This window comes from Pseudomonas sp. H2_D02 (assembly GCF_054677635.1).
In genome coordinates this window covers 1,385,693-1,441,067 of the sequence record NZ_CP162816.1, presented here as the reverse complement: position 1 = coordinate 1,441,067, position 55,375 = coordinate 1,385,693, and the positions used below count along the sequence as shown (strand labels likewise).

58 protein-coding genes and 3 pseudogenes (1 of these 61 only partly in view) are annotated in these 55,375 nt (G+C 59.2%); 15 read left to right on the top strand and 46 right to left on the bottom strand.

Going from position 1 to position 55,375, the window contains the following annotated elements:
* On the top strand, positions 1-345 hold the 3' portion of the coding sequence (locus AB4N42_RS06585; RefSeq protein ID WP_030140464.1) for a class I SAM-dependent methyltransferase. It extends 309 nt beyond the left edge of the window; the window shows 345 of its 654 coding nt (coding positions 310-654); its start codon lies beyond the left edge, outside the window; its stop codon occupies positions 343-345.
* A 123-nt stretch (positions 346-468) separates the two neighbouring features.
* Positions 469-1,341, top strand: coding sequence for a thioredoxin (trxA, locus tag AB4N42_RS06580; RefSeq protein WP_030140465.1), 873 nt, complete (start codon positions 469-471; stop codon positions 1,339-1,341).
* A 28-nt stretch (positions 1,342-1,369) separates the two neighbouring features.
* On the opposite strand, the gene AB4N42_RS06575 is transcribed toward trxA, so the two are convergent.
* Positions 1,370-1,720 (bottom strand): hypothetical protein, encoded by a 351-nt coding sequence (locus AB4N42_RS06575; protein ID WP_258648377.1) that lies wholly within the window; start codon positions 1,718-1,720, stop codon positions 1,370-1,372.
* A gap of 120 nt (positions 1,721-1,840) precedes the next feature.
* Between AB4N42_RS06575 and AB4N42_RS06570 the strand changes: the two genes are divergently transcribed.
* The 5 genes from AB4N42_RS06570 (at position 1,841) to AB4N42_RS06550 (ending at position 5,971) form a co-directional block, all read left to right on the top strand.
* Positions 1,841-2,437, top strand: coding sequence for a DUF2796 domain-containing protein (locus AB4N42_RS06570; protein WP_258648378.1), 597 nt, complete (start codon positions 1,841-1,843; stop codon positions 2,435-2,437).
* A 139-nt stretch (positions 2,438-2,576) separates the two neighbouring features.
* Positions 2,577-3,287, top strand: coding sequence for an ABC transporter ATP-binding protein (locus tag AB4N42_RS06565; protein WP_198796666.1), 711 nt, complete (start codon positions 2,577-2,579; stop codon positions 3,285-3,287).
* A gap of 1 nt (position 3,288) precedes the next feature.
* Entirely contained in the window at positions 3,289-4,554 is a 1,266-nt protein-coding gene (locus AB4N42_RS06560; RefSeq protein ID WP_181288424.1) for an ABC transporter permease, read from the top strand.
* A gap of 11 nt (positions 4,555-4,565) precedes the next feature.
* Positions 4,566-5,087 carry a DUF3299 domain-containing protein gene (locus AB4N42_RS06555; protein WP_198796665.1) on the top strand — a complete coding sequence of 174 codons (522 nt, stop codon included), beginning with the start codon at positions 4,566-4,568 and terminating at the stop codon, positions 5,085-5,087.
* A 185-nt stretch (positions 5,088-5,272) separates the two neighbouring features.
* Positions 5,273-5,971, top strand: coding sequence for an OmpW/AlkL family protein (locus AB4N42_RS06550; RefSeq protein WP_198796664.1), 699 nt, complete (start codon positions 5,273-5,275; stop codon positions 5,969-5,971).
* A 223-nt stretch (positions 5,972-6,194) separates the two neighbouring features.
* Here the strand turns inward: AB4N42_RS06550 and AB4N42_RS06545 are convergent, their stop codons facing one another.
* Both AB4N42_RS06545 and AB4N42_RS06540 read right to left on the bottom strand, forming a co-directional pair.
* On the bottom strand, positions 6,195-7,124 hold the full coding sequence (locus tag AB4N42_RS06545; RefSeq protein ID WP_258648381.1) for an NAD-dependent epimerase/dehydratase family protein: 930 nt from the start codon (positions 7,122-7,124) through the stop codon (positions 6,195-6,197).
* Positions 7,117-8,000: pseudogene (locus tag AB4N42_RS06540) on the bottom strand (sugar nucleotide-binding protein). Before AB4N42_RS06540 ends, AB4N42_RS06545 begins: the two are co-directional and overlap by 8 nt.
* Positions 8,001-8,339: 339 nt before the next feature.
* Here AB4N42_RS06540 and AB4N42_RS06535 point away from each other — a divergent pair.
* Positions 8,340-12,653 (top strand): DEAD/DEAH box helicase, encoded by a 4,314-nt coding sequence (locus tag AB4N42_RS06535; RefSeq protein ID WP_460115984.1) that lies wholly within the window; start codon positions 8,340-8,342, stop codon positions 12,651-12,653.
* Positions 12,654-12,781: 128 nt separating this feature from the next.
* On the opposite strand, the gene AB4N42_RS06530 is transcribed toward AB4N42_RS06535, so the two are convergent.
* The gene (locus AB4N42_RS06530) at positions 12,782-14,827 is read right to left on the bottom strand and encodes a mechanosensitive ion channel family protein (RefSeq protein WP_460116374.1); all 2,046 of its coding nucleotides are present in this window, start codon (positions 14,825-14,827) and stop codon (positions 12,782-12,784) included.
* Between the two features lie 162 nt (positions 14,828-14,989).
* Positions 14,990-16,135, bottom strand: coding sequence for an IS481 family transposase (locus AB4N42_RS06525; protein ID WP_217860110.1), 1,146 nt, complete (start codon positions 16,133-16,135; stop codon positions 14,990-14,992).
* Between the two features lie 334 nt (positions 16,136-16,469).
* Between AB4N42_RS06525 and AB4N42_RS06520 the strand changes: the two genes are divergently transcribed.
* The 4 genes from AB4N42_RS06520 to AB4N42_RS06505 are packed head-to-tail and all read left to right on the top strand — an operon-like array spanning position 16,470 to position 20,494.
* Positions 16,470-17,396: a DUF72 domain-containing protein gene (locus AB4N42_RS06520; protein WP_264430814.1), complete on the top strand. Its 927-nt coding sequence runs from the start codon at positions 16,470-16,472 to the stop codon at positions 17,394-17,396.
* The gene (locus AB4N42_RS06515; RefSeq protein ID WP_431147351.1) at positions 17,393-18,211 is read left to right on the top strand and encodes an endonuclease/exonuclease/phosphatase family protein; all 819 of its coding nucleotides are present in this window, start codon (positions 17,393-17,395) and stop codon (positions 18,209-18,211) included. The genes AB4N42_RS06520 and AB4N42_RS06515 overlap by 4 nt, the downstream gene beginning before the upstream one ends.
* Positions 18,208-19,506 carry a cardiolipin synthase ClsB gene (gene clsB / locus AB4N42_RS06510; RefSeq protein ID WP_407684025.1) on the top strand — a complete coding sequence of 433 codons (1,299 nt, stop codon included), beginning with the start codon at positions 18,208-18,210 and terminating at the stop codon, positions 19,504-19,506. The genes AB4N42_RS06515 and clsB overlap by 4 nt, the downstream gene beginning before the upstream one ends.
* Complete coding sequence (locus AB4N42_RS06505; RefSeq protein WP_030140480.1) at positions 19,493-20,494, top strand: lysylphosphatidylglycerol synthase domain-containing protein; 1,002 nt, start codon at positions 19,493-19,495, stop codon at positions 20,492-20,494. The genes clsB and AB4N42_RS06505 overlap by 14 nt, the downstream gene beginning before the upstream one ends.
* A gap of 151 nt (positions 20,495-20,645) precedes the next feature.
* Here AB4N42_RS06505 and AB4N42_RS06500 read toward each other — a convergent pair whose 3' ends face one another.
* The 3 genes from AB4N42_RS06500 to AB4N42_RS06490 form a co-directional block, all read right to left on the bottom strand.
* Complete coding sequence (locus AB4N42_RS06500) at positions 20,646-21,404, bottom strand: alpha/beta hydrolase family protein (RefSeq protein ID WP_030140481.1); 759 nt, start codon at positions 21,402-21,404, stop codon at positions 20,646-20,648.
* Positions 21,394-22,503, bottom strand: a complete 1,110-nt coding sequence (locus AB4N42_RS06495; RefSeq protein ID WP_431147349.1) for a DUF3182 family protein — start codon at positions 22,501-22,503, stop codon at positions 21,394-21,396. The genes AB4N42_RS06500 and AB4N42_RS06495 overlap by 11 nt, the downstream gene beginning before the upstream one ends.
* 321 nt (positions 22,504-22,824) lie before the next feature.
* A complete protein-coding gene (locus tag AB4N42_RS06490) occupies positions 22,825-23,820 on the bottom strand; it encodes a GlxA family transcriptional regulator (RefSeq protein ID WP_460115983.1) in 996 nt (331 codons plus the stop codon).
* 96 nt (positions 23,821-23,916) lie between these two features.
* On the opposite strand from AB4N42_RS06490, the gene AB4N42_RS06485 reads away from it, so the two are divergent.
* A complete protein-coding gene (locus tag AB4N42_RS06485) occupies positions 23,917-24,483 on the top strand; it encodes a cysteine hydrolase family protein (RefSeq protein WP_460115982.1) in 567 nt (188 codons plus the stop codon).
* A gap of 77 nt (positions 24,484-24,560) precedes the next feature.
* Here the strand turns inward: AB4N42_RS06485 and AB4N42_RS06480 are convergent, their stop codons facing one another.
* Together AB4N42_RS06480 and AB4N42_RS06475 are read right to left on the bottom strand one after the other, a co-directional pair.
* Entirely contained in the window at positions 24,561-26,948 is a 2,388-nt protein-coding gene (locus tag AB4N42_RS06480) for a glycoside hydrolase family 31 protein (RefSeq protein WP_460115981.1), read from the bottom strand.
* Complete coding sequence (locus tag AB4N42_RS06475) at positions 26,945-28,261, bottom strand: MFS transporter (RefSeq protein WP_030140486.1); 1,317 nt, start codon at positions 28,259-28,261, stop codon at positions 26,945-26,947. Before AB4N42_RS06475 ends, AB4N42_RS06480 begins: the two co-directional genes overlap by 4 nt.
* Before the next feature lie 211 nt (positions 28,262-28,472).
* On the opposite strand from AB4N42_RS06475, the gene AB4N42_RS06470 reads away from it, so the two are divergent.
* On the top strand, positions 28,473-29,540 hold the full coding sequence (locus AB4N42_RS06470; RefSeq protein WP_460115980.1) for a LacI family DNA-binding transcriptional regulator: 1,068 nt from the start codon (positions 28,473-28,475) through the stop codon (positions 29,538-29,540).
* A gap of 119 nt (positions 29,541-29,659) precedes the next feature.
* Here the strand turns inward: AB4N42_RS06470 and AB4N42_RS06465 are convergent, their stop codons facing one another.
* Both AB4N42_RS06465 and AB4N42_RS06460 read right to left on the bottom strand, forming a co-directional pair.
* Positions 29,660-30,175, bottom strand: a complete 516-nt coding sequence (locus AB4N42_RS06465) for a single-stranded DNA-binding protein (protein WP_024778338.1) — start codon at positions 30,173-30,175, stop codon at positions 29,660-29,662.
* A gap of 9 nt (positions 30,176-30,184) precedes the next feature.
* Complete coding sequence (locus tag AB4N42_RS06460) at positions 30,185-31,582, bottom strand: MFS transporter (RefSeq protein WP_460115979.1); 1,398 nt, start codon at positions 31,580-31,582, stop codon at positions 30,185-30,187.
* Positions 31,583-31,750: 168 nt separating this feature from the next.
* Here AB4N42_RS06460 and uvrA point away from each other — a divergent pair.
* Positions 31,751-34,586, top strand: a pseudogene (uvrA, locus tag AB4N42_RS06455) (excinuclease ABC subunit UvrA).
* A gap of 96 nt (positions 34,587-34,682) precedes the next feature.
* Here uvrA and bfr read toward each other — a convergent pair.
* The 34 genes and pseudogenes from bfr to rpsL all read right to left on the bottom strand — a co-directional run bounded on the left by bfr (position 34,683) and on the right by rpsL (position 55,163).
* On the bottom strand, positions 34,683-35,147 hold the full coding sequence (gene bfr, locus AB4N42_RS06450; RefSeq protein WP_003186005.1) for a bacterioferritin: 465 nt from the start codon (positions 35,145-35,147) through the stop codon (positions 34,683-34,685).
* 158 nt (positions 35,148-35,305) lie between these two features.
* Positions 35,306-36,754, bottom strand: coding sequence for a catalase (locus tag AB4N42_RS06445; protein WP_030140490.1), 1,449 nt, complete (start codon positions 36,752-36,754; stop codon positions 35,306-35,308).
* A 208-nt stretch (positions 36,755-36,962) separates the two neighbouring features.
* Entirely contained in the window at positions 36,963-37,382 is a 420-nt protein-coding gene (gene rplQ, locus AB4N42_RS06440; protein ID WP_460115978.1) for a 50S ribosomal protein L17, read from the bottom strand.
* A 42-nt stretch (positions 37,383-37,424) separates the two neighbouring features.
* Positions 37,425-38,426, bottom strand: coding sequence for a DNA-directed RNA polymerase subunit alpha (locus AB4N42_RS06435; RefSeq protein WP_003186012.1), 1,002 nt, complete (start codon positions 38,424-38,426; stop codon positions 37,425-37,427).
* Between the two features lie 22 nt (positions 38,427-38,448).
* Positions 38,449-39,069 carry a 30S ribosomal protein S4 gene (gene rpsD / locus AB4N42_RS06430; RefSeq protein WP_003176404.1) on the bottom strand — a complete coding sequence of 207 codons (621 nt, stop codon included), beginning with the start codon at positions 39,067-39,069 and terminating at the stop codon, positions 38,449-38,451.
* 18 nt (positions 39,070-39,087) lie between these two features.
* Entirely contained in the window at positions 39,088-39,477 is a 390-nt protein-coding gene (gene rpsK, locus AB4N42_RS06425; RefSeq protein WP_002555466.1) for a 30S ribosomal protein S11, read from the bottom strand.
* A 30-nt stretch (positions 39,478-39,507) separates the two neighbouring features.
* Complete coding sequence (rpsM, locus tag AB4N42_RS06420; RefSeq protein ID WP_003186020.1) at positions 39,508-39,864, bottom strand: 30S ribosomal protein S13; 357 nt, start codon at positions 39,862-39,864, stop codon at positions 39,508-39,510.
* 130 nt (positions 39,865-39,994) lie between these two features.
* Positions 39,995-40,111 (bottom strand): 50S ribosomal protein L36, encoded by a 117-nt coding sequence (gene rpmJ / locus AB4N42_RS06415; RefSeq protein WP_002555468.1) that lies wholly within the window; start codon positions 40,109-40,111, stop codon positions 39,995-39,997.
* A 30-nt stretch (positions 40,112-40,141) separates the two neighbouring features.
* Positions 40,142-41,470 (bottom strand): preprotein translocase subunit SecY, encoded by a 1,329-nt coding sequence (secY, locus tag AB4N42_RS06410; protein WP_030140491.1) that lies wholly within the window; start codon positions 41,468-41,470, stop codon positions 40,142-40,144.
* Positions 41,471-41,908: a 50S ribosomal protein L15 gene (rplO, locus tag AB4N42_RS06405; RefSeq protein WP_003186032.1), complete on the bottom strand. Its 438-nt coding sequence runs from the start codon at positions 41,906-41,908 to the stop codon at positions 41,471-41,473.
* Positions 41,909-41,911: 3 nt separating this feature from the next.
* The gene (gene rpmD / locus AB4N42_RS06400; RefSeq protein WP_003186033.1) at positions 41,912-42,088 is read right to left on the bottom strand and encodes a 50S ribosomal protein L30; all 177 of its coding nucleotides are present in this window, start codon (positions 42,086-42,088) and stop codon (positions 41,912-41,914) included.
* A gap of 2 nt (positions 42,089-42,090) precedes the next feature.
* Complete coding sequence (rpsE, locus tag AB4N42_RS06395) at positions 42,091-42,591, bottom strand: 30S ribosomal protein S5 (protein WP_003186035.1); 501 nt, start codon at positions 42,589-42,591, stop codon at positions 42,091-42,093.
* A gap of 3 nt (positions 42,592-42,594) precedes the next feature.
* Positions 42,595-42,945: a 50S ribosomal protein L18 gene (rplR, locus tag AB4N42_RS06390; protein WP_003186037.1), complete on the bottom strand. Its 351-nt coding sequence runs from the start codon at positions 42,943-42,945 to the stop codon at positions 42,595-42,597.
* Between the two features lie 10 nt (positions 42,946-42,955).
* Positions 42,956-43,489 carry a 50S ribosomal protein L6 gene (gene rplF / locus AB4N42_RS06385; RefSeq protein ID WP_003186039.1) on the bottom strand — a complete coding sequence of 178 codons (534 nt, stop codon included), beginning with the start codon at positions 43,487-43,489 and terminating at the stop codon, positions 42,956-42,958.
* A 12-nt stretch (positions 43,490-43,501) separates the two neighbouring features.
* Complete coding sequence (gene rpsH / locus AB4N42_RS06380) at positions 43,502-43,894, bottom strand: 30S ribosomal protein S8 (protein ID WP_017848802.1); 393 nt, start codon at positions 43,892-43,894, stop codon at positions 43,502-43,504.
* A 210-nt stretch (positions 43,895-44,104) separates the two neighbouring features.
* Positions 44,105-44,410: a 30S ribosomal protein S14 gene (gene rpsN / locus AB4N42_RS06375; protein WP_003186042.1), complete on the bottom strand. Its 306-nt coding sequence runs from the start codon at positions 44,408-44,410 to the stop codon at positions 44,105-44,107.
* Positions 44,411-44,423: 13 nt separating this feature from the next.
* Entirely contained in the window at positions 44,424-44,963 is a 540-nt protein-coding gene (gene rplE, locus AB4N42_RS06370; RefSeq protein WP_030140492.1) for a 50S ribosomal protein L5, read from the bottom strand.
* A gap of 20 nt (positions 44,964-44,983) precedes the next feature.
* Positions 44,984-45,298, bottom strand: coding sequence for a 50S ribosomal protein L24 (gene rplX / locus AB4N42_RS06365; protein WP_003186046.1), 315 nt, complete (start codon positions 45,296-45,298; stop codon positions 44,984-44,986).
* An 11-nt stretch (positions 45,299-45,309) separates the two neighbouring features.
* Entirely contained in the window at positions 45,310-45,678 is a 369-nt protein-coding gene (rplN, locus tag AB4N42_RS06360) for a 50S ribosomal protein L14 (RefSeq protein ID WP_002555479.1), read from the bottom strand.
* Between the two features lie 23 nt (positions 45,679-45,701).
* Positions 45,702-45,968 carry a 30S ribosomal protein S17 gene (gene rpsQ, locus AB4N42_RS06355; protein ID WP_003194644.1) on the bottom strand — a complete coding sequence of 89 codons (267 nt, stop codon included), beginning with the start codon at positions 45,966-45,968 and terminating at the stop codon, positions 45,702-45,704.
* Between the two features lie 2 nt (positions 45,969-45,970).
* Positions 45,971-46,162: a 50S ribosomal protein L29 gene (rpmC, locus tag AB4N42_RS06350; RefSeq protein ID WP_002555481.1), complete on the bottom strand. Its 192-nt coding sequence runs from the start codon at positions 46,160-46,162 to the stop codon at positions 45,971-45,973.
* Positions 46,162-46,575, bottom strand: a complete 414-nt coding sequence (rplP, locus tag AB4N42_RS06345; protein ID WP_003186052.1) for a 50S ribosomal protein L16 — start codon at positions 46,573-46,575, stop codon at positions 46,162-46,164. Before rplP ends, rpmC begins: the two co-directional genes overlap by 1 nt.
* A 12-nt stretch (positions 46,576-46,587) precedes the next feature.
* The gene (gene rpsC, locus AB4N42_RS06340; protein WP_003176422.1) at positions 46,588-47,274 is read right to left on the bottom strand and encodes a 30S ribosomal protein S3; all 687 of its coding nucleotides are present in this window, start codon (positions 47,272-47,274) and stop codon (positions 46,588-46,590) included.
* A 13-nt stretch (positions 47,275-47,287) separates the two neighbouring features.
* Positions 47,288-47,620, bottom strand: a complete 333-nt coding sequence (gene rplV / locus AB4N42_RS06335; protein ID WP_003103908.1) for a 50S ribosomal protein L22 — start codon at positions 47,618-47,620, stop codon at positions 47,288-47,290.
* An 11-nt stretch (positions 47,621-47,631) separates the two neighbouring features.
* Positions 47,632-47,907, bottom strand: coding sequence for a 30S ribosomal protein S19 (rpsS, locus tag AB4N42_RS06330; RefSeq protein ID WP_002555486.1), 276 nt, complete (start codon positions 47,905-47,907; stop codon positions 47,632-47,634).
* A gap of 16 nt (positions 47,908-47,923) precedes the next feature.
* The gene (rplB, locus tag AB4N42_RS06325; RefSeq protein WP_003186055.1) at positions 47,924-48,748 is read right to left on the bottom strand and encodes a 50S ribosomal protein L2; all 825 of its coding nucleotides are present in this window, start codon (positions 48,746-48,748) and stop codon (positions 47,924-47,926) included.
* 14 nt (positions 48,749-48,762) lie between these two features.
* Complete coding sequence (rplW, locus tag AB4N42_RS06320; RefSeq protein ID WP_002555488.1) at positions 48,763-49,062, bottom strand: 50S ribosomal protein L23; 300 nt, start codon at positions 49,060-49,062, stop codon at positions 48,763-48,765.
* Positions 49,059-49,661: a 50S ribosomal protein L4 gene (gene rplD / locus AB4N42_RS06315; protein ID WP_003186057.1), complete on the bottom strand. Its 603-nt coding sequence runs from the start codon at positions 49,659-49,661 to the stop codon at positions 49,059-49,061. The genes rplW and rplD overlap by 4 nt, the downstream gene beginning before the upstream one ends.
* A gap of 12 nt (positions 49,662-49,673) precedes the next feature.
* On the bottom strand, positions 49,674-50,309 hold the full coding sequence (gene rplC, locus AB4N42_RS06310; RefSeq protein ID WP_003186059.1) for a 50S ribosomal protein L3: 636 nt from the start codon (positions 50,307-50,309) through the stop codon (positions 49,674-49,676).
* An 80-nt stretch (positions 50,310-50,389) separates the two neighbouring features.
* The gene (gene rpsJ / locus AB4N42_RS06305; RefSeq protein ID WP_003186070.1) at positions 50,390-50,701 is read right to left on the bottom strand and encodes a 30S ribosomal protein S10; all 312 of its coding nucleotides are present in this window, start codon (positions 50,699-50,701) and stop codon (positions 50,390-50,392) included.
* Between the two features lie 155 nt (positions 50,702-50,856).
* Positions 50,857-52,051, bottom strand: a pseudogene (tuf, locus tag AB4N42_RS06300) (elongation factor Tu).
* Between the two features lie 31 nt (positions 52,052-52,082).
* A complete protein-coding gene (fusA, locus tag AB4N42_RS06295; protein ID WP_030138516.1) occupies positions 52,083-54,188 on the bottom strand; it encodes an elongation factor G in 2,106 nt (701 codons plus the stop codon).
* Positions 54,189-54,218: 30 nt separating this feature from the next.
* Positions 54,219-54,689 carry a 30S ribosomal protein S7 gene (rpsG, locus tag AB4N42_RS06290; RefSeq protein ID WP_003186074.1) on the bottom strand — a complete coding sequence of 157 codons (471 nt, stop codon included), beginning with the start codon at positions 54,687-54,689 and terminating at the stop codon, positions 54,219-54,221.
* Between the two features lie 102 nt (positions 54,690-54,791).
* Positions 54,792-55,163: a 30S ribosomal protein S12 gene (gene rpsL / locus AB4N42_RS06285; protein ID WP_003186084.1), complete on the bottom strand. Its 372-nt coding sequence runs from the start codon at positions 55,161-55,163 to the stop codon at positions 54,792-54,794.
* Positions 55,164-55,375 lie beyond the last annotated feature (212 nt).

Here is a 55,375-nt window from a genome sequence, read left to right as displayed (position 1 = left end):
GCGCTGGAAGTGGTGGCCTGCGACCTGGATCCGTTGGCGATTGGCGCGTGCCAGGCGAATGCCGAACTCAACGGCGTCGAGCTGGGTTATTCGAGGGATTTTTTCGCCGAGGCTGATCGCTTCGATCTGATCCTGGTCGCCGACGTGCTCTACGACCGGGCCAACCTGCCGTTGCTCGATGAGTTTCTCAGCCGGGGTCGCGAGGCGTTGGTGGCCGATTCCCGGGTGCGGGATTTCCAGCATCCGCTGTACCGGCGCATCGAAATGCTCGAGGCCATGACCTTGCCGGACCTGGCCGAGCCGGAGGAGTTTCGGCATGTGAGCCTGTACCACGCTCGGCGCTGACTCATAGAAGCTTGCTCGCGATAAGGCCCTGCCAATCAATACACCTCTCACTGCCACCCCGCTTTCAGCCACCCCCCACCAAGCCGTATAGTTGCCCCATTCAAGCGTTCTACGAGATTTCCCATGACCCAGGACACGCCTTACATCTTTGACGCCACCACGGCCGATTTCGACCAGTCGGTGATCGCCAACTCTTTCCACAAACCGGTGCTGGTGGATTTCTGGGCCGAGTGGTGCGCGCCGTGCAAGGCGTTGATGCCCATGTTGCAAGGCATCGCCGAGAGCTATCGGGGCGAACTGCTGCTGGCCAAGGTCAACTGCGACATCGAGCAGGACATCGTTGCCCGCTTCGGCATTCGCAGCCTGCCGACCGTGGTGCTGTTCAAGGACGGCCAGCCGGTCGACGGCTTTGCCGGGGCCCAGCCGGAATCCGCGGTGCGGGCCATGCTCGAACCCCATGTGCAGATGCCGCCGCCAGCCGCCGCCGATCCGCTCGAACAGGCCCAGGCGCTGTTTGACGAAGGCCGCTTCGCCGACGCCGAAGCCGTGCTCACGGTGCTGCTGGGTGAAGACAACACCAACGCCAAGGCGCTGATTCTCTATGCCCGCTGCCTGACCGAGCGCGGTGAACTGGGCGAGGCACAAACAGTCCTCGACGCGGTGAAAAGCGACGAGCACAAGGCTGCACTGGCCGGTGCCAAGGCGCAAATTCAGTTCCTCGGCCTGGCCAAGGATCTACCGGACGCCGCCGAGCTCAAGGCGCGCCTGGCGCAAAATCCGCAGGACGATGAGGCGGTGTATCAACTGGCGATCCAGCAACTGGCGCGCCAACAGTACGAAGCGGCCCTCGATGCCCTGCTCAAGCTGTTCGTGCGTAACCGCAGCTACAGCGAAGGCCTGCCGCACAAGACCTTGCTGCAAGTGTTCGAACTGCTGGGCAACGACCATCCGCTGGTGACGACCTATCGGCGCAAGCTGTTCGCCGCGTTGTATTGATTGCACCGTAGGAGCTCCTACACAGCTTCTACGCAGTTTCGTGCCAGCTGTAGAGCGGTGTGTCGCCGCCGCTGATGACTTTTACATCCGGGCTGTGGCGCAAGCGCACCAACAAGCGCTTGCCTGACGAGGCGCTGCCGGTCAGGCCTTCGAGTTGTTCCAGCAGGTCCGGGCCGCTCAGTTGGCCGGCCTTGCGCAGCAGTTCCTTGGCGATCTGCCATTGGGCATCATCTTGATTCGCCGGTTTGGCCGCAGGTGCCACTGCACTCTCGGACTTGGCCACTTGCAACTGCGCGCCGAGCTGCGCCCAGTCGTCCTCATCCATTTCGATCGTCAAGTCCACCGGCCACTCGCCGACGGTTCCGCGTATCCGCAACATTACCGTGCTCCCGAAGATTTCATGTTCGCATGCTCCCATGGGCCTTGCGCGACGCCAAGCAGACGGTCAAACTCTGCGCACTTTCGTTATAAGATTACATAACCTTTTCGGAGACTCGTCATGCGTCGTCTGCTTCTCGCTTTGCCGTTCGCCCTGCTGCCATTGGCCGTCGCTCACGCCGCGGTGGAGCATGACCATGACCATGACCATGACCACGAACACGGCAGCCTCGGCGCCCATGAACACGGCGTCGCTCGACTGAACGCCGCCCTGGACGGCCAGACCCTGGAATTGGAACTGGAAAGCCCGGCGATGAACCTGGTGGGTTTCGAACACGCCGCCACCAGCGATGCCGACAAGGCCAAGGTCGCCGCCGTGCGCGCGCAATTGGAAAAACCACTGGCGCTGTTCACCCTGCCAGCCGCCGCCAAATGCACCGTGGCCCAGCAGGAACTGGAAAGCCCGTTGTTCGGTGATGAACCGGACCATGAAGACCATGACGAAGACGCCGATGGCGACGAACACCATGGCGAACACAGCGAGATCCACGCCCACTATCAATTCACCTGCGCCACCCCTGGCGCCTTGAAGAACCTGGACTTGGCGACGCTGTTCAAAACCTTCCCGGCCACCCAGAAAATTCAGGTACAACTGATCAGCCCGAGCGGCCAGCAAGGCGTGGAAGTGACGGCCAAGGCGCCAGCGTTGAAATTCTGACTCACCGAAAACCTCATGTGGGAGCGGGCTTGCTCGCGAATGCGCTTAAGCACATTTAACAGTGATGTCGCCTGGCACCGCTTTCGCGAGCAAGCCCGCTCCCACAGGGGGGCTCCCACTACTCTGAAAAACCGGCGATATGACCCAAGCACTCATCGAACTGTCCAACCTGGGCTTCAGTTGGCCCGGGCACCCGCCCTTGCTGGATATCCCGGCGTTTCGCCTGGAAGCCGGCGAAACCGTGTTCCTCAAGGGCCCGAGCGGCAGCGGCAAGACCACCTTGCTGGGGCTGCTGGGCGGCGTGCAGACACCGGATCGCGGCAGCATCCGCCTGCTCGGCCAGGAACTCAGCGAACTGGGCGCCGGCCGCCGCGACCGCTTCCGTGTGGACCACACCGGCTACATCTTCCAGCAGTTCAACCTGCTGCCGTTTCTCTCGGTGCGCGAAAACGTCGAATTGCCCTGCCACTTTTCCAAACTGCGCGCGCAACGGGCTATCCAGCGTCACGGCAGCATCGACCAGGCCGCCGCCACCTTACTGGCCCACCTGGGGCTGACCGATCCAAGCCTGTTGGAGCGGCGCGCCGATTCATTGTCCATCGGCCAGCAACAACGGGTCGCTGCCGCCCGCGCCTTGATCGGCCAACCGGAACTGGTGATCGCCGACGAACCGACTTCGGCCCTGGACTACGACGCTAGGGAAAATTTCCTGCGCCTGTTGTTTGCGGAATGCCGCGAAGCCGGGTCGAGCCTGTTGTTTGTCAGCCATGACCAGAGCCTGGCGCCGCTGTTCGACCGTAACCTCTCGCTGGCCGATCTCAATCGCGCCGCCACGCCACTCGAGGTCTGAGATGTATTTGTTCCGTCTAGCCATGGCCAGCCTGGCGAACCGCCGCTTCACCGCGATCCTCACTGCGTTTGCCATTGCCCTGTCGGTGTGCCTGCTGCTGGCGGTGGAACGCGTGCGCACCGAGGCGCGGGCCAGTTTCGCCAGCACCATCAGCGGCACCGACCTGATCGTCGGCGCCCGCTCCGGCTCGGTGAACCTGCTGCTGTACTCGGTGTTTCGCATCGGCAACGCCACCAACAACATCCGCTGGGACAGCTTCGAGCAGTTCGCCAAGAACCCGAAAGTGAAATGGGCGATTCCCATGTCCCTCGGCGATTCCCATCGCGGTTATCGGGTGATGGGCACCACCGAGGCCTATTTCGAGCATTACCAGTACGGCCGCCAGCAACACCTGGAACTGGCCGATGGCCGGGCGTTCGCCACCGATCCATTCGAAGTCGTGCTGGGCGCCGAAGTAGCCGAGGCGCTGCATTACAAACTGGGGGACAAACTGGTGCTGGCCCACGGCGTCGCGGCGATCAGCCTGGTCAAGCATGACGACAAGCCCTTCACCGTGGTCGGGATTCTCAAGCGCACCGGTACGCCAGTGGACCGCACACTGCACATCAGCCTCGGCGGTATGGAGGCCATCCACATCGATTGGAAAAACGGCGTGCCGGCCCAGGGCAATGGCCGCATCAGCGCCGACCAGGCCCGCAATATGGATCTCACGCCCCAAGCGATCACCGCGTTCATGCTTGGCCTCAACAGCAAGATCTCGACCTTCGCCTTGCAGCGCGAGATCAACGAATTCCGCGGCGAACCGCTGCTGGCGATCCTGCCCGGCGTGGCGTTGCAGGAATTGTGGAGCCTGATGGGCACGGCGGAAAAAGCCCTATTCGTGATTTCGTTGTTCGTGGTGCTGACCGGGTTGATCGGCATGCTCACGGCGATTCTCACCAGCCTCAACGAGCGCCGCCGGGAAATGGCGATCCTGCGCTCGGTGGGCGCACGGCCGTGGCACATCGCGAGCCTGCTGGTGCTCGAAGCCTTCGCCTTGGCGCTGGCCGGCGTCACTGCGGGGCTGGCGTTGCTGTACATCGGCATCGCCGCCGCCCAGGGTTACGTGCAGTCTGCCTATGGCTTGTACTTGCCGCTGGGCTGGCCAAGTGAATATGAATGGACGCTGCTGGCTGGCATCCTGGTCGCCGCCCTGTTGATGGGCAGCGTGCCGGCCTGGCGCGCCTATCGCCAATCGTTGGCCGATGGCCTGTCGATCCGTTTATGAGGAAGCCGAAGATGCCCCGCGCCGTGCTTGCGCTGTTGATGCTGGTCGCCGCCCTGCCCCTTTGGGCGGCCGAGCCGAGGGACCTGGCCTGGTCGGAAATGATCCCGCCGGACGCGCCACCGGAAGTGCCGAACATGACGCCGTTGCACGACCTGTCGAAGATGAGCGATGCCCTGGCTGCCGAATCCGCCCCTGCGGCCAGGCAGGACCTGCCCAACGCGCCGGTGGTCAAGGCCCTCGATGGCCAGCAGATTCGTTTGCCGGGCTACATCGTGCCGCTGGAAGTCAGCGAAGAAGGTCGCACCACGGACTTTTTGTTGGTGCCGTACTTCGGCGCCTGTATCCATGTGCCGCCTCCGCCGTCGAACCAGATCGTCCATGTGAAAAGCGAAGTCGGGGTCAAGCTCGACGAGTTGTATCAGCCGTACTGGGTCGAAGGGCCGATGCAGGTCAAGCCGTCCACCAGTGAACTGGCCGATGCCGGGTATCAGATGGAGGCTGAGAAGATTTATGTGTATGAGCTGCCGGAGTGAATCCGGTGGTGATGGGTTGTTGATGAGATAGCTATCGTCGGATGGGGCCCTCAAGGTTTGCTCATCATCATTTCATTGAGCTGAGTCAATTAAACACCCCCTGACTCATTGAGCTGAGTCAAAAGACCGGACCAGACGGCTTCGTACCATGGGACATCAATTTTCGATGCCTTCTGGAGCCCTCAATGAACAAGTCCTTGCTCAGCGCTTCCCTTATCGCGCTCGCCCTCGCCGCCCCACTCGCCCAGGCCCATACTGCCGGCGACATCATCGTTCGCGCCGGTGCGATCACCGTCAACCCGGACGGTGACAGTTCCAGCGTCAAGGTCGACCGTGGCCCGCTGGCCGGCACCGACCTGGGCGGCAAGGCGACCATGAGCAGCGACACGCAACTGGGCTTGAACTTCGCCTACATGCTCACCAACAACTGGGGTATCGAATTGCTGGCGGCCTCGCCGTTCGAGCATGACGTAAAAATCAAAGGCACCGCCCTTGGCGCCGCAAACAACAAGCTCGGCACCCTCAAGCACCTGCCGCCGACCTTGAGCCTGGTCTACTACCCGCTCGACGCCAAATCGGCCTTCCAGCCTTATGTCGGTGCGGGCATCAACTACACCTGGATCTATGACGAGCACGTCGGCAGCGAAGCCAGCGCCAACGGCTTCAGTAACTTCCGCGCGAAAAACAGCTGGGGCATGGCCTGGCAAGTCGGTGCGGACTACATGCTGACCGACAACATCATGATCAACGGCCAGATCCGCTACATCGACATCGACACCACTGCGTATGTCGACAACAACGCCGTGGCCGGCGGTACCCGGGCCAAGGTGGACGTCGATGTGGATCCGTTCGTCTACATGGTGGGGTTGGGTTACAAGTTCTGAGCCTGAGCACCATCGCGAGTTGACAACACCCTGTGGCGAGGGGATTTATCCCCGCTGGACTGCGCAGCAGTCCCCTGGCTGGTCGACCTTGATCAGCCTGACACGCCGAGGTGGCAGCTTTTGGGGCTGCTGCGCAGCCCAACGGGGATAAATCCCCTCGCCACAACGTGGTAGGCCGTGACAAAAAAGGCGCCTCGAGAGGCGCCTTTTTCATGGCGGAAACTCAGCGCCCCAACAATCGCGCCAGCCCCACGCTCATCGGCGTCTGCTTCGGAACGCTGAAACGCTCCAACAGGCGACCGTTGTCGGCGCGCGAATGACGGATGTCACCGGAACGCGCCGGGCCGTGGCTGATGGTGGGCAAGTCACCCACCACTACCGCCAGGGCCTGGAGCATCTGCTTGAGCGTCGTCGCCTGGTTCCAGCCGACATTCACCGCGCCCACCCCCACTTCAGGCTTTTCGATGGCCTGGACCAACACGTCCACCAGGTCCTCGACATAGACGAAATCCCGAGTCTGCTCGCCATCACCGAACACGGTGATCGGCAGGCCTTTCTGCGCGCGCTCGCTGAAAATGCTGATGACGCCTGAATAGGGCGAGGATGGATCCTGGCGTGGGCCGTAAATGTTGAAGAAGCGGAACACCGCTGGCTCCAGATCGTGCTGGCGACGATAGAAGTCGAAATAGTATTCGCTGGCCAGTTTGTCCGCCGCGTAGGGCGTGAGCGGTGCCTTGGGGGTGTCTTCGTCGATGGACTGGCCTTCGCCGTTGTTGCCGTAGACCGCCGCGCTGGAGGCGAACAGCACCCGTTTCACGCCGCTCTGGCGCATGGCTTCGCAGACATTCAGGGTGCCGATGAAATTGCTTTGGTGCGTGCGCACCGGATCATCCACCGAGGCTTGCACCGAGGCCACCGCCGCCAGGTGCGCCACGGCACGGCAACCGGCCATGGCCTGGGCGACCAGCGCAGCGTCGGCGACGTCGCCTTCGATCAGTTCCACCGCCGGGTTGTCCAGCGGCAGGTTGCTGCGCTTGCCGGTGGACAAATCATCGAGAATGCGTACCGAGTGCCCTTTGGCGAGCAAGGCGTCGGTCAGGTGCGAACCAATGAAACCCGCGCCGCCGGTAATGAGTACAGGGCCGTCAGCCATGGCGATAAAACCTATCCAGTAAGCTCGGGAGCGCGGCGCGCCAGGCGCGGGGCTTGATCCCGAAGGTGTGCAGAATTTTCTTGCAGGCCAGGACCGCGTGTTGCGGTTCTTCCGCGGCGTCCGGCCTTGCGGCATGGGCCTGGGGCGTGGGCGACTCGATCGCCAGCGGATGCAGGGCCCGCGCTTCGGTGAGAATCGCCTGGCCCAGCGCCAGTGGCGTGGTCGCTTCATGCCCGGCGTAATGATACGTGCCCCACAGCGGCGCGGCACAATCGAGTTGCTTGAGCACCGAGATGATCACCCGCGCCGCATCGTCAACCGGCGTCGGATTGCCCCGACGGTCATCGGCCAGCAACAACTCGTCGGGCTGTTCGGCCCGGGCCAGGAAACGGCCGAGGATGCCGTCGGCACTGTCATCCAGCAGCCAGCCGAAACGCAGCAATACATGTTGCGGGCAGGTGGCGCGCACGCTTTGCTCGATTCGCCACAAGGCCTGGCCACGCAGGCCCAGCGGCACGGGCTCGTCCTTTTCGCTGTAGGCGGTGGCGCGGGAGCCATCGAATACGCGGTAGCTCGACGGTTGCAGCAAGACGATGTTGTGATGCTGGCACAGTTCCGCCAGGCGCTCGACCGCCCGCTCCTGGCTGGCCAGGCGCTGCTCACTGACAGTCTCGGCCTGGAACCAGTCGAAGTAGTACGCCAGGTTGATCAAGGCGTCCGGCCGGGTGTCGTCGAGCAGTTGCGTCAGGCTCGCGGCATCCCAGCCGTCTTCGGGGGGCGGGGGGCAAGAAAACCGATGTCTTCTTCTGCACCGAGGCGAATCAGCGCCTGCCCAAGGGCATTTCCGCCGCCCAGTAACATAAGGCGCATTCGCATAAAGTCAGCAGGCCCAGTCTGTTGGCACAAGAATTTGGTCGACAACGCCCGAGGGCGTCGTCGGAATCGTTGCATTTTGCGGGTTTAGTGCGCAACCGTCATCCGTAAAGTGCAGATCTCCGGGTTTGCCGTTTTCCAAGGCGGTTGCTGAGCTCTTGTGGCGAGGGGATTTAGCGAAACGTCGCACCGCCCCGCTGGGCTGCGCAGCAGCCCCAACCAAGCAAATGAGGCGAGCCTGACCCACCCAGGTGTTAATTAAAGGGACTGCTGCGCAGTCCAGCGGGGATAAATCCCCTCGCCACTTGCATCATCCCCACCCCACCCGCCTAAACTGCCCACATGAATCTGCCCCTTGCAGCCGACCACGCCATGGCAGGCTTTCACCCCGCCGTTCGCGCCTGGTTCAGCCAGACATTCCCGGCGGTCACGGCCGCCCAGGCCCGGGCGTGGCCGTTGATCGGCCAGCGCCGTTCGGTGCTGGTCGCCGCTCCAACGGGTTCGGGCAAGACCCTGACCGCATTTCTCGCAGTGCTGGATGACCTGGTGCACCGCGGCCTGGAGCAAGGTGGCCTGCCGGACGCGACGCTGGTGGTCTACGTCTCGCCGCTCAAGGCCCTGAGCAACGACATCCAGATCAACCTGCAGAATCCCCTGGCCGGTATCACCGAGCAGTTGCAGCGAATGGGCCTGCCGCCCTTGCCCATCACCACCGCCGTGCGCACCGGTGACACCCCGCAAAAAGAACGCTCGGCGATGCGCAAGACCGCGCCGCACATCCTCGTGACCACCCCCGAATCGCTCTATGTGCTGCTCGGCTCCGATTCCGGCCGGCAGATGCTTGCCAGCACCCGCACGGTGATCGTCGATGAAATCCACGCCATTGCCGCCAGCAAGCGCGGCAGCCACCTGGCCTTGAGCCTGGAACGGCTGCAAGCGCTGTGCGCCGAACCGCTGATGCGCATCGGCTTGTCCGCCACGCAAAAACCCATCGAAGCGGTGTCACGCTTTCTGGTCGGCGAAGGACGCACCTGCGAAATCGTCGACATCGGCCACGCCCGCCCGCGGGACTTGGACATCGAGGTGCCGCCGGTGCCGCTTTCTGCGGTGATGGCCAATGACGTCTGGGAGCTGGTCTACAACCGCCTCGCCGAGCTGGCCCGGGCGCACCGAACCACGCTGGTGTTCGTCAACACGCGGCGGCTGGCCGAACGCCTGAGTCGTCACTTGAGCGAACGCCTGGGCAAGGACGCCGTGGCGGCCCACCACGGCAGCCTGGCGAAGGAGTTTCGCCTCGACGCCGAGCAACGCCTCAAGCGCGGTGAATTGCAGGTGCTGATTGCCACGGCGTCGCTGGAGCTGGGCATCGACATTGGCGATGTCGACCTGGTCTGCCAGATCGCCTCGCCCCGTTCGATCTCGGCGTTCCTGCAAAGGGTTGGCCGCTCCGGCCACCAGGTCGGCGGCACGCCCAAGGGGCGCCTGTTCGCCACCACCCGCGACGACTTGATCGAATGCGCCGCCCTGCTCGACTGCGTGCGCCGTGGCGAGCTGGACATCCTGCACATCCCCAGGGCGCCGCTGGACGTCCTGGCCCAGCAGATCGTCGCCGAAGTCAGTTGCCAGGAATGGCATGAACAGGCGTTGCTGGAAATGTTCCGCCGCGCCTCGCCCTACGCGGAGCTGGACGAAGCCCACTACCAGGCCTTGCTGCAAATGCTCGCCGAGGGACTCAATGGCCGACAAGGCGTGCGCAGCGCCTACCTGCACCGCGACGCCGTGACCCGGACCTTGCGCGGGCGCCGGGGCAGCAAACTGACGGCGGTGACCAGCGGCGGCACTATCCCGGACAACGCTGACTACAGCGTGCTGCTCGAACCACAGGGGTTGAACATCGGCAGCGTCAATGAAGACTTCGCCGTGGAGAGCATCGCCGGCGATGTGTTCCAGCTGGGCAATACGTCCTATCGCATCATCCGCGTCGAGACCGGCCGCGTGCGGGTCGAGGACGCCCAGGGTCAACCACCGACCATCCCGTTCTGGCTCGGCGAAGCCCCGGGGCGCAGCGCCGAGTTGTCTCAGGCCGTCGCCCGCCTGCAAGCCCAGCTCGATCAACTGCTCGGCGCCACGCCGGGTAATCTGCAACCGGCACTCGACTGGCTGACAGGCACCTTGCACCTGAACCTTGCCAGCGCCGAGCAGATCCTCGATTACCTCGCCCCGGCACGCCTGGCCTTCGGCGCCCTGCCGTCCCAGGACACCTTGGTGATGGAACGGTTTTTCGACGAGTCCGGCGGCACGCAACTGATCATCCATACGCCCTTCGGCAGCCGCATCAACCGCGCCTGGGGCCTGGCCCTGCGTAAGCGTTTCTGCCGCACCTTCAACTTCGAGTTGCAGGCCGCCGCCAGCGAGGACGCCATCGTGCTGTCGCTGTCCACCAGCCACAGCTTCGAACTGGACGAGGTCTGGCGCTACCTCAACAGCCAGAGCGCCGAGCAGATCCTGATTCAAGCGGTATTGGATGCGCCGCTGTTCGGCGTGCGCTGGCGCTGGAATGCCGGCGTGGCCCTGGCGTTGCCGCGCTATACCGGCGGGCGCAAAGTCGCGCCACAGATCCAGCGCATGAAAAGTGAAGACTTGATCGCCAGCGTGTTCCCGGACCAGATCGCCTGCCTGGAAAACCTCGCCGACGAGCGAGAGATTCCTGATCATCCGCTGGTGGAGCAAACCCTGGACGATTGCCTGCACGAGGCGATGGACAGCGAAGGCTGGCTGGCGCTGTTGCGGCGCATGGAAGCGGGTGAGATCCGCCTGGTCAGCCGCGACCTGCCGGCGCCCTCGCCCCTGGCGGCAGAAATCCTCAGCGCCCGGCCTTACACCTTCCTTGACGACGCGCCGCTGGAGGAGCGCCGTACCCAAGCGGTGATCAACCGCCGCTGGAGCGATCCGCAATCCACCGACGACCTCGGTGCGCTGGACGCCGAGGCCATCCAGGCCGTGCGGGAAGAGGCCTGGCCGACGCCGACCAATGTCGATGAAATCCATGAAGCGTTGATGAGCCTGGCCTGCATCGCCGACAGCGAAGCCAGTGCCGAGCCGTCTTGGCTGGACGGGCTGCGGACCCTGGCGGAGCGCGGCCGCGCCAGTCACATTCAGATCAGTGACGAGCGCGGCCTGTGGGTGCCGCTGGAGCGGCTGACGTGCCTGCAGGCGATTTATCCACAAGCCCAATGGCAGCCGCCGCTGACACCGCTGCCGGGGTTCGATGAGCCGTGGGACAGCGACGAGGCCGTGGTGGAAGTGCTGCGCGCGCGGCTCAGTGCCTTTGGCCCGCAGCCGTTGACGGCGATCGCCTACCCGCTGGGGCTGTCGCCGGCGCAAGCGACCCAGGCCCTGGCTCAGCTCGAACAACAGGGGTATGTGCTGCGCGGTCGCTTCACTCCGGGCACCGCTCAAGAGGAGTGGTGCGAACGGCATCTGCTGGCGCGGATCCACCGCTACACGGTCAAGCGCTTGCGCCGGGAAATCGAGCCGGTGATGTTGCAGGATTTCATGCGTTTCCTGTTCGACTGGCAGCATCTGTCGCCGTCCAGCCAGGGCCGCGGCAACGCGGTGCTGCCGTCGATCATCGGCCAGTTCGAAGGCTACCCGGCCGCCGCCTCGGCCTGGGACAGCGACCTTTTGCCAGCGCGAATCAAGGATTATTCGCCGAGCTGGCTCGACGAACTGTGCCGCAGCGGCAAGTTCGTCTGGACGCGCCTGAGCGCTCGTCAGAAGTTATCCGCCAGCGCTTTGCGCAGCACGCCGATCGTGTTGCTGCCGCGCGCCAAGGTCGCGCTGTGGAGCAGCCTGGCCGAGCAGACACCGATCAGCGAACTGTCGCTCAAGACGCAAAAAGTCCATCAGGCCCTCAGTGAACATGGCGCGTTGTTTTTCGATGAATTGCTGCACGAGGCCCATTTGCTGCGCAGCGAACTGGAAATCGCCTTGCAGGAACTGGTCGGTGCCGGGCTCGTGAATGCTGACAGCTTCGCCGGGCTGCGGGCCTTGATCACCCCTGCCAGCAAACGCCAGGCCCGTAGCAGCCGGCGCGGACGCGGGGCGTTTGTCGGCGGCATGGACGATGCCGGGCGCTGGGCCTTATTACGCCGCAGTTCACCCGCGCCAGAACCCGGCAACCGGCCCGCGCCCACACCGCCCGAAACCCTGGAACACATCGCCATGACCCTGCTGCGCCGTTATGGCGTGGTGTTCTGGCGCCTGCTGGAGCGCGAGGCCGATTGGTTGCCGAGCTGGCGTGAATTGCTGCGCACGTTTCATCGTCTGGAGGCACGGGACGAGATTCGAGGCGGGCGCTTCGTCAGCGGGCTGGCCGGCGAACAATTCGCCTTGCCCGAAGCCATCCCGCTGCTGCGCGACGCCAGGCGTCGACCCACCGATGGCAGCCTGGTGGCGGTGTGCGGGGTTGATCCGCTGAACCTAGCCGGCACGTTGTTGCCCGGGGCGAAAGTGCCGGCGCTGGCGAGTAATCGGCTGGTGTATCGGGATGGGTTGCCGGTGGCGGCGCTGGTGGCGGGCAAGCAGCAGCTATTTGTGGAGTTGGATGCAGAAGGGATGGCTGGGGTCAGGAACAAGCTCATTCAGAAAAATTGAGGGTGTCTGGCCGGGCCCCTTCGCGAGCAAGCCCGCTCCCACAGGGGGCTGTCCATTCACCACAAACCTACTGTGGGAGCGAGCTTGCTCGCGATGAGGCCATAAGCCTCACCACAAACCTGAAGTAATTATTGAGCTTGATCAGCCTGCTCGCCCCCTGCCTTCGGCTCCTCAACCAACCGCTTCGGCAACACCACCTGCTGTGGATAAGTCTGCGCGAAGTGCACCGACGGCTCGTTATCCACAAGCTTTTTCAATCGCTGGTTGAATGCCCGGCTCACCGCGTACTGCCCGCCCGAGACCGTGCGGAACTGGGCCGTGAGGACTACGCCGTTGAGGTCCATCTTGTCCACGCCGAACACATCCAGCGGCCCTTGCAGGTTGAACTTGAGGAACGGGTCCTCGGAAATCGAATCGCCGGCCTCGCGGATCAATTCAATGGCACGGTCCACGTCGGTGTCGTAGGTGAACTGCACCGAGAAAAATGCAAAGGCGAATTGCCGGGATTGGTTGGTCACGGCCTTGATTTGCCCGAACGGCACCGAATGCACGAAACCCTTGCCATCGCGCAGGCGCAGGGTGCGGATGGTCAGGCCTTCGACGGTGCCGGCATGACCGGAGCTGAGCACCACCCAGTCGCCGATGGACAGCGTGTCCTCGATGATGATGAACAGTCCGGTGATCACATCTTGCACCAGTTGCTGCGAACCGAAACCGATCGCCAGCCCGACCACGCCGGCACCGGCGAGCAATGGCGCGACGTTGATGCCGAGGTTGGCCATGGTGGTGATCGCGCAAATCACCACCAGGATGATTTTGGCCGCGTTGCGCAACAGCGGCAGGATGGTCTTCACCCGGGTGCTGGGTGCCCGGGCGCCGCGCTTGTTGAGCGGAGGTTTCAACGCCTCCTGGATCGCCGTGTCGAGCACTACCCACGTCAGCCAGGTCACCAGGAAGATCAGGCCGATGCGGCTCAGGGAATCGCTGATTGCCCGTCCCACGGCGTTGCGCGAGGCGAACTCGAACAAAGAGATTCCCCAGATCCGTCCGAGCACTTCGATGAATACCACGGCCATGACAATCCGCAACAAGGCGTGCAGCAAGCTCAACAGCCGCCCCTTGTAGGCGCTGTTGCGCTGGATGGCCTCGGCCTTGGGCGATTTGAAGATGTGCTGGAACACGGTGCTGAGGAACACCGTCGCGATCAGCAGGAGGGTGGTGAACAAGGCGCAACGCAGGGCCTTCTGGTTGTCTTCGCCGACACCGATCAGGCTCACCGCCGAGACCAGTACCATCAGCAGGATCGGCCAATACCAGAGCCCGGAAAAAATCCGCAGTGATTCCTGCAAGGCCGGTTGCTTGAGACGCTGGGCCAGCGGTCGATTGCGGATCAGATGGGCCACGGGCCGGCGCATGTGGATCACCAGCCAACCGAAGATCAGCGAAGCCGACAGCCCAGTGAACACCGCGACGCTGCTGGTGATATTGCCGCCCAGTTGGCGGGCGATCTGCGGGCTGGTCAGGGCATCGCTGAGGGCCGCCAGGAAGCCGATCAGGAACAACGGCCGTGGGCTGAAACGCCGGATGATCGCCACGGCACGGCGTTTGTGGCCGGCGTTGAACATCACGATCACGCAGAGCAGCACCGATGTGGAAACAATGCCGCTGCTGGTGGCGTAGGCGAAACACAGCGCGAGGGCGCGACCGACCGAGACTTGCAGGAAATGGCTGACGTAAAGGGTCAAGGGCAGGCAGGCCACGGCCGGCAAGGTGTACGGCAGCAGATAACCGAGCAGGTCCCGCAACCGCTGGCGAGTGCGTAGCCAGCGGCGCCGACCGAGACGTCGCACCAGCAAGCGCGCACCGGCGCAGAGCAGCGCGAAGGTCCCCAGCCACACGCCTGACAGCAACAGGAAATCGCCCGCTATCCGCCAGGACGAACGGGACGTCTGGTCCACCAGTCGATCGACCTCGTCAGCCGCCCGATCCGCCCGCAGGCGCCAGGCATCCACCAGGCTCTGGTCGAGGTCGAGCTTGTCCTGGACATCGTCGATGCTGGAACTGATTGCTCCCAATAAGCCGCCTTGCACCAGCGGTTCGGGCTCGGTCGGGGCTTCGGCAGGCTTGGGGAGGCCAGGGACCGCAGCGGTCCCGTAGGCGCTGGTGCCGGTCATGGCCAACAGCAATAGCAGCAATACAGTGCTCAATCGAGACAAAACGCGGGGCTCCTTCGCACGGGGTCGGTAAGGAACTGATCAACAAAGGGGCGGCAAGTTCGCTGATATCTGTTTGGTCCGGGGACATGGTGGACACATGTTCGGAGACATGGTGGACAGTTAACGAAGCCGTTTACCTGATATTACGGATCGGACGTTCATGTCAATTTGTGCAACACGATGCCTACCCCAATAGACATCGTGCTTGCCGTCCTCCAAGGTCCTGCGCAAGCCCACACGCTCACCTGTAAAGGCCCGGCCCAGCTTTAACTCCCAGCCGCGCCAGTTGAGTTCTCCGTTAGCCTGGACGGTCCGAACTTCGTCATCGTCGCCGTATTCCAGTTCCGGTAACGCCTCTTGATAGCACAGCTCGCTCTGTCGGTACCGGGAGGCCGGAACGTTGTGATTCAGCGCTTGGTGAGGGCGTTGGTGGTTATAGACTTCCCGCCAGTGGTCAAAGGTTTGCTGAGCTGCGTCGAGGTCAATCAGTGTTCTGTCGGTGAGTAGTTCCGCCTTTAGGCTTCGATGAAAACGTTCGAGCTTACCCTGGGTTTGGGGGTGATAAGGCCGCGAGTGCGACACCTCGATACCTTGGCGCATCAGCCATAGCTCAAGGCCTGTGTAGGCATCTCCCTCGTGTCCCCAAGGTGGCCCATTGTCCATTGTCATGCGACGGGGCAGCCCGTAACGCCGAAAAGCACTGACCAAGTGGCCTTGCACCGTTTCCCTTTTTTCGTTTGCGCAGGCGGCAATTATCAGCGAAAAACGCGAATGATCATCCAGCAAGGTCAATGGATGACAACGCCCTGCACGCATGCCGACATGGCCTTTGAAGTCCATTTGCCAGAGATCGTTTGGTTGAGGATGCTCGAACCGAATGAAAGGTTTAATCAGAGATGCAGCGGGATCAATTCGATCGTTGCGCTTGAGGATGGCGTGCACGGTGCTGGGCGCCGGCATGACATGGCCTTTTTCTTCAAAGTACCGCTTGATCTTCCGGGCCCCCCAGGCAGTGTGTTCCAGGTTCAACTCCAGAATCTGTTTTTCAGGAGTGGCAGTAGTTTTTCCAGGTGAGGACAGCGGCCGTCGGGACTGGTCAATCAAGCCGGCAGCGCCTTTTTCCTCGAAACGTTTGAGCCACTTGTAGCCAGTCGTTCGGCTAATGCTGTAACGGCGACAAAGTTCTTTTATGTTCGCCCCATCTTGGCGGGCTAAGGAGACGAACTCAGTACGAAGCTGCAAGGCAGACACCTCTTTCCAGGACACACGACATCTCCAGATGATCAATGTGTCGTATTAAAAAGTGTCCACTATGTCCCCGAACAGGTGTTAACCATGTCCCCGGACCAAACAATATCCCGTGGCGAGGGGATTTATCCCCGCTGGGCTGCGAAGCGGCCCCAAAATCTAACGCCTCGGTATGTCAGGCTGAATGTGCTCCGCCTGTTGGGGCTGCTGCGCAGCCCAGCGGGGATAAATCCCCTCGCCACGGTACTTCACCGTTTGCGCCACCATCGGTAAGGCCATCGAAACTTTCCAGCCCGCCCGGCGGTCATCAAAAGACACAGGCAGTACGAGGTCATTGGCACGGGAGGGATACATGACGGCGATCCACATTGGCATTTCCGGTTGGCGCTACACGCCCTGGCGCGGAGATTTCTATCCCAAGGGGCTGGCGCAGAAACGAGAACTGCAATTCGCCTCTCGAGCGGTCAACAGCATCGAAATCAATGGATCGTTCTACGCCCTGCAACGCCCCGAACGGTATGCCCAGTGGTACGCCGAGACGCCGCCGGACTTCGTGTTCAGCGTCAAGGCGCCGCGCTTCATTACCCACATCAAGCGCCTGCGGGACATTCACAAGCCGCTGGCGAATTTCTTCGCGTCCGGGGTGCTGGAGCTCAAGGAAAAACTCGGCGCCATCCTCTGGCAGTTTCCACCCAGCTTCAAATTCGACCCGGAACTGTTCGAAGACTTCCTCAAGCAACTGCCCCATGACACCCAGGCCGCCGCCGCGCTGGCCCGGGAGCACGAGTCGCGCCTGGACGGCCACGCCAGCACCGAGACCGATAAAAAGCGCCCGCTGCGCCATGCCGTGGAAATCCGCCACGAAAGCTTCATCGACCCCCGCTTCGTCGCCCTGCTCAAACGCTACGACGTTGCCCTGGTGGTCGCCGATACCGCCGGAAAATGGCCCTACCGCGAGGACGTCACCAGCGACTTCGTCTACCTGCGCCTGCACGGCGCCGAAGAGTTGTACGCCAGCGGCTACACCGACGAGGCGCTCAAGCGCTGGGGCGACCGGATCGAGGCCTGGAGCCACGGCACGCAGCCGAGCGACGCACAGTTGATCGATCCGAAAAAGAAACCCCGGCCGCGCAAGAGCCGGGAAGTGTTCTGCTATTTCGACAACGACATCAAAGTCCGCGCGCCCTACGACGCGCGCCACCTGCTGGAGCGCTTCGACCTGGACAAGCACCTCGCCACCGCTCCCGGTGTGCGCCCGGCCGAAGGAGTATTGCCATGAGCACGCCAGAATCCAGCGAAGCCACCCGCGAGCCGCTGCACGATTCGGCGCAGCGACTGCTCGACGGAGTCAATCGATTCACGGTGCTGACGGTCAACACGCATAAGGGCTTCACCGCGCTGAATCGGCGCTTCATCCTGCCGGAACTGCGCGAAGCCGTGCGCAGCGTGTCCGCCGACGTGGTGTTCCTGCAGGAAGTACACGGCACCCACGAACACCATCCCCAGCGCTACAGCAACTGGCCGAGCATCCCGCAATATGAATTTCTCGCCGACACCCTCTGGCCGCAGTTCGCCTATGGGCGCAACGCGGTGTATCCGGCGGGCGACCATGGCAACGCATTGCTGTCGAAATTCCAGATCATCCGCCACGACAACCTCGACGTGTCCATCAGCGGCCACGAAAGCCGCGGCATGCTGCACAGCGTGCTGCGCCTGCCGAACGCTGACGGTGGACGGGACGTGCACGCCATTTGCGTGCACCTGGGGTTGCGTGAAGGCCATCGCGTCGAGCAACTGAAGCTGCTTTGCCAACGCTTGAGCGAATTGCCGCCCGAAGCACCGGTCATCGTTGCCGGCGACTTCAACGACTGGCGTGGCAAGGCCAATGACCTGCTCGCGCCCTGCGGCCTGCGGGAGGTATTCGCCGAACAGTGGGGCAAGCCGGCCCGCAGTTTTCCGGCGCGCCTGCCGATCCTGCGCCTGGACCGCATCTACGTGCGCAACCTCAAGGCCCATCACGCCAAGGTATTGAATGTACGTCCCTGGTCGCACCTTTCCGACCACGCACCGCTGTCGGTGGAGATCGAATTATGAACGCGACGATGGACAAGGCGACGGTGGAAAAGGTCGAGGTGCCGCCGACCGAACGCAACCCGGCGCTGGCCGACGTCGAATACGGCTGGCACGGCAACAACCGCGTCACGCTGCTGGAAAACGGTGAGGAATATTTCCCACGGGTTTTCGAAGCGATTCGCCGCGCCCAGGAAGAAATCCTCCTGGAGACGTTCATTCTGTTCGAGGACAAGGTCGGCTTTGAACTGCGGGATATATTGGTCGAGGCGGCCAAGCGCGGCGTACGCATCACCGTCAACCTCGACGGTTTCGGTTGCGGCGAGCTGAGCACGGCGTTTCTCGCCTCGTTGAGCGACGCCGGGGTACGCCTGCAGATGTTCGATCCGGCCCCCCGGCACCTGGGCATCCGCACCAACTGGTTCCGCCGCCTGCACCGCAAGATCGTAGTGGTGGACGGGGTGATCGCGTTCATCGGCGGAATCAACTTTTCCGCTGACCACCTGGGCGACTTCGGTCCCGAGGCCAAGCAGGATTACTCAGTGGAAATCAAAGGTCCGGCGGTGGTGGATATCCATCACTTCGCGCTGCTGCAAAGCGGTCGGCCAGCCCGGGCCAAGTATTGGTGGCAACGTCGCCGCAGCCGCCGCACCGAGTTGGCCTTCAACGACCATGACGGCCAGGTGCGCCTGGTCTACCGCGATAACCACGAGCATCAGACCGACATCGAAGAGGTCTACCTGCAAGTGCTGCGCAGCGCCCAGCGTCGGGTGGTAATCGCCAACGCGTATTTCTTCCCCGGTTATCGGTTGCTGCGCGAGATCCGCAACGCCGCGCGACGTGGCGTGGAGGTGCGGCTGATCCTGCAAGGGCAACCGGACATGATGATCGCCAAGCTCGCGGCGCGGATGCTCTATGACTATCTGATCAAGGCCGGCGTGACGATCTACGAGTATTGCGAGCGGCCGCTGCACGGCAAGGTCGCCTTGGTCGATGAAGACTGGAGCACGGTCGGTTCGAGCAACCTCGACCCGCTGAGCCTGTCCCTGAACCTGGAAGCCAACGTGCTGATCCGCGACCGGGCGTTCAACCGCGAACTGTTCGAGCGCCTCGATCACCTGAGCCGCAATCACTGCACCGTCATGCCCGAAAATCACGCCCGTCGCGGGCGGCTGTGGCGCATGACCATCGGTTTCATGGTGTTCCACTTCCTGCGTCATTTTCCGGCCTGGGCCGGATGGTTGCCGGCCCATAAACCGCGTCTGAAACCTTTTTCGCCGCCGACGGCGGTCCGGAGCGAACCCCATGAACCACTCTGAAGCGCACACCGCGCCGAGAGATGCCCAAGCCCCGGAACAGGCCAAGCCGAAGTCGCGCTGGAGTCGCTGGAAACGCCCGCTGACCCTGGCTTTTTTCCTGCTGCTGATCGTGCTGTTCACCGCCCTGGCGCGGCGCATCGATTGGTCCGAGGTGTTCACGACCCTGGCGGATTTCAAGCTGCGCACTTTGCTGATCGCCGCCGCGCTGACCATCGCCAGCTTCATCACCTATGCCGGCTTCGACCTGATCGGGCGCACTTACATCCGGCAAAAACTGGGCTGGCGGCAAATACTTCCGGTGGGGGTGATCAGTTACGCCTTCAATCTCAACCTCAGTGCTTGGGTCGGCGGCATCGCCATGCGCTATCGGCTGTATTCGCGGCTGGGGGTGAGCACGGGCAATATCGCCAAGATTCTCGGCTTGAGCCTGGCCACCAACTGGTTCGGCTACATGACCTTGGCCGGCGTGGTGTTCAGTAGTGGCCTGGTGACGATGCCTCCGGGCTGGAAACTGAGCAGCGATGCGCTGCAAGGCGTCGGAGTGCTGCTATTGCTAATCAGCGCCGGCTATCTGCTGGCCTGCCGTTTCTCCAAGCGCCGGGCCTGGACGGTGCGCGGCATGGAAATCAACCTGCCTTCGCTGCGCATGGCCGTGTTGCAATTGGCATTGGGGGCGCTGAACTGGTCGCTGATGGCGGCGGTGATCTTTACGCTGTTGCCGAGCAAACTCGAATACCCGGTGGTGCTCGGGGTGCTGTTGATCAGCAGCATTGCTGGCGTGATTACTCACATTCCGGCCGGGCTCGGGGTGCTGGAGGCAGTGTTTGTCGCGCTGTTGCAGCATGAGGTGTCACGGGGCAGCTTGATCGCGGGGTTGATTGCCTACCGGGCGATCTATTTCATCCTGCCGCTGTTGGTCACGGTGGTGATGTACCTGGTGATCGAGGCGAAGGCCAAGGCGTTGCGGGTCAAGCCTGGGGTCAAGTGAGCGGTTGCTTGAATCACGAGGTGCTTGTGCTAGCCTCTTCGCGAGCAAGCCCGCTCCCACAGGGATTCGCAGAGAGTCTGAGCCCGGGTTCACACAGGTCTCTTGTGGGAGCGGGCTTGCTCGCGATGAGGCCCGCCTGAACGCCACATGTCTACCGCTCCTGAATAATGCTCAACCGCTCGCCCACCACCATCTCCGTGATCCAGCTCACCAGGATCGAGGTGTAGGCCTGTTGTGACACGGGGTCGCTCAGGGAATGGTCGGCGCCGTCGATGATCCGATGGGTCAACGAGTGGGTCTGCTGGCACGCCGCTCGATAACTCATGATCGTGGCGTGGGGCACATGGTCATCGGTCTCGGACTCCACCAGCAGCACATCGCCCGTGAATTGCGAGCAGGCCTGCAAGGCCCGGTTGGTGTCGGCGTGGACCAAGGTGCTGCGATAATCGAGCAGGTCGGTCTTGTCCAGGTCACGCTTGGGCGTGTGCCACTGCTCGTCCCGGTAGAGCGCCGGCACCCGCAAGGCCAGCCAGCGCACCGGACGCAACGACGTCAGGATCGAGGCCAGGTAACCGCCGTAGCTGGTGCCGACCACCGCGATCGCCGATGTGTCCAGGCCGGGGTGGGCCAGCAATCGGTCATAGGCCGCCAGCAAGTCCCGCAGGTTGTCCTCCCGCGTAACCCGTGACAACGGAATTCCCGCGCCCCCCGTGTGCCCGCGCAAGTCGAAGGTCAGGCACACGCAGCCCAGGCCGGCGATGCCCTTCGCCCGTTCAAGATCACGTTCCTGGCTGCCGCCCCAACCGTGTACGAACAACACACCGGGGACCTTTGATTTGGGGCTCAGGAAGGTCCCGTTCATATGCTCATCATCGATGGCAATCTGGATGGTTTCACTTCTAGCCGTCATAGGATTGAACCGTTACGTATTTGAGTAGGAAATCACCGTTTTCCGCCGCGCCCCGATAAACCTCCGTCGCGCCGGGGGGCAGCGGCTGATCGGTGTAGGTTTCGACCGAGGACACCCGGACCGCGCGGACCGAAGGATCCTCGACAAACACCTGCAGTGCCGCGAGCTCCGCGCTGCTGGCACCGCCCATTCGCCAGGATTGCTCCAGCACGCCGCCGCGAGGCTGGCCACCAGTATCCGTCCCTTGGGCGATGTCGTAATTGCGCCGCGATGCAAAGAACGTCGGAAATGCCTGGTTGGCGGCGTCATCGAACACCTGGGCCAGACGCACCGCCTCGCGCACATCGTCTTGCAGTTCCAGACCGAGCAACTCGATGTAGCCACCTTGGGCCACCAGCAGGTCGGAACCGCCATAGACCTCCTGCCCTTCGTTGTCATGGGTCAGGTGTTGCACGCCGCAGTAGCTCAAGACCTTGCCGTTGATGAAGCTTTGGCCGACGCTCTGGGTCTTGACCTCACTGAGGTTCTGCTCCAGCACGATGCCCTCGCTGAACACCGCCTGGGCGTCCGGCGCCGCGACGATTTCGTCGAATTGCCCGATGCTCCGGATGACCCGCTGGCCACGTCCGGCGCAAGCATGGATTGGCTTGAAGCGAATCGGTCCGGCGTAAAGCAAATGCTCGGCGGCCTGGCGCGCATCCTTGAGGGAGAACACGCTGACGCCGTCGAGTACAACGCCCCGGGTCAGCTTGGCGAACAGCGGCGACCAACCTTTCGGCGCAACCGCGTCCTTATTCAACAGACCATGGGCGATCGCCTTGGTGCAGATGAAATCGTAATCGACGTAACCGCCCCAGAGATCATCCGGCCCCTTGACGCCCAGGCGCAATGCAGCCTCCGCGCCGATCAGGGTTTGCGTGGGCAACAGGTACAGATCCCGTCCGGCGTGTTGCTGGTTGTCGTAGCTGCCACCGTATTCCAGGCCAAGGATATTCGCCAACCAGCGCGCCAGCGCCCGATTGGTTTCGACTTCATGCAGCGGCGCCTGGGGATTGACCGAGTGAGCTACTACTAATTTGTCACGATGGATCGACGTCATGCGTTGTCCTTTCAACTGCGCTCAATAGCCGTAGCCATAAGGATTGCAGAGATCAGGCCAACGGCACGGCGGAGGACGAACGGTCGAGGAACCGGGGGGTGATGGCGGATGATGTGGCACGGGGCCTGTTTCATTCTGCACGACGAGAAGTGGGGATCCGGCAAATTGCACGACGCCACTGCGGATTCTCTGTGGCGAGGGAGCTTGATCCCGCTGGGCTGCGCAGCAGCCCCTAACGATTAAAATGACACACCGCGGTGTAAGTTCTCTGTGGGGCGCTGCGCACCCAGCGGGAGCAAGCTCCCTCGCCACGGGTCGGTTTCAGCCTTTGGAAGCGCTCGGCGGACTTACCCCAAACCTCGCCCGGTAATCACTCGGCGCCAGCCCGGTGATTTTCTTGAAGGTCGAGCGAAAGGCACCGGGGTCCTGATAGCCCACGGTCCAGGCAATGTGATCGATGGTGCCGTTGGTGAACTCCAGCATTTCCCGGGCCTTGCCGACTCGCAGGTGCTGGCAGTATTCGGTGGGCTTGAGTCCGGTGGCGGCACGGAACCGGCGCAGGAAGGTGCGTTCTTCCAGGCCGGCCTGCTCCGCCATTGCGCCGAGGGAGACATCCACCGCGCCGCTGCGCTGCAGCCAGTGCTGCACCTTGAGGATCGCGCCGTCACCGTGTCCCAGGATCGGCGCGAAATTGCTGCCGCACTGACTCGCGCTGTCGCTGTGCTCGACCACCAGGAATTTCGCCGTGCGCGTGGCGATGCTGGGTTCGAGCAGACGGTCCACCAGCCGCAGCCCGAGCTCCGACCAGGCCATCAGCCCCGCCGTGGTGATCAGGTCACCGTCATCGACGATGGGTTTGTCGGCGTTGAGCTTGATCTTCGGATAACGCGCCGCGAAAGACTTCGCCGACGTCCAGTGGGTGGTGGCGCTGCGACCGTCGAGCAGGCCGCTTTCGGCCAGAAGGATCGAACCCACGCAAACCCCGCCCAATACGGTGCCGTCGGCATGCTGAGCCCGAAGCCAATCCATCAGGACCGGCGTGGCAAGCTTTTCATTGAAGCCGGCAATGGAGGGCGGGATCAGCAAGGCAATAAGCCTGCTCGGCGCTCCGTCCTCGCTGTCGAACACCCGCAGCGGCACCTCACCGTTCTCCGTGCGCCAATGACTCACTCGCAGCCTCGGCAACTGCGCACTGGCCTGCTCGGTCGCGATCCTGGCCGCGACCGTGAACAGATCGGTCAGGCCGTGCACCGCCGCCAATTGCGCACCGGGATACATCAGCACGCCAAGTTCAGCGAATGCCCTTTCCTGCGCCATTGTCAGTTTTCCCTCGCCTATTGTCGTTACGGCCAATCCTCCCATCGCCGGGCTTGGCCAATACTGGCTTCACCGCAATCAACCGAGGAAGTCCCCATGTCCAAGCAAGCGCTCATCGTAGTCGATATCCAGAACGACTACTTCCCCCAGGGAAAATGGCCATTGGTCGGCGTCGAGGCTGCAGCCGACAATGCCGGCAAAATGATCGAAGCGTTTCGTCAGGCTGCAAACCCGGTGGTGCACGTTCGCCACGAATTCACTTCCGACGAAGCGCCCTTTTTCACGCCAGGCTCCGAAGGCGCGCAATTGCATTCCAAGGTACGCAACCGTGCCGATGAGCCGGTGGTGCTCAAGCATTTCGTCAATTCGTTTCGCGAGACCGAACTGCAGGCGATCCTCGATCAGCAAGGCGTTGAGCAGGTGGTGGTGGTCGGTAGCATGAGCCATATGTGTATCGATGGCATCGTGCGGGCGGCAGCAGACCTGGGCTACGGCGTCACGGTGATTCACGACGCGTGCGCGACTCGCGATCTTGAATTCAACGGCGTGGTCGTCCCGGCCGCACAAGTCCATGCCGCGTTCATGTCGGCGCTGGGGTTTGCCTATGCGAATGTGGTGAGTACCGAGCAGTTCCTGAGCGACAGCCAGGCGCAGGCGCAGTGATAAACAGCGAGCAAAATGACTAGGCGTGCGTGGGCTACTTGCCCTCCCAGATCGGGAGGGCAAGACTTACCAGGGCATCAATGAAGTGGCCTATGCTCCGGAATGTCGACCAGCGTCAACGTGCAGCCACCATGGCCATTGACTCTCAAGGCTCTCCCATCCGCAACCTTCAAGGCCACCCCAAGCTGTTCCCACGCCGGACGAAAATCCCCTGTTTTAGCGATCGTCAAATCAATGAAGTCCGGACCATATTCAACGGTCCATCGGATCACCAGGCAGCCTCCATCTTTCCACTCATGACTGATGCCGTCATCTTCAAATAACACGCCGCTGGAGGTGCCTGAAGGTGCGGGAAAAATCACCAGCTCGCGACGCCGATCAAGGGCGGGATCGTTAAGCTTGTGGCATTCACCGGTCGGTATAGCAGCGCCCCCTCGTACCAACAAGGGCAAACGTTCCAACGGCGCATCCAGGGAAACGTATTGGCCGCCTTCGTACCAGTCACCGGTGTGCCAGTCGCACCAGCCTGTCGTATTCAGGGGTAGCCATACCTCGCGCTCGCGTGCGCCTTGCTCTACGACGCTGGCGACGAGGACGTCCCGGCCAAGAAGGAACTCGTCGTTTTCCTTGAACGTTTGAGGGTCATGCTCGTGGTCGAGAAACGTTGGTCGCAGAATGGGCTCGTCTTCGTGACTGGCTTGCCACAGCAAGGTGTAGAAATAAGGCATCAACCGGTATCTGAGCCTGATCGCGTCGCGGACCGCATCGGTGACCGAAGGATGCATCCATGGCTCATTGACCGTGCCATCGTCGTTCCAGGAGTGAATGGTGAAGCGTGGATGCATCACACCGTTCTGGACCCAACGGACAAACAGCTCGGGATCCGGCTTGTTGCCGGAGAACCCACCTACATCGTGGCCCACGTTGTACAACCCCGACAGGCTCATGCCCAGGCCCATGCGAGTGTTGTAGCGAAGTGTTTTCCAGTGGGTCCGGTTGTCACCGCTCCAGGTCTGGACATAGCGCTGCATGCCGGCACACCCTGAACGTGAAATAAGGTAGGGCCGTTCTGATGGTGAAAACTGCTGTTGTGCCTCTAAAGACGCTCTCATCATCAGCAATGCCATGACGGGCCGGATATGTTTGATCGCTATCTCGCGCCCGAAGCCATGACAGCGCGCCTCACCGTCCCACACTTCGAATTCATTGTTATCGTTCCACGTGCATTCAATGCCCAGTTCCAGCAGCTGTGATGTGACATTTGACTGCCACCAACCGACAGCGTCCGGGTTGGTGAAGTCCAGATGAGAGCCGTCGTCGTCCCAGAAGACCGACCGCTCTGGCATGTCGTGTTCAGAGTCACCGATGAACATCTTTTGGTGGGCGACCTCGGCGTAGCGCGGGTGGTCCTGCAGCAGGCATGGCTTTATGTTGGCGATCAGCCTGACGCCGGCATCACGGTAGGCCTGGGCAAGCGCCTTGGGGTCCGGGACCTTTTCACGGTTCCAGTTGAACACATAGCGTTTTTCGCCAATGGAGGTGTACCCGGATGACAGCTGAAAAGAGTCACAGGGAATATCGTGCTGACGGCACAGATCAAGAAACTCCAGCAACTGTTCCTGGGCATTATCGGCATCGGTATAACGCATGGTTGAGCCGCTGTAGCCCAGGCTCCATTTAGGCAGGAACAAGGTGCGTCCGGTCAGGCGAACGAAAGCCTTCGTCACATCCAGTACGCGGGGGCCTGCAAGTACCCAGTAGTCGAGGTCACCGGCATCCGCCTTGTACCGACGATAGGGTCGGTGATAGTTATCCAGCTCGTTCCCCAGATCAAACAGGCTGGTGTTCAGGTTGTCATAAAACATCCCGAAGCTGGCGTGCTCCTGGTGCGTGATGACAAAGGGAATATGCTTGTACAGCGGGTCGGTGCTCGCAGCGTCATAACCCATTGCATCCAGGTTACGCATTTCAAAACGTTTGTCGGCGCGATTCAAATCGCCGGTTTTTTCGCCGAGCCCGTAATAGCGATGTTCCGGCGCGCGAAGCTGGTAATGCTCCAGGCCTTCACCATGAGCATCAAGCAAATAAGCACCGGTGGGCCGATCCGAGACCAACGGCCTCCAGTCCTGGCCATCATGGTATTCCCACTGTAGCCACAGCGGTTGATGCACCGTGATGCGTAGTTTTTTGGTCGTGAGTACCAACCGATCCTGACCTTCTTCGACCCGGTACGTGGGCAAAGAGAAATCCGCCAACGACTCGCGGGCCCGGCCCTCCCAGGCAACGTCCTCCCGGGGCGCGATGCTCCAGGTCCGATCCAGTGCCAACGTGCCAGCCCGCATGAGCAGGACACGCGCCAAACCGTCTTCGAGGATATGGATTCTGAAGAGATGCCGGCCCTCGACCAGGAGCTCGACGTAGCCTTTTTCCTGGGCCTGTAGCGTCCAGACTTTAAGTGACTTCATTGTGCACGCACCGCTTTTGATTTGGACGTTCTGTCCGCGATAAACAAAATCATGAAAAACGCACCTATAAAATCAAAGAGCCCCATCGCAATGAACAATGGGTTGAACCCTATCTTGTCCACGCTGACACCGATGATCAGCGAGAAAAGAAAGCTGGCAATCCAGGCGCATGAACCTCGCATTCCGTTCACCGTTGCCAGCTCATCCCGATCAAACGTTTCGACGACCAGTGCGCTCAACATGCAGGAAATAATCTGGTGGCCAAAACCGCCAAGCGAAATAAGCGCTATCGCAACATAGGGGTCTTTCACCTGGGTCATCACGGCGAGCGAAAACATCAGGAACGCGCCGGTGATTGAACTGGCGACGATCGAGTTCACCCGGGTGCATTTGAAAAAACGATGGTAAGCGCGTGACAGATAACCGCTGGCGATACTGCCCAGATCCGCCGCCAGAAACGGAACCCAGGCAAACAGTACGATTTGCTTGAGGTCCATTCCTCTTTCGTTGGCCAGATACAGCGGCACCCAGAAACTCATGACGGCCCATGCCGGCTCTGCCATGAAGGCAGGAAGCGCGATACCGTAGAATCGCTTGTCCCGGCCGATCTTCTTCAACGCCTTGAAAAATGGCATTTGCTGGCCAATTTTTTCGCCATCTTGTTGGATATGCTGCAACTCATCGGGCGATAAGCGCGGGTGGATATCAGGGGCGTGGTAGAGCCACGCCCAGACGGCGGCCCAAATCAGGCCGATCCCCCCGGAAATCAGAAATGCGCCCTGCCAGCCCAGGGATACATGGGCCAGGTAGATGATGGGGGGCGCGAGCATCGCCCCCAGGGAAAAGCCAACCCCCGCCCAGCCTGCTGCGACAGGTCGTTCCTTTTTCGGAAACCAGTCCCCTATCGCCTTGGCATTGGCCGGTGTGGCCGCGGCCTCCGAAGCGCCCATGAAAAAACGCAGGATCGCCAGATGTACCCAACTCGCAGCCCCGGCATGAAGCAGGCACATCACCGACCATACGACGGCGCATATCACGAAGCCGAGCTTGAGCCCGATCGCATCGATCAGCCAGCCGCAGATGGGCTGGAAAACGGTATAGGCCAGTTGAAACGAGGCGACCACCCACGAGTACTGTTCAGTCGACATGCTGAACGTGGTCTTTAGTTCCGGCGCCAGGATGCCCAGGGAATTGCGGGTTATATAGTTGACGGTGACGCCGAGCAAAAACAGGGACAGCATCCACCAACGCAAATGCGGGATGAATTTTAGCTTGGCCGAAAGTCGAGCATTGCGTTCGATATCGATAGTCATCAATTCTTCGCCTGTCGCCGGATTTTCCGGCGTGTTGTTTTTATTTGAGGCTTGAACGCTATGGCACTGCTCATGGCTCGTACAGAAGCAAGCATGTATGGATTTACATTCCTCTCCAGCGCAGCTCGGCAGAAACCCAAGGACGCTAGGATTGGTGGCCCTTTTCTGCTATGAAAGCCTTTACATAAATTGTCTCAATGGATAAGCCGCGATGGGGAAATTACGCATTGCTGAAATCGCGGCACAGACGGGCCTGTCCATCGCGACGGTGTCGCGAGTGCTTGCTGGCAAATCGAATACCCGTCCGGCCACGAGAGAAAAAGTATTGGCGGCGGCTCGTCAGCAGGGCGTGCTGGAAGACCTCGCCAATGGTCGCTTCCTGCTCAACGGGCTGACCATTTTCGCGCCCTCGCGGGCCTTCAACGTACGCGCTGATATCTTCTATTACAAAGTCATCCAGGGCATCACGCAGGCGGTCGCGCAACATGACGTTCGCGTCCGCTACTGCGAGCTTGAAGAGGTCGACAGCGACGCCTTGTTGTTTCTGGAAAAGATGAACCAGAAGGACACCGGTGCGGCGATCCTGATTGGTATCGATGATCCGCACATACACCAACTGGCGGCCGACCTCAGCAAGCCGACGGTGCTGATCAACTGCATCGATCGCAGCATGCGCCTGCCCTCGATATCGCCCGACCACTTTCTAATCGGCCACTATTCGATCAATTATCTGTTTCAAATGGGGCACCGAAATGTCCTGACGCTCCAGTGCCTCAGGCGGTACACGATGGATCTGCGAATACGTGGAATTCGTGATGCATGGAAGGAGCAAAATCTCGAATTTGTCGAAGCAAAACACCTGATGGTTGCCGAGGGTTTCGGCAGTGCTGAATCTGAGGCGCGGATAGCGACCTTCTTGGAAAACTGCGCACCTGACGACCGACCGACTGCCATTCTGGCCGGGGGTGATTTCATGGCGGCCGGGGCCGTTAAAGCGCTGCAGAATGCTGGCTTGAGGGTTCCCCAGAATGTTTCAGTGATGAGCATGGACGGGTTCAACCTGGCCGACATCAACGACATACCGCTCACCACCCTTCACGTGCCCCGCGATGAATTGGGCGCAGAAGCGATCAGGGTCTTGAGGCAGCAGCTGTTCGAACCGCGATCGCCTTGTGGCAATCTTCTTCTCGGTGGCCAACTCATCACCGGCAGCTCAGTGCGACGCATCAAGCACAGCGCCAAGCAGACGCCGGTCTATCAGAAGATTATTTATGACTGATCGATTCGCGGTTTTGCACAGAGCGAAAAAAACCCTCCTGGCTTTGCAGCGAAGAGGTTTTTTTATCGAACTTGAAGTGTCAGTGAGCGAGGAGCCTCATCGACTGATACCACTGAGTCCTAGAACGGAATATCGTCGTCAAAGCTGTCGAAATCCGGAGCCGGTTGCGGCGCGGCCTGTTGTGGGGCCGGGCGCTCGCGTTGTGGCTGTGGCGCCGACTGCGGGCGAGGCGCTTGCTGGCGCGGAGCCGACTGCTGGTAGTTGTTGCCGCCCTGCTGCTGGTCGCCTTGCGGACGGCCACCGAGCAATTGCATGGTGCCTTGCATGTCGACCACGATTTCGGTGGTGTAGCGCTTGATACCGTCCTTTTCCCACTCGCGGGTCTGCAGCTTGCCTTCGATGTAGACCTGTGAACCCTTGCGCAGGTATTCGCCGGCAATCTCAGCCACTTTGCCGAACATCGACACGCGGTGCCACTCGGTCTTCTCGACCTTCTGGCCGGTTTGCTTGTCGGTCCATTGTTCGCTGGTCGCCAGGCTCAGGTTGGTCACGGCGTTGCCGTTAGGCAGGTAGCGAACTTCTGGATCCTGGCCGCAAGTACCGACCAATATGACTTTGTTAACCCCACGGGCCATAACGTTCTCCTAGGCTTCGCACGCTGCCGGGGCCGGGTTGTTCACCAGGCGCTCGAGCGTCGCACGATCCAATAATTCGGTGTCCAGTTTGATATACACGGCCGCCTCGTCGGCGACCACCACTGCATCGGTTACTCCCACGACGGCCCTGAGGCGCTCGGCCAGGCCTGCTTCGCGGATGGCTTCGGGCGACAACGGCAAGCGCAGGCTCGTCACATACGGAGGTTCGCGCATGGTAACAGCAAAGGCCAACCAAAGTGCAGCCAGCGCGGCACATCCCAGGAACACAACCGACAAACCGCCATGCTGGAACAACCAGCCGCCGAGGATGCCGCCCAGTGCCGAACCCAGGAACTGGCTGGTGGAATAAACCCCCATCGCCGTGCCCTTGCCGCCCGCCGGAGAAACCTTGCTGATCAACGACGGCAGTGACGCCTCGAGCAGGTTGAACGCAGTGAAGAACACTACCGTGCCGATCACCAAGGCCCGCAGGCTGTCGCCGAACTGCCAGAAGAATAGCTCAGTGAGCATGAGCGTCACGACGGCGCCGAGTAAAACTCGTTTCATTTTGCGTCGCTTCTCGCCATAGATGATGAACGGGATCATGGCGAAAAACGAAATCAGCAATGCCGTCAGGTAGACCCACCAGTGCTGCTCCTTGGGCAGGCCGGCCTTTTCCACCAGCGCCAGCGGCAGGGCCACGAAGCTGGACATCAGCATGGCGTGGAGTACGAAGATGCCCAGGTCCAGGCGCAGCAGGTCGGGATGCTTGAGTGTCGGCACCAGCGCCTGGCGGGCGACTCCGGATTCGCGATGCTGCAACGGCCCGGTGGAACGCGGCACGATGACCGCTACGATGAGGATACCCACCAACGCCATCGCGCCAGTGGCCAGGAACAGACCCGACAAGCCAAAGGCTCGCGTCAACAACGGTCCTACGACCATGGCGACGGCGAACGACAGACCAATCGTCATGCCGATCATCGCCATGGCTTTTGTCCGATGCTGTTCGCGGGTCAGGTCTGACAGCAATGCCATGACAGCGGCGGAAATAGCACCCGCGCCTTGCAGGATCCGTCCGGCGATCACGCCCCAGATCGAGTCCGCGTTCGCCGCCAACACGCTGCCGAGGGCGAACACGATAAGCCCCAGGTAAATGACGGGACGTCGACCGATACGGTCGGAAATGATCCCGAAAGGGATCTGGAAAATCGCCTGGGTCAGGCCGTAGGCGCCGATCGCCAGCCCAATGAGGGCCGGGGTCGCGCCCGCCAGGTCCATGCCATAGGTCGCCAGTACCGGCAACACCATGAACATGCCCAGCATGCGAAAGGCGAACACCAGGGCCAGACCGCTTGCCGCGCGGGTCTCGCCGCTACTCATGCGTTCGCTGTGGGGATCGTGCATGGAAAAACCTCGTGTGAACCGGCGGGGATTCTACCAGTCCCATCGATTGAGGGGGTATATGGCGACCGTTTGCCGCGCAGTCTTCATGTATGACGCTTGATAGTGTGTATCCATCCAGTATTTACCCGTATACTCCTACGTTTTCGATGCCCGCCGAGCGAGGCCACTTTGGACAAGATCCTGATTCGTGGGGCCCGTACCCACAACCTGAAGAACATCGACCTGACCCTGCCACGGGACAAGCTGATCGTCATCACCGGCCTGTCCGGATCCGGCAAATCATCGCTGGCTTTCGACACCTTGTACGCCGAAGGCCAGCGACGCTATGTCGAATCGCTGTCGGCCTACGCCCGGCAGTTCCTGTCGATGATGGAAAAACCCGACGTCGACACCATCGAAGGCCTGTCGCCGGCGATCTCCATTGAACAGAAGTCGACCTCCCACAACCCACGGTCGACAGTCGGCACGATCACCGAGATCTACGACTACCTTCGCCTGCTCTATGCGCGCGTCGGTGTTCCCCGCTGCCCCGATCATGACATTCCACTGGAAGCCCAGACCGTCAGCCAGATGGTCGACCTCGTGCTGGCCCAGCCCGAAGGCAGCAAGCTGATGCTCCTGGCGCCGGTCATCCGCGAGCGCAAGGGCGAGCACCTGATGGTCTTCGAAGAGCTGCGCGCCCAGGGGTTCGTTCGTGCGCGGGTCAACGGCAAATTGTGCGAGCTCGACGAGCTGCCGAAGCTGGATAAACAGAAGAAGCATTCCATCGATGTGGTGGTGGACCGCTTCAAGGTCCGCGCCGATCTCCAGCAACGCCTGGCCGAGTCCTTCGAGACCGCGTTGAAGCTGGCCGACGGCATCGCCCTGGTGGCGCCGATGGACGACGAGCCTGGCGAGGAGATGATCTTTTCCGCGCGCTTCGCCTGCCCGATCTGCGGCCATGCGATCAGCGAACTGGAGCCCAAGCTGTTCTCCTTCAACAACCCGGCTGGCGCCTGCCCGACCTGCGACGGCCTGGGGGTCAAGCAGTTCTTCGACACCAAGCGCCTGGTCAATGGCGAACTGACCCTGGCCGAAGGCGCGATTCGTGGCTGGGACAGGCGCAACGTCTACTACTTCCAGATGCTTGGGTCGCTGGCAGCCCACTACAAGTTCAGCCTGGACAAGCCGTTCAGCGAGCTGCCCGCCGACCAGCAGAAATTCATCCTGCACGGCAGCGGCTCGCAGAATGTCGACTTCAAATACCTGAACGACCGTGGCGATATCGTCAAGCGCTCGCATCCGTTCGAAGGCATCGTGCCGAACCTGGAGCGGCGCTATCGCGAAACCGAATCGGCCAGCGTGCGCGAAGAACTGGCCAAGTTCCTCAGCACCCAGCCCTGCCCCGATTGCCGCGGCACCCGCTTGCGTCGAGAAGCGCGACATGTGTGGGTCGGCGAGAAGACGCTGCCGAGCGGTGACCAACCTGCCGATTGGCGATGCCACCGATTATTTCGGCGGCTTGAAACTCACCGGTCGTCGTGGCGAAATCGCCGACAAGATCCTCAAGGAAATCCGCGAGCGCCTGCAATTCCTGGTGAATGTCGGGCTGGATTACCTGACCCTCGATCGCAGCGCAGACACCTTGTCCGGCGGCGAAGCCCAGCGTATCCGCCTTGCCAGCCAGATCGGCGCCGGCCTGGTGGGTGTCATGTACATCCTCGACGAACCGTCCATTGGCCTCCACCAGCGGGATAACGACCGCCTGCTCGGAACCCTGAAGCACCTGCGGGATATCGGCAACACGGTCATCGTCGTAGAGCATGACGAAGACGCGATTCGCCTGGCGGACTACGTGGTGGACATCGGCCCGGGCGCGGGCGTCCACGGTGGGCACATTGTCGCCCAAGGCACTGCCGCCGAAGTCATGGCGCACCCCGACTCGCTGACCGGCAAATACCTGTCGGGCCGGGTGAAGATCAAGGTTCCGGCCAAGCGCACGCCACGCAACAAGAAACTGTCGCTGACCCTCAAGGGTGCCCGCGGCAACAACCTGCGCAACGTCGACCTGGAGATCCCGATTGGCCTGCTCACGTGTGTCACCGGCGTGTCAGGTTCCGGCAAGTCGACGCTGATCAACAACACGCTGTTCCCGCTCAGTGCCACCGCCCTGAACGGCGCCACGACCCTGGAAGCCGCCGCTCACGACAGCATCAAGGGCCTGGAGCACCTGGACAAGGTCGTCGACATCGACCAAAGCCCGATCGGTCGTACGCCGCGCTCCAACCCGGCGACCTACACCGGGCTGTTCACCCCGATCCGCGAACTGTTCGCCGGCGTACCGGAGTCCCGCTCACGGGGTTACGGCCCGGGGCGTTTCTCGTTCAACGTCAAGGGTGGGCGCTGCGAGGCCTGCCAGGGCGATGGCCTGATCAAGGTGGAAATGCACTTCCTGCCTGACATCTACGTGCCATGCGATGTGTGCAAGAGCAAGCGTTACAACCGCGAGACCCTGGAGATCAAGTACAAGGGCAAGAACATCCACGAGACCCTGGAGATGACCATAGAAGAGGCCCGGGTGTTCTTCGACGCGGTACCGGCTTTGGCGCGCAAACTCCAGACGTTGATGGATGTAGGGCTGTCGTACATCAAGCTCGGGCAGTCGGCAACGACCTTGTCCGGCGGCGAGGCGCAGCGGGTCAAGCTGTCGCGCGAGCTGTCCAAGCGCGATACCGGCAAGACGCTGTATATCCTCGATGAGCCGACCACCGGTTTGCACTTCGCCGATATCCAGCAGTTGCTCGATGTACTGCATCGTCTTCGCGATCACGGCAACACCGTGGTGGTCATTGAACACAACCTGGACGTGATCAAGACCGCTGACTGGCTGGTGGACCTGGGCCCGGAAGGCGGTTCCAAGGGCGGCCAGATCATTGCCGTAGGGACGCCGGAGCAGGTGGCGGAGATGAAGCAGTCCCACACCGGGTATTACCTCAAGCCACTGCTGGAGCGTGATCGGGACTGATTCTCCCTGGCACAAAAAAGCCCCTGTCATCTCATCGATGGCAGGGGCTTTTTGTTCGTTTCCTGTAGGAGCGAGCTTGCTTCTACAATGACCACATCAGAACTGCGACTGCAGGTAGTTTTCCAATCCGATCAGCTTGATCAGGCCCAACTGCTTCTCCAGCCAGTAGGTATGATCTTCTTCGGTATCGTTGAGCTGGATACGCAGGATCTCGCGGGTCACGTAGTCGTTGTGCTGCTCGCATAACTCAATGCCTTTGCACAGCGCGGCGCGAACCTTGTATTCCAGGCGAAGGTCGGCGGCGAGCATGTCGGGCACGGTGGTCCCGACGTCCAGGTCGTCCGGGCGCATCCGCGGCGTGCCTTCGAGCATAAGGATCCGGCGCATCAACGCATCAGCGTGCTGTGCCTCTTCTTCCATCTCATGGTTGATACGTTCGTAGAGCTCGGTAAAACCCCAATCCTCGTACATCCGCGAATGGATGAAATATTGATCACGGGCTGCCAGCTCGCCGGTCAGCAACGTGTTGAGGTAATCGATTACGTCTGGGTGACCTTGCATCGCCCTACATCTCCACAAGCTTTGAAAGGCTCTAGTTTGAACCAAGCAGACTGCAAGGTCACTCGTCTAGCGCAACAAAAGTGAAGAAAATCCAAGAAAAGCAGGTTAAATAACGCAAAAACCGCCCTAATGAGGGCGGTTCTGCTTCTCGTTTAGACTTAGTTAAGCTGTACGCCCAGCGCCTTTGCGATACCTTCTCCGTAAGCAGCGTCTGCCTTGAAGAAATGCTGCAGTTGGCGATCAACCACATCCGCCGAAACGCCACCCATCGCGCCAGCAACGTTGCTGATCAGCAGCGCTTTCTGCTCGTCGCTCATCAAGCGGAACAGCGCGCCAGCGTGGCTGTAGTAGTCAGTGTCTTCGCGGTGATCATAACGATCCGCCGCACCGCTGAGGGCCAATGCCGGCTCCGCATAATGCGGTGCCTGCTTCGGCGCTTCGACATAGCTGTTAGGCTCGTAGTTGGGAGCCGCGCCACCATTGCTGCCGAACGCCATCGCGCCGTCACGCTGGTAGGTATTGACCGGGCTGCGCGGCGCATTCACCGGCAATTGCTGGTGATTGGTACCCACGCGGTAGCGGTGTGCATCGGCGTAGGCAAATACGCGGCCCTGCAGCATGCGATCAGGCGAAAGACCCACACCCGGCACCATGTTGCTCGGCCCGAATGCCGCTTGCTCGACCTCGGCAAAGTAGTTCAGCGGATTGCGATTGAGTTCGAGCTCACCGACTTCGATCAGCGGGAATTCCTTCTGTGACCAGGTCTTGGTCACATCGAACGGGTTCTCGTAATGACCCGCAGCCTGAGCCTCGGTCATGATCTGGATGCAAACGCTCCATTTCGGGAAATCACCGCGCTCGATCGCGTTGAACAAGTCGCGCTGGGCATAATCCGGGTCGGTACCCGCCAGGCGAGCGGCCTCGGCCGGTGCCAGGTTCTTGATCCCCTGCTTGGTCTTGTAGTGCCATTTCACCCAGTGACGCTCACCTTGGGCATTGATCAGGCTATAGGTATGACTGCCGAAGCCGTGCATGTGACGGTAGCCGTCAGGAATGCCGCGGTCAGAGAACAGGATGGTGATCTGGTGCAGCGCCTCTGGAGAGTGCGACCAAAAATCCCACATCATCTGCGCGCTTTTGAGATTGCTTTGCGGCAAGCGTTTTTGCGTGTGGATGAAGTCCGGAAATTTCAGCGGATCGCGGATGAAGAATACAGGCGTGTTGTTGCCAACGATGTCCCAGTTGCCTTCTTCTGTGTAGAACTTCAAGGCGAAACCGCGTGGATCGCGCTCGGTGTCAGCGGAGCCGCGCTCACCGCCAACGGTGGAGAAGCGAAGGAAAGTTGGCGTCTGCTTGCCCACCGAATCGAACAGCTTCGCGCTGGTGTATTGGGTGATATCACGGGTTACGGTGAAGGTGCCGTATGCACCTGACCCTTTCGCGTGCACGCGGCGTTCGGGAATGTTTTCGCGGTTGAAATGAGCAAGCTTCTCGATCAGGTGGAAATCATCGAGCAGCAGCGGGCCACGTGGGCCGGCGGAGCGAGAGTTCTGGTTATCGGCGACAGGAGCGCCGCTGGCGGTCGTAAGCGTTTTTATCTGGCTCATGCTCAATTCTTCCTAGGTCGGTCTTCGGACTGCCGGCTAATCGGCTGGAGAGGAGTATTGATCAACAATGTAACGGCCACAAATTTATTAAATTGTGCGTATCAATAGAGAATCTCTACCAACAACCCCAACAGCAATAGTGGCGCCTTGGCCCTATGGAAGCTTGTACGAATAAGCTGTTTTTCTTACGCACACAAAAAACCGGGCACTAGGCCCGGTTCTTTGTTGCAGACTGTCGTCTTACTCGGCGCTTACAGCTTCGTGCGGCAGTAGCACGATCAACCAACTCGACGTACGCCATAGGCGCGTTGTCGCCAGCGCGGAAACCGCACTTGAGGATGCGCAGGTAGCCACCCTCACGGGTAGCGTAACGCTTGCCCAGGTCGTTGAAGAGCTTACCAACGATAGCTTTCGAACGAGTACGGTCGAAAGCCAGGCGGCGGTTAGCCAGGCTGTCTGTCTTGGCCAGAGTGATCAGCGGCTCGGCAACGCGGCGCAGTTCTTTGGCTTTCGGCAGTGTAGTTTTGATCAGCTCGTGCTCGAACAGCGACACCGCCATGTTTTGAAACATGGCCTTGCGGTGCGAGCTGGTGCGGCTCAGGTGACGACCACTTTTACGATGACGCATGGTTCATTCCTTACCAAACACAACGTTCGGTGATTACGACGATCAGGCAGTCGCCTTGTCGTCCTTCTTAAGACTTGCAGGCGGCCAGTTGTCGAGGCGCATGCCGAGGGACAGACCGCGGGAGGCCAGAACGTCCTTGATTTCAGTCAAGGATTTCTTGCCAAGGTTCGGAGTCTTCAACAGCTCTACTTCGGTACGCTGAATCAGGTCGCCGATGTAGTAGATGTTTTCCGCCTTAAGGCAGTTAGCCGAACGTACAGTCAGTTCCAGATCGTCAACCGGGCGAAGCAGGATCGGATCGATCTCGTCTTCCTGCTCGACAACCACTGGCTCACTGTCACCTTTGAGGTCGACGAACGCAGCCAACTGCTGTTGCAGGATGGTTGCTGCACGACGGATAGCCTCTTCAGGATCCAGGGTACCGTTGGTTTCCAGATCAATAACCAGCTTGTCCAGGTTGGTACGCTGTTCGACACGGGCGTTTTCCACCACGTATGCGATACGGCGAACCGGGCTGAACGAAGAGTCAAGCTGCAAGCGACCGATGCTGCGGCTTTCGTCTTCATCGCTCTGACGCGAGTCTGCCGGTTCATAACCACGACCACGAGCTACGGTGAGCTTCATGTTCAGGGCGCCGTTAGACGCCAGGTTAGCGATTACGTGATCGGGGTTAACGATCTCGACATCATGATCCAGCTGAATATCGGCAGCGGTAACCACCCCCGAACCCTTCTTCGACAAGGTCAGCGTAACTTCGTCACGACCGTGCAGCTTGATAGCCAGACCTTTAAGGTTCAACAGGATTTCAATTACGTCTTCCTGTACACCTTCGATGGCGCTGTACTCGTGGAGCACACCGTCAATCTCGGCCTCGACTACTGCACAGCCGGGCATTGAGGACAACAGGATGCGGCGCAGCGCGTTGCCCAGGGTGTGGCCGAAACCACGCTCGAGAGGCTCGAGTGTGATCTTGGCGCGGGTTGGACTGACAACCTGCACATCAATATGGCGGGGTGTCAGGAACTCATTTACCGAAATCTGCATGGATGCACCTATTTTCTAGCCCTTACTTGGAGTAGAGCTCGACAATCAGGCTTTCGTTGATGTCGGCGGACAGATCACTGCGAGCAGGAACGTTCTTGAAAACGCCCGACTTCTTCTCAGTGTCTACTTCTACCCATTCTACGCGGCCACGTTGGGCACACAGATCGAGAGCTTGGACAATGCGAAGTTGGTTCTTTGCTTTCTCGCGAACAGCAACCACGTCACCAGCACGAACCTGGTAGGACGGAACGTTTACGGTCTGGCCGTTAACGCTGATCGACTTGTGCGATACCAGCTGACGGGATTCGGCACGAGTAGAACCGAAACCCATACGGTATACAACGTTGTCCAGGCGGCATTCGAGCAGTTGCAACAGGTTTTCGCCGGTTGCGCCTTTCTTGCCAGCAGCTTCTTTGTAGTAGCCGCTGAATTGACGCTCGAGAACGCCATAGATACGGCGGACCTTCTGCTTTTCACGCAGTTGGGTGCCGTAGTCGGACTGGCGACCGCGGCGTTGGCCGTGGATACCAGGTGCTGCTTCAATGTTGCACTTCGATTCGATCGCGCGCACGCCGCTCTTCAGGAAGAGATCGGTGCCTTCGCGACGAGCGAGTTTGCATTTTGGACCAATGTAACGAGCCATTCTTTACAATCTCCTGGATTACACGCGGCGCTTCTTCGGCGGACGGCACCCGTTGTGCGGGATTGGCGTCACGTCGGTGATGCTGGCGATCTTGTAGCCACAGCCGTTCAAAGCGCGGACTGCGGATTCACGACCTGGACCTGGACCTTTGACGTTGACGTCGAGGTTTTTCAGGCCGTATTCCAGCGCAGCTTGACCAGCACGCTCAGCAGCTACTTGAGCAGCGAACGGGGTGGACTTGCGGGAACCGCGGAAACCCGAACCACCGGAGGTAGCCCAGGAAAGAGCGTTACCTTGACGGTCGGTAATGGTCACGATGGTGTTGTTAAAAGAAGCATGGATGTGGGCGATGCCATCAACCACTGTCTTTTTAACTTTTTTACGAGGACGAGCAGCAGGTTTTGCCATGATTAAATTCCTGTCGATTCGCTGGGGCGATTACTTGCGGATCGGCTTACGCGGACCTTTACGGGTACGCGCGTTGGTCTTGGTACGCTGACCGCGTACTGGCAGACCACGACGATGACGCAGACCGCGATAGCAACCGAGGTCCATCAAGCGCTTGATTTTCATGTTGATTTCGCGACGCAGGTCACCTTCAGTGGTGAACTTCGCCACTTCGCCACGCAGCTGTTCAATTTGCTCGTCGCTCAGATCCTTGATCTTTGCCGCTGGGTTAACCCCAGTCACTGCACAAATTTTCTGTGCAGTAGTGCGACCAACACCATAGATGTAGGTCAGCGAGATAACAGTATGCTTGTTATCTGGAATGTTGACGCCTGCAATACGGGCCATTCAGTGGGACTCCAATTGACAGCTACCTACGCCCCGGAAGCCAAGAAATAGGGCGCGAGATAATATCGCTGTAATAACAAATAATCAACCCGGCAGCGCACTAGCTGCCGGGCTTAAAGCACAATCACACTCAGCCTTGGCGCTGTTTGTGACGCGGTTCCGCGCTGCAAATTACCCGAACAACACCTTCGCGGCGAATAATCTTGCAGTTACGGCACAGCTTTTTCACCGATGCACGAACTTTCATCACCAACTCCTCGAACCTTATGGACGCTACTCAGCGCAACATGCCGCTGCCGTAGCCCTTCAGGTTGGCTTTCTTCATCAGGGATTCGTACTGGTGCGAAACGAGGTGCGATTGTACTTGGGACATGAAGTCCATCACAACCACGACCACGATCAGCAACGAGGTCCCGCCAAGGTAGAACGGTACGTTTGCCGCAACCACCAGGAACTGGGGAAGCAGGCAGACGGCCGTCATGTAAAGAGCACCGAACATGGTCAAGCGAGTCAGAACGCCATCAATGTAGCGCGCAGACTGCTCACCAGGACGGATGCCCGGAATAAAGGCACCGGACTTCTTCAGGTTTTCCGCTACGTCTTTCGGATTGAACATCAACGCCGTATAGAAGAAGCAGAAGAAAATAATCCCTGCACTAAACAGCAGAATATTCAACGGCTGACCAGGAGCGATCGACTGCGAGATGTCCTGCAACCAGCCCATACCTTCAGACTGGCCGAACCAGGCACCCAACGAAGCCGGGAACAGCAGGATGCTGCTCGCGAAAATGGCCGGGATAACGCCGGCCATGTTCACCTTCAACGGCAAGTGGCTGGTCTGCGCAGCAAACACCTTGCGGCCCTGCTGACGCTTGGCGTAGTGAACAGCAATACGACGCTGGCCACGCTCAATGAACACCACGAAACCGATAATCGCTACTGCCAGCAAACCGATGGCAACCAAGGCAAAAATGTTGATATCGCCCTGACGCGCAGACTCGAAAGACTGCCCGATTGCTCTCGGAAGACCGGCGACGATACCTGCGAAAATCAACATCGAGATACCGTTGCCAACACCACGCTCAGTAATCTGCTCACCCAGCCACATCATGAACATTGCGCCCGCCACAAACGTGGTTACCGCAACGAAATGGAAGCTAAAGTCACCAGTGAACGATACGCCCTGCCCAGCCAGGCCAATGGACATGCCAATGGCTTGAACGAGAGCGAGGACGACAGTGCCGTAGCGGGTGTACTGGCTGATCTTGCGACGGCCAGCTTCACCTTCCTTCTTCAACTGCTCCAGCTGCGGGCTGACGGCGGTCATCAACTGCATGATGATCGATGCCGAGATGTACGGCATGATCCCCAATGCAAAAATGCTCATCCGTTCCAGCGCGCCGCCGGAAAACATGTTGAACAAGCTAAGAATGGTCCCCTCATTCTGTCGAAACAGGTCCGCGAGTCGGTCCGGGTTGATACCTGGAACCGGGATGTGTGCGCCTATTCGGTAGACGATAATCGCCAGGAACAGAAAACGCAGACGAGCCCAGAGTTCAGACATACCGCCTTTGCCGAGCGCAGAGAGAGCACCTTGCTTAGCCATTTATTCCTCGAACTTGCCGCCAGCTGCTTCGATAGCCGCACGCGCACCTTTGGTGGCGCCGATTCCCTTTCCGATGGTGACAGCACGAGCAACTTCGCCCGACAGCATGATTTTCACACGCTGTACGTTCTGGTTGATCACGTTGGCATCCTTCAGGGACTGCACGGTGACGATGTCGCCGTCCACTTTGGCCAGTTCGGACAGACGCACTTCTGCGCGGTCCATGGCTTTCAGGGAAACGAAACCGAACTTCGGCAGGCGACGATGCAGCGGCTGTTGACCGCCTTCAAAGCCTGGAGCAATAGTGCCACCGGAGCGGGAGGTCTGACCTTTGTGGCCACGGCCACCGGTCTTGCCCAAACCACTACCGATACCACGGCCCGGACGATGCTTTTCGCGACGGGAACCCGGCGCTGGACTCAGATCATTGAGTTTCATCGATTAACCCTCGACACGCAGCATGTAGTAAGCCTTGTTGATCATCCCGCGATTCTCGGGAGTATCCAGGACTTCTACAGTGTGACCGATGCGACGCAGACCCAGACCCTTAACGCACAGTTTGTGGTTAGGGATGCGGCCGGTCATGCTTTTGATCAGCGTAACTTTTACGGTAGCCATGATCAGAAGATCTCCTTGACGCTTTTGCCACGCTTGGCGGCAATGGATTCAGGAGACTGCATTGCTTTCAAACCCTTGAAAGTGGCGTGAACCACGTTTACAGGGTTAGTCGAGCCGTAGCACTTGGCCAGAACGTTCTGAACGCCAGCAACTTCGAGGACAGCACGCATAGCGCCGCCAGCGATGATACCGGTACCTTCAGAAGCAGGCTGCATGTACACCTTCGAAGCGCCATGGGCGGACTTCATTGCGTACTGCAGAGTGGTGCCGTTCAGATCAACCTGGATCATGTTGCGGCGAGCAGCTTCCATTGCCTTCTGGATCGCAGCAGGCACTTCACGCGACTTGCCACGGCCGAAGCCAACACGGCCCTTACCATCACCCACCACGGTCAACGCGGTGAAAGTGAAGATACGGCCGCCTTTAACGGTTTTGGCTACGCGGTTAACTTGAACCAGCTTCTCGATGTAGCCTTCGTCGCGCTTTTGGTCGTTATTTGACATAACTTAGAACTCCAGCCCAGCTTCACGAGCAGCATCAGCCAGCGCCTTGACGCGGCCGTGGTACTTGAAGCCAGAGCGGTCGAAAGCCACCTGCGAGACGCCAGCGGCTTTAGCACGCGTAGCGACCAGCTGGCCAACCTTAGTGGCCGCGTCGATGTTGCCAGTGGCACCATCACGCAGTTCTTTATCCAAAGTCGAGGCACTTGCCAGGACTTTGTTGCCGTCGGCCGAAATGACCTGGGCGTAGATGTGCTGCGACGAGCGGAACACGCAGAGACGCACGACTTCGAGTTCGTGCATTTTCAGGCGTGCTTTGCGAGCGCGACGCAGTCGAGTAACTTTTTTGTCGGTCATTTGCTATGCCCTACTTCTTCTTGGCTTCTTTACGACGGACGACTTCGTCCGCGTAGCGCACACCCTTGCCTTTGTACGGCTCTGGTGGACGGAAGTCGCGGATCTCGGCGGCCACTTGACCTACCAGCTGCTTGTCGATGCCCTTGATCAGGATATCGGTCTGGCTAGGAGTCTCAGCGGTGATGCCTTCCGGCAGTTCATAATCCACTGGGTGCGAGAAGCCAAGAGCCAGGTTCAGCACTGTGCCTTTTGCTTGCGCTTTGTAACCAACACCGACCAGCTGGAGCTTGCGCTCGAAGCCTTGGCTTACGCCTTGGACCATGTTGTTTACCAACGCACGAGTGGTACCAGCCATTGCGCGAGTCTGTTGATCGCCATTGCGAGCAGCGAAACGCAGCTCACCAGCTTCTTCAACGATCTCAACGGACGAATGGATGTTCAGTTGCAGAGTGCCCTTGGCACCCTTCACCGAAAGCTGTTGGCCTGCGAATTTGACTTCGACACCGGCTGGCAGCTTAACGGGGTTCTTAGCGACGCGTGACATGCTTATCCCCCCTTAGAACACAGTGCAAAGAACTTCGCCGCCGACACCGGCAGCGCGCGCAGCACGATCCGTCATCACACCTTTGTTGGTGGAGACGATAGACACGCCCAGGCCGCCACGAACTTTCGGCAGATCCTCAACGGACTTGTACTGACGCAGGCCAGGACGGCTAACGCGCTTCACTTCCTCGATGACCGGACGGCCTTCGAAGTACTTCAGCTCGATGGACAGCAGAGGCTTGATTTCGCTGCTGATCTGATAACCCGCAATGTAACCTTCGTCCTTCAGGACTTTGGCAACAGCTACCTTCAACGTAGAAGATGGCATGCTTACGACGGACTTTTCAGCCATCTGGGCATTACGGATACGAGTTAGCATGTCCGCTAACGGGTCCTGCATACTCATGGGCTAGACGCTCCTAATACACAAAAAATTAGCCTTTCGGCTAGTACGTGTCGCCGAGCGCATCCGCGCAATAAAAACACGGGCTCAGGCGAGCCGGGTATTCTAGACACACCCCAGAAATGAATCAAGCCCCAAAAGGGGCTTGATTCAAGTTCAAGGCCACCGATGGTCAGGATCTTGCGACCCCGAACATCGTGACTTTGACAGTGCTTACCAGCTGGCTTTAACCAGACCTGGAACGTCACCACGCATAGCAGCTTGACGCAGCATGTTACGGCCGAGGCCGAACTTGCGGTACACGCCGTGCGGACGACCAGTCAGGCGGCAGCGGTTACGCATGCGCGAAGCGCTCGCGTCACGTGGCTGCTTCTGCAGTGCTACGGTAGCTTCCCAACGCGCTTCTGGACTTGCGTTCAGATCAACGATGATAGCTTTCAGCGCTGCACGCTTGGTGGCGTACTTGGCAACGGTGAGCTGACGCTTCAGCTCACGGTTCTTCATGCTCTTCTTGGCCATTGTCCTACTCCAATCAGTTGCGGAACGGGAATTTGAAAGCACGCAGCAATGCGCGACCTTCTTCATCCGTCCGAGCAGTGGTGGTCAGGGTAATGTCCAGACCGCGGAGAGCATCGATCTTGTCGTAATCGATTTCCGGGAAAATGATCTGCTCTTTTACGCCCATGCTGTAGTTGCCACGACCATCGAAGGACTTGGCATTCAGGCCGCGGAAGTCGCGAACCCGAGGCAGGGAGATCGACAGCAGACGATCCAGGAACTCGTACATACGCTCACGGCGCAGGGTCACCTTGACGCCGATCGGCCAACCTTCACGGACTTTAAAGCCAGCGATGGATTTCCGAGCGTAGGTCACGACGACTTTCTGGCCGGTGATCTTTTCCAGGTCGGCAACAGCGTGCTCGATGACTTTTTTGTCGCCGATCGCTTCGCCCAGACCCATGTTCAGGGTGATTTTGGTAACGCGCGGAACTTCCATCACGTTCGAAAGCTTAAGTTCTTCCTTAAGTTTCGGTGCGATTTCCTTCCGGTAAATCTCTTTTAGTCGTGCCATGGTCTTCTACCTAGCAGTGTTCAAGCATCAACCGCTTTTTGGGTCGACTTGAAGACACGAATTTTCTTACCGTCTTCTACTTTGAAACCAACGCGGTCAGCCTTGTTGGTTTCGCCGTTGAAAATGGCGACGTTGGAAGCGTGCAGTGGCGCTTCTTTCTCGACGATACCGCCCTGTACGCCCGACATCGGGTTAGGCTTGGTATGACGCTTGACCAGGTTCAGACCACCAACAACCAGACGGTTGTCAGCAAGAACCTTCAGCACCTTACCGCGCTTACCCTTGTCTTTGCCGGCGATCACGATGATCTCGTCGTCACGACGAATCTTTTGCATGTCGGATCTCCTTACAGCACTTCTGGGGCGAGCGAGACGATCTTCATGAACTTCTCAGTACGAAGTTCACGGGTCACTGGCCCAAAGATACGGGTGCCGATTGGCTCTTGCTTGTTGTTCAACAGAACAGCAGCGTTGCCATCAAAGCGGATGATGGAGCCGTCAGCACGACGAACACCGTGGCGAGTGCGGACTACAACAGCAGTCATCACTTGACCTTTCTTCACCTTACCGCGAGGAATTGCTTCCTTGACGGTAACTTTGATGATGTCACCGATACCAGCGTAACGACGATGGGAGCCACCCAGCACCTTGATGCACATAACGCGGCGAGCGCCGCTGTTATCGGCCACATCGAGCATGGATTGAGTCTGAATCATATAATTTCTCCGACCCCTAGCCCTTAGACTTCCACAGCGCGTTCGAGAACATCAACCAGCGCCCAAGATTTGGTCTTGGCCATCGGACGAGTTTCACGAATAGTGACCTTGTCGCCGATGTGGCACTGATTGGTTTCGTCGTGCGCGTGCAGCTTAGTCGAACGCTTAACGTATTTACCGTAGATCGGGTGCTTAACGCGACGCTCGATCAGAACGGTGATGGTTTTGTCCATCTTGTCGCTGACAACACGGCCAGTCAGCGTACGGACAGTTTTTTCGGCTTCAGCCATGATCACTTACCTGCCTGCTGGTTGAGCACAGTTTTCACGCGAGCGATGTCACGCTTAACTTGCGAGAGCAGATGAGACTGCCCCAACTGGCCAGTTGCTTTCTGCATGCGCAGATTGAACTGGTCGCGCAGCAGGCCGAGCAGTTGCTCGTTCAGCTGCTGTGCGGATTTTTCACGAAGTTCATTCGCTTTCATCACATCACCGTCCGTTTAACAAAGGAGGTGGCGAGCGGCAGCTTTGCAGCAGCCAGGGCGAAAGCCTCACGCGCCAGCTCTTCAGAAACACCCTCGATTTCATACAGGACTTTGCCTGGCTGAATCTGGGCAACCCAGTACTCCACGTTACCCTTACCTTTACCCATCCGAACTTCGAGTGGCTTCTTGGTGACAGGCTTGTCCGGGAATACACGGATCCAGATCTTGCCGCCACGTTTTACGTGACGGGTCAGAGCACGACGCGCTGACTCGATCTGACGAGCGGTGAGACGACCACGAGCAACAGACTTCAGCGCGAACTCGCCGAAGCTGACTTTGCTACCGCGCAATGCCAGGCCACGGTTATGACCGGTCATCTGCTTGCGGAACTTCGTACGCTTTGGTTGCAACATTTGGCGTACCCCTTACTTAGCAGCTTTTTTACGAGGCGCTGGTGCTTGTGGCTTCAGTTCTTCTTGGCGACCACCAATTACTTCGCCTTTGAAGATCCAAACCTTTACACCGATCACACCGTAGGTGGTGTGAGCTTCGTAGTTGGCATAGTCGATGTCGGCACGCAGGGTGTGCAGTGGCACACGACCTTCGCGATACCATTCAGTACGTGCGATTTCAGCACCGCCGAGACGACCGCTCACTTGGATTTTGATGCCTTTGGCACCAATGCGCATTGCGTTCTGTACAGCGCGCTTCATAGCGCGACGGAACATTACACGACGCTCCAGCTGCTGAGCTACGCTCTGCGCAACCAGCATACCGTCGAGTTCCGGCTTGCGGATCTCTTCGATATTGATGTGCACAGGCACACCCATTTGCTTGGTCAGGTCCTGACGCAGTTTCTCAACATCTTCACCTTTCTTCCCGATAACGATACCTGGGCGAGCGGTGTGGATGGTGATACGTGCAGTCTGAGCCGGACGATGGATATCGATACGGCTGACGGACGCGCTTTTTAGTTTGTCTTGGAGATACTCACGCACCTTCAGATCAGCGAACAAGTAGTCCGCATAAGTCCGACCGTCTGCGTACCAGACGGAGGTGTGCTCCTTGACGATTCCCAGGCGAATGCCAATGGGATGTACTTTCTGACCCATCTCTTCGACTCCGTTACTTGTCAGCAACCTTGACAGTGATATGGCAAGACCGCTTGACGATGCGATCAGCACGGCCTTTGGCACGTGGCATGATGCGCTTCAGCGAACGCCCTTCGTTGACGAAAACGGTGCTGACCTTCAGGTCATCAACGTCTGCGCCTTCGTTATGCTCGGCGTTGGCTACGGCCGACTCCAGCACTTTTTTCATGATCTCGGCGGCTTTCTTACTGCTGAAAGCCAACAGGTTGAGCGCTTCGCCCACCTTCTTCCCGCGGATCTGGTCGGCGACCAAGCGGGCTTTCTGGGCGGAGATTCGAGCGCCCGACAACTTAGCGGCTACTTCCATTTCCTAACCCCTTAACGCTTGGCTTTCTTGTCTGCCACGTGCCCGCGATAAGTGCGGGTACCGGCGAACTCGCCCAGTTTGTGGCCGACCATGTCTTCGTTAACGAGAACTGGGACGTGTTGACGACCGTTGTGTACAGCAATGGTCAGACCGACCATTTGTGGCAGGATCATCGAACGGCGCGACCAGGTCTTAACTGGTTTGCGATCGTTCTTTTCCGCCGCCACTTCGATCTTCTTCAGTAGGTGAAGATCAATAAAAGGACCTTTTTTCAGAGAACGTGGCACTGTCGTATCCCTCTATTTACTTGCGACGACGGACGATCATTTTGTCGGTACGCTTATTACCACGAGTCTTCGCGCCCTTAGTCGGGAAGCCCCATGGCGATACCGGATGACGACCACCAGAGGTACGACCTTCACCACCACCATGTGGGTGGTCAACCGGGTTCATGGCAACACCACGAACGGTTGGGCGAACGCCACGCCAGCGCTTGGCACCAGCTTTACCCAACGAACGCAGGCTGTGCTCGGAGTTCGAGACTTCACCCAGGGTCGCACGGCATTCAGCCAGTACTTTACGCATCTCACCAGAACGCAGACGCAGGGTCACGTAGACACCTTCACGAGCGATCAGCTGAGCCGAAGCACCAGCGGAACGAGCGATTTGCGCGCCTTTACCTGGCTTCAATTCGATGCCGTGTACGGTGCTACCAACTGGAATGTTGCGCAGCTGCAGAGCGTTGCCCGGCTTGATCGGTGCCAAGGCACCTGCGATCAGCTGGTCGCCAGCACTCACGCCTTTAGGGGCGATGATGTAGCGACGCTCGCCATCTGCGTACAGCAGCAGAGCGATGTGAGCAGTACGGTTTGGATCGTATTCGATACGCTCGACGGTGGCAGCGATGCCATCCTTGTCGTTGCGACGGAAGTCGACCAGACGATAATGCTGCTTATGACCACCACCGATGTGACGAGTGGTAATACGGCCATTGTTGTTACGACCACCAGACTTCGATTTTTTCTCGAGCAGCGGTGCGTGAGGAGCGCCTTTATGCAGCTCCTGGTTGACCACCTTGACCACAAAACGGCGGCCAGGGGAAGTCGGTTTGCATTTAACGATTGCCATGATGCACCCCTTCCTTACTCAGCACTGCTGCTGAAATCGAGATCTTGGCCTGGCTGAAGGGAGATAACTGCCTTCTTCCAGTCATTACGCTTGCCCAGACCGCGAGCAGTGCGCTTGCTTTTACCCAGAACGTTCAGGGTAGTCACGCGCTCTACTTTCACGCTGAACAGGCTTTCGACGGCCTTCTTGATTTCCAGCTTGGTTGCGTCGGTAGCAACCTTGAAAACGAACTGGCCTTTCTTGTCTGCCAGAACCGTAGCCTTCTCGGAAACGTGCGGGCCAAGCAGAACTTTAAATACGCGTTCCTGGTTCATCCCAGCAGCTCCTCGAATTTCTTCACGGCCGACACGGTGATCAACACCTTGTCGTATGCGATCAGACTGACCGGATCGGAACCTTGCACGTCACGAACGTCGACGTGTGGCAGGTTGCGAGCAGCCAGGTACAGGTTCTGATCAACAGCGTCAGACACGATCAGGACGTCAGTCAGGCCCATGCCGTTCAGCTTGTTCAGCAGATCTTTGGTTTTCGGTGCTTCGACAGCGAAGTCCTGAACCACGACCAGACGATCAGTACGCACCAGCTCAGCAAGAATGGAACGCATTGCTGCGCGATACATCTTCTTGTTCAGCTTCTGGGAGTGATCCTGAGGACGAGCTGCGAAAGTGGTACCGCCGCCACGCCAGATTGGGCTACGGATAGTACCGGCACGAGCACGGCCAGTACCTTTCTGACGCCATGGGCGCTTACCGCCACCGGAAACGTCGGAACGGGTCTTTTGCTGCTTGCTACCTTGACGGCCGCCAGCCATGTAGGCCACGACTGCTTGGTGAACCAGCGTCTCGTTGAATTCGCCGCCAAATGTCAGTTCGGAAACTTCGATCGCTTGAGCGTCATTTACATTTAATTGCATGTCAGCTTCCCCTTAACCGCGAGCCTTGGCTGCTGGACGTACAACCAAGTTGCCGCCAGTAGCGCCAGGAACAGCGCCCTTGACCAACAACAGATTGCGTTCAGCGTCCACGCGCACTACTTCGAGGGACTGCACGGTCACGCGCTCAGCGCCCATATGACCGGACATTTTCTTGCCCTTGAATACACGACCAGGAGTCTGGCACTGGCCGATAGAGCCTGGAACGCGGTGGGATACGGAGTTACCGTGGGTGTTATCTTGCCCGCGGAAGTTCCAACGCTTGATCGTACCCTGGAAGCCTTTACCCTTGGACTGACCGGTTACATCAACCAGTTGACCAGCGGCGAAGATTTCAGCGTTGATCAGGTCGCCAGCCTGGTACTCGCCTTCTTCAAGGCGGAATTCCATTACGGTACGACCAGCGGCAACGTTCGCCTTGGCGAAGTGGCCAGCCTGAGCTGCTGTTACACGCGAAGCGCGACGCTCGCCGACAGTGACTTGCACTGCACGATAGCCATCGGTCTCTTCAGTTTTGAACTGGGTGACGCGATTCGGCTCGATCTCAATGACCGTGACCGGAATGGAGACACCTTCTTCGGTGAAAATACGGGTCATACCGCATTTACGACCGACTACACCAATAGTCATGTTGTAAACCTCATGAGTGTACGGGGCTTTCACCCGCTATGGCCGCCCATTTCAGAGCGTTACACGACTAAGACCGAGTCTTAGCCGAGGCTGATCTGCACTTCCACACCGGCCGCAAGATCGAGCTTCATAAGAGCATCAACGGTTTTATCCGTTGGCTGGACGATGTCCAGAACGCGCTTGTGAGTACGGATCTCGTACTGGTCACGCGCGTCTTTGTTGACGTGCGGGGAGACCAGAACGGTGAACCGCTCTTTACGGGTAGGCAGTGGAATTGGACCACGCACTTGAGCACCAGTACGTTTCGCGGTTTCCACGATTTCCTGGGTGGATTGGTCGATCAGGCGATGGTCAAAAGCCTTCAACCTGATACGGATTTGCTGATTTTGCATTGGATTTCAGACTCCGGCTGCTATTCCCACCGGGCGCAATACGCCCGTTAAAAGGAGGCGCAATTCTATAGACGCCCCCGATAGGTGTCAACCCAATAAAAAAGCCCCCGCTAAGCGGGGGCTTTCCTGTCCATCGAACCGACTCTGAAAGAGTCTTATTCGATGACTTTGGCTACGACGCCGGCTGCCGACGGTACGACCGCCTTCACGGATAGCGAAACGCAGGCCGTCTTCCATTGCGATGGTCTTGATCAGGGTAACAGTCATCTGAATGTTGTCACCTGGCATTACCATTTCAACGCCTTCTGGCAGCTCGCAGTTACCAGTCACGTCAGTTGTACGGAAGTAGAACTGTGGACGGTAGCCTTTGAAGAACGGAGTGTGACGACCGCCTTCTTCCTTGCTCAGAACGTAGACTTCTGCGGTGAACTTGGTGTGCGGCTTGACGGTGCCTGGCTTGACCAGAACCTGGCCACGCTCAACGTCGTCACGCTTGGTGCCGCGCAGCAGCACGCCGCAGTTCTCGCCAGCACGACCTTCGTCGAGCAGCTTGCGGAACATTTCAACGCCGGTGCAGGTAGTTTTCTGAGTGTCGCGCAGACCGACGATCTCAACTTCTTCCTGGATACGGACGATGCCACGCTCAACACGACCAGTCACAACAGTACCGCGACCAGAGATCGAGAATACGTCTTCGATTGGCATCAGGAACGGCTTGTCGATAGCACGCTCCGGCTCTGGGATGTAGCTGTCCAGAGTTTCCACCAGCTTCTTGACAGCGGTGGTGCCCATTTCGTTGTCGTCTTGGCCGTTCAGAGCCATCAGAGCCGAACCGATGATGATTGGAGTGTCATCACCTGGGAAGTCGTAAGTGCTCAGCAGGTCGCGCACTTCCATCTCAACCAGTTCCAGCAGCTCAGCATCGTCAACCATGTCAGCCTTGTTCAGGAAGACAACGATGTACGGAACGCCTACCTGACGGGACAGCAGGATGTGCTCACGGGTTTGTGGCATCGGACCATCGGCGGCCGAGCAAACCAGGATCGCGCCGTCCATCTGGGCAGCACCGGTGATCATGTTTTTTACGTAGTCGGCGTGACCTGGGCAGTCAACGTGTGCGTAGTGACGCACGGCCGAATCGTATTCAACGTGAGCGGTGTTGATGGTGATACCGCGAGCTTTTTCTTCCGGGGCGCTGTCGATCTTGTCGAAGTCAACCTTGGCCGAACCGAAAACTTCGGAGCAGACACGGGTCAGAGCAGCGGTCAGGGTAGTTTTACCGTGGTCAACGTGGCCGATGGTGCCAACGTTGACGTGCGGTTTGTTCCGTTCAAATTTTTCTTTAGCCACGACAATTAACTCCTAGCTTAAAGGGGCTGGATCAGCCTTGCTTTTTGGTAACAGTCTCGACGATATGCGACGGAGCTGTATTGTATTTTTTGAATTCCATAGAGTAGCTTGCGCGACCCTGAGACATGGAGCGAACGTCGGTTGCGTAACCGAACATCTCACCCAACGGAACCTCGGCGCGGATAACCTTGCCGGAAACCGTATCTTCCATACCCAGAATCATGCCACGACGACGGTTAAGGTCGCCCATGACATCACCCATGTAGTCTTCAGGCGTAACGACTTCTACCGCCATGATAGGCTCAAGCAACTCACCACCGCCCTTCTGGGCCAGTTGCTTGGTAGCCATGGAAGCAGCCACCTTAAACGCCATCTCGTTGGAGTCGACGTCGTGGTAAGAACCGTCGAACACGGTCGCCTTCAGGCCGATCAGCGGATAGCCGGCAACAACGCCGTTCTTCATCTGCTCTTCGATACCCTTCTGGATCGCTGGGATGTATTCCTTCGGAACCACACCACCTACGACTTCGTTCAGGAATTGCAGACCTTCCTGACCTTCGTCAGCAGGAGCAAAACGGATCCAGCAGTGACCGAACTGGCCACGACCGCCGGACTGGCGAACGAACTTGCCTTCGATTTCACAGCTCTTCGTGATGCGCTCACGATAGGAAACCTGAGGCTTACCGATGTTGGCTTCGACGTTGAACTCACGGCGCATCCGGTCAACCAGGATGTCCAGGTGCAGCTCGCCCATGCCGGAGATGATCGTCTGACCAGTCTCTTCATCAGTCTTGACGCGGAAAGACGGGTCTTCCTGAGCAAGCTTGCCCAGAGCGATACCCATTTTTTCCTGGTCATCCTTGGTCTTAGGCTCAACGGCAACCGAAATAACCGGCTCCGGGAAGTCCATGCGAACCAGGATGATTGGCTTGTCAGCGTTGCACAAGGTTTCACCAGTGGTGACGTCCTTCATGCCGATCAAGGCCGCGATGTCGCCAGCGCGTACTTCCTTGATTTCTTCACGGGCGTTTGCGTGCATCTGCACCATACGACCCACGCGCTCTTTCTTGCCTTTTACCGAGTTGATCACGCCGTCGCCGGATGCCAACACGCCCGAGTAAACTCGAACAAAGGTCAAGGTACCCACGAATGGGTCGGTAGCGATCTTGAACGCCAAGGCCGCGAACGGCTCGTCATCACTTGCGTGACGCTCCATTTCCTCTTCCTCGTTATCAGGGTTGGAACCCTTGATAGCAGGAATGTCGGTTGGAGCAGGCAGGAAGTCGATCACAGCGTCGAGAACCAGGGGAACACCCTTGTTCTTGAAGGAAGAACCGCAAACAGCCAGAACGATCTCACCAGCGATAGTGCGCTGACGCAGAGCGGCCTTGATTTCGTCGTTGGTGAGTTCTTCACCCTCGAGGTACTTGTTCATCAGCTCTTCGCTGGCTTCGGCTGCAGCCTCAACCATGTTGCTGCGCCATTGCTCGGCTTCTTCCAACAGCTCGGCAGGAATTTCCTTGCGAACAGGAACCATGCCCTTGTCGGCATCATTCCAGTACACGGCCTGCATGTTGATCAGGTCGATCTGGCCCTGGAAGTTGTCTTCCGAACCGATAGCGAGCTGGATAGGCACCGGAGTGTGACCCAGACGCTGCTTGATCTGACCGATCACGCGCAGGAAGTTGGCACCAGCACGGTCCATCTTGTTTACGTAAACAAGACGTGGAACGCCGTATTTGTTGGCCTGACGCCATACGGTTTCCGACTGAGGCTCAACACCCGAAGTACCACAGAACACAACGACCGCGCCGTCGAGTACACGCAGGGAACGCTCAACTTCAATGGTGAAGTCTACGTGGCCCGGGGTATCGATTACGTTGAAGCGATGCTCGTGCGGGTACTGCTTCTCGGAACCTTTCCAGAAGGCGGTGATAGCAGCAGAAGTAATGGTAATACCACGCTCCTGCTCCTGAACCATCCAGTCTGTGGTCGCGGCGCCGTCATGCACCTCGCCCATTTTGTGACTTTTGCCGGTGTAAAAAAGGACGCGCTCGGTGGTGGTGGTTTTACCAGCATCCACGTGAGCAACGATACCGATGTTACGGTAGCGATTAATCGGTGTAGTACGAGCCATAAAGCCCTCGCAAATTGAGTGACGCTAAAATTAGAAGCGGTAGTGCGAGAAAGCCTTGTTGGCTTCAGCCATACGGTGCACGTCTTCACGCTTCTTAACTGCAGCACCTTTACCTTCAGCAGCGTCCAACAGTTCACCAGCCAAACGCAGGGCCATGGACTTCTCGCCGCGCTTGCGGGCGAAGTCTACCAGCCAGCGCATTGCCAGGGCGTTACGACGGGAAGGACGAACTTCGACCGGAACCTGGTAAGTAGCACCGCCTACACGGCGCGACTTCACTTCGACCAGCGGAGCGATGGCGTCGAGAGCTTTCTCGAAGATTTCCAGGGGATCGCTGTTCTTGCGTTCCTTAACTTTGTCCAGTGCGCCATAAACGATACGCTCGGCAACGGCTTTCTTGCCGCTTTCCATAACGTGGTTCATGAACTTGGCGAGAATCTGGCTTCCGTATTTCGGATCGTCCAGAATCTCACGTTTGGCTGCTACGCGACGTCTTGGCATGATAAGCCCTCAAGCGGTCTTCAGGTTAGCCCGGGACAGCAGATGCGTGCCCGACCTTACTCTTATCGACTCAATAAAAATGAAAAACTGCAAAACGACCGATTACTTCGGACGCTTGGTACCGTACTTCGAACGACCCTGGTTACGACCTTTAACGCCGGAAGTATCCAAAGAACCGCGAACGGTGTGGTAACGAACACCTGGCAAGTCTTTTACACGACCGCCGCGGATCAGCACCACGCTGTGCTCTTGCAGGTTGTGGCCTTCACCACCGATGTACGAGGAAACCTCGAAACCGTTGGTCAGACGCACACGGCATACTTTACGCAGTGCCGAGTTAGGTTTTTTCGGCGTGGTGGTATACACACGGGTGCATACGCCACGACGTTGCGGGCAGTTCTGCAGCGCAGGCACGTCGGATTTCTCGACGATACGCTTACGCGGCTGACGTACCAGCTGGTTGATAGTTGCCATCTACTAGCTCCACTGTTGTCTTGCGACGCTATTGTCTTGCAAGAAAAGCAAAATGGCAGGAACGAATTCCCGCCAAATTTAGGGGATCAAGAGTCTAAAGAGGATCTTGTCCCCAGTCAAGGCAAGGCCCCGACCTCCCCGCCCGCCAGATCTCGACAATTTGTCTCGATCCGCCGAACGGGATGACCAGGGCCAGGCACTCAATCAACGCC

What these genes read in the sequence shown, in the direction of transcription:
- trxA (WP_030140465.1), top strand. Translation starts at nt 469, where the DNA reads ATGACCCAGGACACGCCTTACATCTTTGACGCCACCACGGCCGATTTC.
- AB4N42_RS06575 (WP_258648377.1), bottom strand. Translation starts at nt 1,720, where the DNA reads ATGTTGCGGATACGCGGAACCGTCGGCGAGTGGCCGGTGGACTTGACG.
- AB4N42_RS06570 (WP_258648378.1), top strand. Translation starts at nt 1,841, where the DNA reads ATGCGTCGTCTGCTTCTCGCTTTGCCGTTCGCCCTGCTGCCATTGGCC.
- AB4N42_RS06565 (WP_198796666.1), top strand. Translation starts at nt 2,577, where the DNA reads ATGACCCAAGCACTCATCGAACTGTCCAACCTGGGCTTCAGTTGGCCC.
- AB4N42_RS06560 (WP_181288424.1), top strand. Translation starts at nt 3,289, where the DNA reads ATGTATTTGTTCCGTCTAGCCATGGCCAGCCTGGCGAACCGCCGCTTC.
- AB4N42_RS06555 (WP_198796665.1), top strand. Translation starts at nt 4,566, where the DNA reads ATGCCCCGCGCCGTGCTTGCGCTGTTGATGCTGGTCGCCGCCCTGCCC.
- AB4N42_RS06550 (WP_198796664.1), top strand. Translation starts at nt 5,273, where the DNA reads ATGAACAAGTCCTTGCTCAGCGCTTCCCTTATCGCGCTCGCCCTCGCC.
- AB4N42_RS06545 (WP_258648381.1), bottom strand. Translation starts at nt 7,124, where the DNA reads ATGGCTGACGGCCCTGTACTCATTACCGGCGGCGCGGGTTTCATTGGT.
- AB4N42_RS06535 (WP_460115984.1), top strand. Translation starts at nt 8,340, where the DNA reads ATGAATCTGCCCCTTGCAGCCGACCACGCCATGGCAGGCTTTCACCCC.
- AB4N42_RS06530 (WP_460116374.1), bottom strand. Translation starts at nt 14,827, where the DNA reads ATGACCGGCACCAGCGCCTACGGGACCGCTGCGGTCCCTGGCCTCCCC.
- AB4N42_RS06520 (WP_264430814.1), top strand. Translation starts at nt 16,470, where the DNA reads ATGACGGCGATCCACATTGGCATTTCCGGTTGGCGCTACACGCCCTGG.
- AB4N42_RS06515 (WP_431147351.1), top strand. Translation starts at nt 17,393, where the DNA reads ATGAGCACGCCAGAATCCAGCGAAGCCACCCGCGAGCCGCTGCACGAT.
- clsB (WP_407684025.1), top strand. Translation starts at nt 18,208, where the DNA reads ATGAACGCGACGATGGACAAGGCGACGGTGGAAAAGGTCGAGGTGCCG.
- AB4N42_RS06505 (WP_030140480.1), top strand. Translation starts at nt 19,493, where the DNA reads ATGAACCACTCTGAAGCGCACACCGCGCCGAGAGATGCCCAAGCCCCG.
- AB4N42_RS06500 (WP_030140481.1), bottom strand. Translation starts at nt 21,404, where the DNA reads ATGACGGCTAGAAGTGAAACCATCCAGATTGCCATCGATGATGAGCAT.
- AB4N42_RS06495 (WP_431147349.1), bottom strand. Translation starts at nt 22,503, where the DNA reads ATGACGTCGATCCATCGTGACAAATTAGTAGTAGCTCACTCGGTCAAT.
- AB4N42_RS06490 (WP_460115983.1), bottom strand. Translation starts at nt 23,820, where the DNA reads ATGGCGCAGGAAAGGGCATTCGCTGAACTTGGCGTGCTGATGTATCCC.
- AB4N42_RS06485 (WP_460115982.1), top strand. Translation starts at nt 23,917, where the DNA reads ATGTCCAAGCAAGCGCTCATCGTAGTCGATATCCAGAACGACTACTTC.
- AB4N42_RS06480 (WP_460115981.1), bottom strand. Translation starts at nt 26,948, where the DNA reads ATGAAGTCACTTAAAGTCTGGACGCTACAGGCCCAGGAAAAAGGCTAC.
- AB4N42_RS06475 (WP_030140486.1), bottom strand. Translation starts at nt 28,261, where the DNA reads ATGACTATCGATATCGAACGCAATGCTCGACTTTCGGCCAAGCTAAAA.
- AB4N42_RS06470 (WP_460115980.1), top strand. Translation starts at nt 28,473, where the DNA reads ATGGGGAAATTACGCATTGCTGAAATCGCGGCACAGACGGGCCTGTCC.
- AB4N42_RS06465 (WP_024778338.1), bottom strand. Translation starts at nt 30,175, where the DNA reads ATGGCCCGTGGGGTTAACAAAGTCATATTGGTCGGTACTTGCGGCCAG.
- AB4N42_RS06460 (WP_460115979.1), bottom strand. Translation starts at nt 31,582, where the DNA reads ATGCACGATCCCCACAGCGAACGCATGAGTAGCGGCGAGACCCGCGCG.
- bfr (WP_003186005.1), bottom strand. Translation starts at nt 35,147, where the DNA reads ATGCAAGGTCACCCAGACGTAATCGATTACCTCAACACGTTGCTGACC.
- AB4N42_RS06445 (WP_030140490.1), bottom strand. Translation starts at nt 36,754, where the DNA reads ATGAGCCAGATAAAAACGCTTACGACCGCCAGCGGCGCTCCTGTCGCC.
- rplQ (WP_460115978.1), bottom strand. Translation starts at nt 37,382, where the DNA reads ATGCGTCATCGTAAAAGTGGTCGTCACCTGAGCCGCACCAGCTCGCAC.
- AB4N42_RS06435 (WP_003186012.1), bottom strand. Translation starts at nt 38,426, where the DNA reads ATGCAGATTTCGGTAAATGAGTTCCTGACACCCCGCCATATTGATGTG.
- rpsD (WP_003176404.1), bottom strand. Translation starts at nt 39,069, where the DNA reads ATGGCTCGTTACATTGGTCCAAAATGCAAACTCGCTCGTCGCGAAGGC.
- rpsK (WP_002555466.1), bottom strand. Translation starts at nt 39,477, where the DNA reads ATGGCAAAACCTGCTGCTCGTCCTCGTAAAAAAGTTAAAAAGACAGTG.
- rpsM (WP_003186020.1), bottom strand. Translation starts at nt 39,864, where the DNA reads ATGGCCCGTATTGCAGGCGTCAACATTCCAGATAACAAGCATACTGTT.
- rpmJ (WP_002555468.1), bottom strand. Translation starts at nt 40,111, where the DNA reads ATGAAAGTTCGTGCATCGGTGAAAAAGCTGTGCCGTAACTGCAAGATT.
- secY (WP_030140491.1), bottom strand. Translation starts at nt 41,470, where the DNA reads ATGGCTAAGCAAGGTGCTCTCTCTGCGCTCGGCAAAGGCGGTATGTCT.
- rplO (WP_003186032.1), bottom strand. Translation starts at nt 41,908, where the DNA reads ATGAAACTCAATGATCTGAGTCCAGCGCCGGGTTCCCGTCGCGAAAAG.
- rpmD (WP_003186033.1), bottom strand. Translation starts at nt 42,088, where the DNA reads ATGGCTACCGTAAAAGTTACGCTGATCAAAAGCATGACCGGCCGCATC.
- rpsE (WP_003186035.1), bottom strand. Translation starts at nt 42,591, where the DNA reads ATGTCAAATAACGACCAAAAGCGCGACGAAGGCTACATCGAGAAGCTG.
- rplR (WP_003186037.1), bottom strand. Translation starts at nt 42,945, where the DNA reads ATGACCGACAAAAAAGTTACTCGACTGCGTCGCGCTCGCAAAGCACGC.
- rplF (WP_003186039.1), bottom strand. Translation starts at nt 43,489, where the DNA reads ATGTCACGCGTCGCTAAGAACCCCGTTAAGCTGCCAGCCGGTGTCGAA.
- rpsH (WP_017848802.1), bottom strand. Translation starts at nt 43,894, where the DNA reads ATGAGTATGCAGGACCCGTTAGCGGACATGCTAACTCGTATCCGTAAT.
- rpsN (WP_003186042.1), bottom strand. Translation starts at nt 44,410, where the DNA reads ATGGCCAAGAAGAGCATGAAGAACCGTGAGCTGAAGCGTCAGCTCACC.
- rplE (WP_030140492.1), bottom strand. Translation starts at nt 44,963, where the DNA reads ATGGCACGACTAAAAGAGATTTACCGGAAGGAAATCGCACCGAAACTT.
- rplX (WP_003186046.1), bottom strand. Translation starts at nt 45,298, where the DNA reads ATGCAAAAGATTCGTCGTGACGACGAGATCATCGTGATCGCCGGCAAA.
- rplN (WP_002555479.1), bottom strand. Translation starts at nt 45,678, where the DNA reads ATGATTCAGACTCAATCCATGCTCGATGTGGCCGATAACAGCGGCGCT.
- rpsQ (WP_003194644.1), bottom strand. Translation starts at nt 45,968, where the DNA reads ATGGCTGAAGCCGAAAAAACTGTCCGTACGCTGACTGGCCGTGTTGTC.
- rpmC (WP_002555481.1), bottom strand. Translation starts at nt 46,162, where the DNA reads ATGAAAGCGAATGAACTTCGTGAAAAATCCGCACAGCAGCTGAACGAG.
- rplP (WP_003186052.1), bottom strand. Translation starts at nt 46,575, where the DNA reads ATGTTGCAACCAAAGCGTACGAAGTTCCGCAAGCAGATGACCGGTCAT.
- rpsC (WP_003176422.1), bottom strand. Translation starts at nt 47,274, where the DNA reads ATGGGTCAGAAAGTACATCCCATTGGCATTCGCCTGGGAATCGTCAAG.
- rplV (WP_003103908.1), bottom strand. Translation starts at nt 47,620, where the DNA reads ATGGAAGTAGCCGCTAAGTTGTCGGGCGCTCGAATCTCCGCCCAGAAA.
- rplB (WP_003186055.1), bottom strand. Translation starts at nt 48,748, where the DNA reads ATGGCAATCGTTAAATGCAAACCGACTTCCCCTGGCCGCCGTTTTGTG.
- rplW (WP_002555488.1), bottom strand. Translation starts at nt 49,062, where the DNA reads ATGAACCAGGAACGCGTATTTAAAGTTCTGCTTGGCCCGCACGTTTCC.
- rplD (WP_003186057.1), bottom strand. Translation starts at nt 49,661, where the DNA reads ATGCAATTAAATGTAAATGACGCTCAAGCGATCGAAGTTTCCGAACTG.
- rplC (WP_003186059.1), bottom strand. Translation starts at nt 50,309, where the DNA reads ATGACTATTGGTGTAGTCGGTCGTAAATGCGGTATGACCCGTATTTTC.
- rpsJ (WP_003186070.1), bottom strand. Translation starts at nt 50,701, where the DNA reads ATGCAAAATCAGCAAATCCGTATCAGGTTGAAGGCTTTTGACCATCGC.
- fusA (WP_030138516.1), bottom strand. Translation starts at nt 54,188, where the DNA reads ATGGCTCGTACTACACCGATTAATCGCTACCGTAACATCGGTATCGTT.
- rpsG (WP_003186074.1), bottom strand. Translation starts at nt 54,689, where the DNA reads ATGCCAAGACGTCGCGTAGCAGCCAAACGTGAGATTCTGGACGATCCG.
- rpsL (WP_003186084.1), bottom strand. Translation starts at nt 55,163, where the DNA reads ATGGCAACTATCAACCAGCTGGTACGTCAGCCGCGTAAGCGTATCGTC.